Genomic DNA, 56354 nt, shown 5'->3' with positions numbered 1-56354 from the left:
GGATCGAAGCACTGCAGGGAATTGGCGCGCCTGGTGTAGCCATTGGCGGCGCGGCGCACCCATGCGCCGTCCCATTCCACATCAATGCCGGGCCAGGCCAGCAGGCCGGCCCGTTCGAAAGTTTCAACACTCGGTATTTGGGCCATTGTTCAAGCGCCCCTCATCCGTCGCTGCGCGCCACCTTCCCCCCGAGAGGGAGAAGAATTAGCTCCGGTAGTCGCCATTGATGGTGATGTAGCCGTGGGTGAGGTCGCAGGTATAGACCGTGGCTGCACCTGCGCCGAGGCCGAGGGACACGGTCAGCTCAAGCTCTTCGCCCTTCATATAGGCGCTGGTGGCGGCCTCGTCATAGCCGGTGGCGCGCTCGCCATTGCGGGCCACGACCAGGTCGCCGAAGCGGATGGCGAGCTTGTCGCGGTCGGCCGGTTCGCCTGCCTTGCCCACGGCCATGACCACGCGCCCCCAATTGGCATCCTCACCGGCGATGGCGGTCTTAACCAGAGGCGAATCCGCAATGGATTTGGCGATGCGGAAGGCGCTTTCATCGGAAACCGCGCCTTCAACATGCACCGAGACCTGCTTGGTGGCGCCTTCGCCGTCGCGGACCACATGGATGGCGAGCTCGAACAGGACGTCGGACAGGGCCTGACCGAAGATCTCGGCACGCGGATCTTCGAGGCTCAATATGGGTTCGACACCGGCCTTGCCGGTGGCGAAGGCCAGCAACGTGTCGGAGGTCGAGGTGTCGCTGTCGACGGTGATGGCATTGAAGCTGGTCTGGTTGTGCCTGACCAGCAGGGCCTGGAGCACTTCGGCAGCAATGGGCATGTCGGTGACCACGAAGCTGAGCATGGTGGCCATGTCCGGCGCGATCATGCCCGAGCCCTTGGCGATGCCGTTGATTTTGACCTCGACCCCGTCGATCTCGAGCACGGCGCCCGAAAGCTTGGGATAGGTGTCGGTGGTCATGATCGCCTTGGCCGGATCGATCCAGGGGGTGGCGGCCATGCGCGTGGCGGTTTCGTCCAGCACGCCGGCAAATTTGGAGGCGTCGAGCGGTTCGCCGATGACGCCGGTGGAGGCGAGGAAAATCTCGCCGGTCGAACAGCCCAGCGCCTTGGCGGCAATTTCGGCGGTCTGCTGCACGGAGTCCTTGCCCTTGGTCCCGGTAAAGGCATTGGCATTGCCCGAATTGACCACCAGGCCACGCGCCTTGCCGCCTGGCAGATTGGCGCGGCACCAGTCGACAGCGGCCGAAGAGCATTTGGAGCGGGTAAGCACGCCGGCGGCGACAGTGCCTTCGTCAAAGGCCATCAGCAGCACGTCAGTGCGGTTCTTGTATTTGATGCCCGCTTCGGCGGTGGCAAAGCGCACGCCTGCGATTGCAGGCAGGTCCGGATAAGATTTGGGGGCGAGGGGAGAAACCGGATGGGCAGCCATGGACAGAAACCTTAAGCGGGGCAATGAGCTGACAAGGGTGTGCCTCAAAGCCGCGGCAGGCGCAAGGCACGCAGAGCCACAGGACAGATGGTCCTCGATTGGTGGATACCCCTACCGAGCCTCCCCCTGATAGGGGGAGGAGTGCATCGCGTTTGAAACAGGTGGGGCAGCAAGTCCCGCGGGCCGGTTATGTCCCGCTGGGATGCTCCGGCGCGGCATGCAGGATCTGCGACTCGGTCGAATGGGTCAGGTGCAGATAGCGTTCGAACTGCACGAGGATGTCGGCGATGATCTGGTCGCGATGCATGCCCATGATGTCGTAGCCCTTGCCGCCGCTGGAGAAATAGGTGCGGGCTTCGTAGCGCTGGTCGGGCTTGCCCGCGCCGCCAAGCGGAGCAAGGATCGGCATGGGCTGGCTGGCCAGGCTCACGCCATAGACGAAGTCGCGCATGCCTTCGGCGGGTGCGCGCAGGGCGATGGCGCCGCCCTCTTCATCGACCACTTCGGCGGGACGGCTGCGCTGGGTGAGTTCGGCGGCAACCTGGGTCATGGCCGGGCGGACTTCCTTTTCCAGGAACTGCGTGACTTCCCGCTCTGAGGGCGCGCGCAGCATGAGTCCCAGGCGCCGCTGCCAGGTGACGCCGGAGGCCGGCTGGGCCGGAGCGAAGGCGGGCGTGGTGTGGGCATCCTGCTGGGCCAGGTCGGCGCGCATGCCGATGAACAGCGCCCAGACCAGGGCCAGCATGACGAAGGTGAAGGGCAGGGCGCTGGCAATGGTGGCGGACTGCAGGGCGCCCAGCCCCCCCGCCAGCAAGAGGCTGGAGGCGACCACGCCTTCCATGACGCACCAGAAGACGCGCTGGCCGGTGGTGGTGGCGGTTTCCCCGCCCGCGGCAATGGAATCGACCACCAGCGAGCCGGAGTCCGAGGAGGTGATGAAGAAGATCGCCACCAGCAGGATTGCCAAAGTCGAGGTGACCGCGGGGAAGGGCAGATAGGTGAAGAACTGGAACAGGCCCACCGACACATCATTGGCAATGGCCGTGCCCAGTTCGCCGGCCGCGACGCCGGTATCGATGAAGATGCCGGTATTGCCGAATACAGTCATCCAGAAAAAGGTGAAACCGGCGGGGATGAACAGCACGGCGGTGATGAATTCGCGCACGGTACGGCCACGCGAGATGCGGGCAATGAACATGCCGACAAAGGGCGACCAGGAAATCCACCAGGCCCAGTAAAACAGGGTCCAGCCATCGACCCAGGGGGTGGGCTCATAGGCGTAGATGTTGAAGGTGCGCAGCACCAGGGTGTCGAGATAGAGCCCGAGGTTCTGCACGAAGTCGCGGAACAGATCGGCGGTGGGGCCGACAAACAGCACGAAGAACATCAACAGGATTGCGACGACCAGATTGGTCTCGGAGAGAATGCGCACGCCCTTGTCGAGCCCGGTGATCACCGAGACGGTGGCGAGCGCGGTGATGACGGCAATCAGCGGCAATTGCACCATGGGGCCAATCGGCACGCCGAGCAGGTAATTCAGGCCCGCATTGATCTGGGAGACGCCCAGGCCCAGCGAGGTGGCGATGCCGAACATGGTGCCAACAATGGCGAAAATGTCGACGGCGTGGCCGATGGGGCCGTTGATGCGCTCCTTGAGCAGCGGATAGAGGCCCGAGCGGATGGTCAGGGGCAGATTATAGCGATAGCCGAAATAGGCCAGCGACAGGCCGACCACGGCATAGATGGCCCAGGCATGGATGCCCCAATGGAAGAAGGTGACGCTCATGGCTTCGCGCATCGCCTCGATGGTGCGCGGTTCAGCCGTGGGCGGGGCCATGAAATGGGTCATGGGTTCGCCCACCGCATAGAACATCAGGCCGATGCCCATGCCGGCGGCAAAGAGCATGGCGATCCACGAGGTGAACTTGAAATCGGGGGTGGAATCATCCGGGCCGAGCTTGAGGCGGCCATAGCGGCCCAGGCAGAACAAGAGGACGGCGACCAGGAATATGCCCACCGAGAGCAGATAGAGCCAGCCGAAGCTGGTGAGGATGGATGATTGCAGGGCGCTGAAGAAAGAGCCGGCGCTGGCGGGGAAGATCACGCCGATGGCGAGAAAAATTCCGATGATAATCACCGATCCGAAAAACACCGGTGGATTGATCACGAAGCTCTTGAACATGGCTGCCCCCTTTTTTTGTTGTCCCGTGCATGAACAACTAAAGCATGATTGGGCGCCAGGGTTCAAATGGGCATCCGGGGGGCGCCCGGGCGGGCGTCCCCAGCGGCAGGGTCAGGCCGTTGCAGTCTTGCGCCCGGCGATAAAGGCGGAAAAGCGCTTGTTGATGAAGGGCACGACGGCGAGGACGATGGTGGCCGACATCATCGGAACCAGGATCAGGCTGCGCTGCCAGATGTCCCAGCCATTGGTCAGGGGCATCAGCACATAGAGATAAAGGGTCACCACCGGATAGACGGCCAGGGTCATCAACAGGGTGAGGCGGAGACGGGCGGGGAGGGACATGGATAGACTCCAATCGAAACGCTACGTTTCGTTATATATCGAAACGAGCCGTTCCGTTCAAGTCTTTTCTCCTGCCCTGTTTTGCGCCATATAAAGAGCCATGAGCATCGAGCCCGATATCAGCGCCGACAATGACGAGACCGCACGGCGGTCCATTGGTGCACGGCGCAATCCGGCCAGCCAGGAGGCGATCCTGGATGCGGCGCAGGCCGTCATGCAGGAAGGCGGTATTGCCGGTTTTTCCATCGAGGCGGTGGCCCGGCGGGCGCGGGCCGGCAAGCCCACTATCTACCGCTGGTGGCCGCATCGCACGGCGCTGATGCTGGACGTCTACAAGCGTTTCAAGAATGCCCGGTCGTTTCCTGATAGCGGGAGCCTGAGGGCCGATCTCATCAGCTTTCTGGAAGACCACCTGTTGGGGTTCTGGCAGGGGAGCCTGTGCGGCACGGTCTATCGGGCAGTGGTGGCGGAAGCCCAGACCGATCCGGAAGCGGCCAAAGTGCTCAAGACCTATCAGGCCGAGCGCATGGCCTATTCGGCCCAGATGGTGGATCGCGCCAAGGCGCGGGGCGAAGTCCCGGCCGAGACCGATGGCGAGATGATCGTTGATCTGGTGGTGTCCTATGCCTGGCATCAATTGCTGCTGGGCCAGATCGACGAGGCCATGGGCCGTGTGCCGGCGGTGATCGATACGATCCTTGGCGGCGTGCGGGGCTATCGGGAATAGGCCAGCGCCGGGCAGCGTGGCGGCCGAAGGCATAAAAAAAGCCCGGCGCGGTCGCCGGGCCTTGGTTGTCTTGGACGGGCAGGACTACTGGCCGGCGGCTGCGTTTTCGGCGGCTTCCTGGGCGTCGAACCTGGCCTTGAGCTCGGCATCCTCGATGGTCACCTCGACGCCAGCCATCAATTCGTCGACCTGTTCGGTGAAGGTGCGCATCAGGAGCTGGTTCTGGATCTGCGGGGCCACTTGCTCAAAGGCCGGCGGGGCGGACTGGCGCTTTTCATCGAGCCGGATGATGTGCCAGCCGAACTGGGACTGGACCGGCGCGGAAACCGCGCCTTCCTCCAGGGCGAAGGCCGCCTCTTCGAATGGCTGCACCATCATGCCGCGGCCGAAAAAGCCCAGATCGCCCCCATTGGCCGCGCCGGGGTCGATCGAGTGCTCGCGAGCCAGGGTGGCAAAGTCGGCGCCGCCATCGAGTTCGGCCTTGAGGCTGTTGGCCTCTTCCTCGCTCTCCACCAGGATGTGACTGGCGCGAACTTCATCGACCGGCTCGAACTGCTCGACAAAGGCGTCATATTCGGCCTGGATTGCCTCGTCAGTCACCGAAGCGGCGATAGCCTCGGCGAAATAGGCGCGGCGCAGAGCGCGTTCTTCGAGATAGTCACGGCGCTGGGCGAAGATCTCGGTCTGGTCCATGCCCGCCTCGCGGGCGGCAGCGGACATGACCTTCATGTCGATCAGAATGCGCACGAGGAAAGCGCGGCGCTCCTCGGGTGGCATTTGCGAGAGCTCCTGGGCCATGTCCTCGGCGGCAAAACCCAGATCGCCCTCGGTGATGGTTTCATCGCCGACGGTGGCGACAATTGCTGTGGGATCGACGGGTGTGGCGGCGTCCTGGGCCAGGGCGCCAAGGGCCGGGGCGGCAGTCAAGAGGACGGCGAGGCTGGCGGCGCGCAGCAGGCGCTGGGGGATAAAGGACATGGGAATCTCGTGTCTCCTTGGCGGGCCTGCAGGGGGCATGGCCAGCATGGTCAGAATTTTTCGGCTCCCCGCTCGCATGGCAAGGGGGCCAAAATGTGCCGGACGGGGGCGCGATCACCCAAGTGTCATCGGTGGGGCGCTTGTCGCCCGCCTGGCCGCACGGGTGCCGAAGGTGTGGCCCATTTCCGATACGTTGACAAGCCTGACCCCCACTCTTACATCTCAGCCGCTTTCATTGAGCATGGGTCTGCCAGAAGCGCCCGAAAAGCGAGGCTGGAACCATGCGCGTAATCCGCAGGAGGGAACCGAGAAGGGTTCCCCAAGTTGTGACGAGGCGAAACGGGGCCCGCTAGCGCCCGCATCTATTGCAGGCCGCCCGCTCCACCAGCCCCGCCGCTCACGAACAAAGGACCTTAAAACAATGGCACTTGCTGCGCTTGCCCGAAAATTCTTCGGGTCAACCTCGGACAGGCAGGTCAAGCGGTACCAGGGGAAGGTCGCGGCGATCAATGCGCTGGAGCCGGAGCTGGCCAAGCTCAGCGACGATCAGCTCAAGGCGCGTACGGCGGAGTTCAAGGCCCAGCTCGAACAGGGCGCCAAGCTCGAGGATTTGATCGTGCCGGCCTTTGCCACGGTGCGCGAGGCGTCCAAGCGCGTTTTGGGCATGCGGCATTTCGACGTGCAGCTCATCGGCGGCATGGTGATGAATGACCGCTCGATTGCCGAGATGCGGACCGGTGAAGGCAAGACACTGGTGGCCACATTGCCGCTCTATCTCAATGCGCTGACCGGCAAGGGCGCGCATCTGGTGACGGTCAATGACTACCTGGTGCGGCGTGACGCGGCCTGGATGGGCCAGATCTATAATTTCCTCGGCCTCAGCTATGGCGTGATCGTGCATGGGCTGACCGATGCCGAGCGCAAGGCCGCCTATGCCGCCGACATCACCTATGGCACCAATAACGAGCTCGGCTTCGATTATCTGCGCGACAACATGAAATATACCCGTGCCCAGATGGTACAGCGCGGGCATGAATTCGCCATTGTCGACGAAGTGGACTCGATCCTGATCGACGAGGCGCGCACGCCGCTGATCATTTCGGGCCCGTCCGAAGACCGCTCCGAGCTCTATGTGAAGATCGACAAGCTGATCGAGGTGATCGGCGAGGGCGATTACGAGCTGGACGAAAAGCATCGCGCCGCGACCTTTACCGATCAGGGCGTGGAAAAGCTCGAGGCGGCGCTGCGCGAAGCGGGACTGCTGCGCGGCGAGTCCATGTATGACGTGGAAAATGTGGCGTTGGTGCACCATGCCAATTCGGCTCTGCGCGCCCACAAGCTGTTCCGCAAGGACAAGGATTACATCGTCCGCCAGACCCCCGAAGGCGGCGAGGTGGTGATCATCGACGAATTCTCGGGCCGCATGATGCCGGGCCGCCGCTATTCGGAAGGCCTGCATCAGGCCCTGGAAGCCAAGGAACAGGTCAAGATCCAGGCTGAAAACCAGACGCTGGCCTCGATCACCTTCCAGAACTATTTCCGCCTCTACACCAAGCTGGCCGGCATGACCGGTACGGCAGCGACCGAGGCCGAGGAATTTGCCGATATCTATAGCCTGGGCGTGACCACGGTGCCGACCAACCTGCCGATCCAGCGGATCGACGAGGATGATGCGATCTATCGCACCGCCGAAGAGAAGTTCGAGGCCATCGCCGAACTGATCAAGGAATGCCAGGACCGCGGCCAGCCCGTGCTGGTGGGCACCACCTCGATCGAAAAGAGCGAGATGCTGGCCGAAATCCTGCGCAAGAAGAATGTGGGCCAGATGAACGTGCTCAATGCCCGTCATCATGAGCAGGAGGCCTTTATCGTGGCCGATGCGGGCCTGCCGGGCGCCATTACCATTGCCACCAACATGGCCGGTCGCGGTACCGATATTCAGCTTGGCGGCAATCTGGAAATGCGCATCCAGCGCGAGGCCAGCGAACTCGAGGGTGAGGCGCGCGAGAAGAAAATCGAGCAGATCAAGGCCAAAATCGCCGAGGACAAGGCCAAGGCGCTGGCCGCCGGCGGCCTGATGGTGATCGGCACCGAGCGGCATGAAAGCCGCCGCATCGACAATCAGCTCCGCGGCCGCTCGGGCCGCCAGGGCGACCCGGGGCATTCGAAGTTCTTCCTCAGCCTGCAGGACGACCTGATGCGGATCTTCCCGGTGGATTCGATGGATTCCATGCTGGGCAAGCTGGGGCTCGAACAGGGCGAGAGCATCACCCATCCATGGGTGACCAAGGCCATCGAGCGCGCCCAGGGCAAGGTCGAAGCACGCAATTTCGACATCCGCAAGAACATCCTGAAATACGACGACGTGATGAACGATCAGCGCAAGGTGATCTTCGAACAGCGTCTCGAATTCATGGATGCCGAGGACGTCAGCGAGACCATCACCGAGATGCGCCACGATGTGGTGGAGAATATTTCGGCCAAGGCCATGCCGCCGCGCTCATTCCCGGAACAGTGGAACACCGAGCAGCTTGCGACTGCCGCCAAGACCTATCTCAATATCGATGTTCCCGCCGCCGAATGGGCCGCCGAGGAAGGCATTGATGCCGAGACCATGGAACAGCGCATTCGTGAAGCGGCCGATGCGCATATTGCCGCCAAGACCGAGAAATATTCGCCCTCCATCATGCGGCAGGTGGAAAAGTCGATCCTGCTGCAATCGGTCGACGGGCTCTGGCGCGAGCATCTGGTGATGCTCGATCACCTGTCCAAGGTGGTGGGCTGGCGCGGTATCGCCCAGCGTGATCCGCTCAACGAATACAAGCAGGAAGCCTATGAACTGTTTCAGGCGCTGCTGGGCAATCTGCGCGAGCTGGTGACCACCCAGATCAGCCATGTCGAATTGCAGATCCGCCAACCGGAAACGCCGCAGGCACCCGATCCGGCCAAGCTGACCCAGACCCATATCGATCCGCTGACCGGGGAGAACGATGCGGCGGGGGATGCTGCGGCAAGCCGGGATGGCCTGCCGCCGGTCGATCCCAAGCTGCTGGTCGGCGTATCGCGCAATGCGCCTTGCCCTTGTGGATCTGGCAAGAAGTTCAAGCATTGCCACGGCGCCTTCGCCTGAGGCGAGGGCGGTGACCAATCTGCTCGATAGTGATTGGATCGCCATTGACGGAACGCTGGACGCCATCGATTTCGATGGTTTCGCCGATGATCGCTCACCGGCTGAGCTGGCGCGGCAGGTATTGAACGCCTATTCGCGGCCCGGCGACTGGATGCTGGACCCGTTTGCGGGTCTGGGCACGGGCCTGATTACCGCACAGGCCATGGGCCGGCATTGCATCGGCTTTGAACCCAATGCCGCGCGAGCCGATTGGGTGCGCGAACGGCTCTGGCCGCCCAACCGGATTATCCAGGCCCCGATCGAGGCGCTTGGCGTACACGATGTTTCCCGTTTTGCGCTGGTCTATACCAGTCCGCCCTATCCCATGGTGAACCTGGAAGACGACCCTTGGGGGCCAAGCTACTTTGAGGATATGCAGGCGATCTTTGCCAGTATTGCGCCCCATATGGCGCCGGGCGGCAGACTCGTCGTGGAAGTGTCCAATATCCTGACCGAGGACGGTTATCGTCTTTTGGTGGGACAGATGGCCGAGACAATCGGCAGGGTTTTCCGGCTCGAGCGTGAAGTGGTGCGGATCAACACATCCGGCTGGCCGGCCGGGCCGGGGGTGCAGCACAGTTCATTGCTGATTTTCGGGGGCTAGCAGCTCACGCGGATTTCGGCGTAGCCGGTGACCCCCTCATCGCCGCCCGAGGTGACCGCGATCATGCAGGGGCTGCCCGGCAGAGGCATGGAGCCGCCCGAGGGCACGGAGGTACCGTCGGAAAGGGTGATATAGCCATTGTCCACGACGCTGACCTCGACCGTGCCGGGCTGATCACACACGGCATAGTTGTCCCCCGAGGCCACCAGCAGGCGCATGCCGACGGGGAGGCAATCCTGGTCCTGGTTGGCGCTGGTTGGGCTTGCCGCAGGGGTGGCGGTTGCATTTGCGGGCATGGGCACATTGGCTCCGGCCATGGTGCCCTCCAGTTCGGAGAGCCGCTCTTCCAGCGCAGCAAGGCTGCCCTCTTGCCCCCCATTGCGGGTATAGAGATCCAGGCTCACGCGCAGCTCGGCTATTTCAGTGGAGAGGCGCAGGATCTCCTGCCGGTTCTGGCTGTAGATCCAGCCGGAGAAGGCAAAGGCGGCAATACCGAACAGCACGGCGCCAAAAGCAAGCAGGCCCGGCAGGCGTGGTGCGTGGTGCGGCGCCACAGGCTGTTGAGTGCGGGCTGAGCGGCCAGCCGGCCTGGATGGCGCAGCCGGGCGCACTTCATCGATGACCACGGCCTCGGGGGCACTGCCAGCTTTGGCGCTATCCGGCTGATCCATCAGAGCCTTCCATGCTCTAGCGGCCCCGCAGTCGGCCTCAACTGGGGCAGAACTTTGACCGCCAGGCGATCCTGACGCGACCGGCCTTGTGGATCAAGGGCGCTGGGTGGCCGGGGTCGGCATGCCGGTGGTTGCCTCGGCACCGGGCTGGGCGCCGAACAATCCGCCGATATTCTCACCGATCCCGGAGAAGAAACTGTTCACCGCCTCGCCCCGTGCTTCGAGCGCTGCCTCTTCTGCAGCCTTGCGTTCGGCAGCGAGCCGGGCGGCTTCCGCCTTGGCTGCCAAATCGGCCTCGTCGGCCTTGAGCTTGGCGGTCAGGGCAGGGTTCTGCACCGAAGCGGGGCAGGCGCCCGTGGCGTTGAGCGGGCCGGATCCGGCCGGGTTGAAGATATACTGCTTTTCACAGACGTCCCAGACAGGCGGGGTCTTGGTTAGCTCGAAATAATCGTGGCCTTCCTTGATATCCTTCCAGAACTCCATATGCGGGCTGGTGGCATGCCTGGCCATGTTGGCGGTGGTCATGCGGAAGGGGAAGATCTGGAGCTGGAAGCTGGGATTGCCGCCCTTGAAGGTTTCGCGTGCCAGGGCATAGATCTCGGCAATGCCGGCATCGGTCATGGCATAGCACCCGCGTGAGGAGCAATCGCCATGCACCATCAGGTCCGAGCCGGTGCGACCATGGGCGCGGTCGAACTTGTTGGGAAAGCCGGTGTTGAAGGCGAGATAGTAGTTCGAGCGCGGATTCATCAGGCCCGGCGTGATGGTGTAGAAACCCTCAGGGCTCTGCCGGTCGCCTTCCTTGAACTTGGGGCCGAGATCGCCCGAATAGGCGCAGATCTCATAGGTCTTGAAGAGTCTGTAGCTGCCCGTACCGGTCTTTTTCCAGACTTCGAGCACTGATTCTTCCTTGAAGATGCGCACCACCATGCCCTGGTTGGGGGCGGACCCCATATTGCGCAGACCCTGAACCACGCTGCCGGCAAGCGGCACATTGTGGCGGTTGTCGCCGCCCTTGACGAAATTGGAGCAGGCGGCGAGGCCCAGGCTCAGCCAAACAAGGATGACGATGGCGCCGAGGCGGTGAAAGAAGGTGGCAGTCAAGGATATCCAGCCCGTCACGAGAACAGCCCGCAACCGGGCCAATGGTTAGCGCAGTATGACCCGATGCGGTGAACGAAGCCTTTACCATGGGCAGGTGGAAGGCGGAAGCGGGCGGCGATCACGCGGATGTGTGGACGCGACCGAAGTCGCGCCGACTGCTACCAATCCTAGAGGTTCGTCCCGATCGCCAGGAATTTCTCGCGGCGATGTTCGCGGGTTTCGAGGCGCGATTTGCCGGCAAAATCCTTGAGGAAGGCGGCCAGGGCGGCACGGGTGGAATCCATGATGGTGCCGTGGTGACGGTGGGCGCCGCCGGCCGGCTCTGGGATGATGGCGTCAATGACGCCAAAGCCGAGCAGGTCCTGAGCAGTGATCTTCTGGGCCGTGGCCATGTCCTGGGCCTTGGCGGCGTCGCGGAACAGGATCGAGGCGCCGGCCTCGGGGGAAATCACCGAGTAGATGGCGTTTTCGAGCATCAGCACGCGATTGGCGGTGGCGATGGCGATAGCGCCGCCCGAGCCGCCTTCACCAATGATGATGGCAATATTGGGTACGCCCAGTTCGAGGCTTTTCTCGGTGGAGCGGGCAATGGCCTCGGCCTGGCCGCGTTCCTCGGCGCCGATGCCGGGATAGGCGCCGGAGGTGTCGACAAAGGAAATCACCGGAACCGAGAAGCGGTCGGCCATGTCCATGATGCGCACAGCCTTGCGGTAGCCTTCGGGATTGGCCATGCCGAAATTGTGCTTGAGGCGCGTTTCGGTGGAATTGCCCTTTTCCTGGCCCAGCACGGCAACCGGGGTGCCGTTGAAACGGCCAAAGCCGGCCTGGAGCGCGGCGTCTTCCCCGAATTTGCGGTCTCCGGCGAGCGGCGTCCATTCGGTGATCAGCGCGCGCACATAGTCGGAAAAATGCGGGCGTTGCGGATGGCGCGCCACCTGGGTCTTCTGCCAGGGCGTCAGCTTGCGATAAATCTCGACCAGCGCCTCGTCGGCGCGGGCGGAAAGCCGGTTCACTTCCTCATCGATCGATACGGCCTGATCGCTCTGGGCCATCGACTTCAGTTCGGCGATCTTGGCTTCGAGATCGGCGACCGGTTTTTCAAAATCGAGATAAGACTGCATCCCACCGCCCAAAAGGGTCATTGTTCTGGCACAAGGCTCTTTTGCGGCCCATGCATCATGGCCCGCTGCTCTTGCGCCTTAAAGTGGCCGGAAAGTGGCGACGGAGCAATGCCGAGTCAAGCTCTGGGCGCGAAATGGTTGGGATTTGGTGAGCAGAACTCAGCCATTGGCCAGCGGATGGTGGCTTTCCACCAGATTGCGCAGTTTCTCGTCCAGCACATGGGTGTAGATCTGGGTTGTGGAAATATCGGCATGGCCGAGCAGCATCTGCACCACGCGCAGATCGGCGCCACCGGCCAGCAAATGGCTGGCAAAGGCATGGCGCAGCACATGCGGGGCGACGCGCGCAGTGGAAATGCCGGCGCGGGCGGCCAGGGCTTTCAGGTCGCGCGCAAAGACCTGGCGGGTGAGATGACCATCTTCCCCCTTGGCGGGAAACAGGAAAAGGCCGGGCTCAAGCGTGCCGATCCAGTGGCGCACGGCGTCGCGGGCGCGATCGTTCATGGGCACCACGCGGTCCTTGTTGCCCTTGCCGGTGATGGTGATGAAGGCGGCGTCGCGCATCACGGCGGCGCGTTTCAGGCTGACGAGCTCGGAGACGCGCAGGCCCGTGGCATAAAGCATTTCGAGCAGCACGTAGAGGCGCTGCGCCGCGATCTGCTTTTGCGGGCTGGCGGGTGTGTTGGCTTCGGTTTCGGCCAGGGTCAACAGGCGGTCGACCTCGGCAAGGGACAATACCTTGGGCAGGGCGCGGCGGGATTTCGGGCTGGCAACGATGCGGGTGGGATCGTCGCTGCGGATGCCGTCGGCGCAGAGAAACTTGTGAAACTGGCGAATGGCCGAAAGGCGCCGGGCGCTGGAGGCGGCCGAAAGCCCTTCGGTCTTGAGATCATCGAGCCATGCGGTCACGGTGTCGCGCGTGGCGTTCAGCAGGGTCTGGTGCCGTGCCGAGACGAAGGCGGCGTAGTGGGTCAGGTCGCGCCGATAGGCATCAATGGTGTTGGCCGCGGCGCCGCGCTCGGCGCTCATCATCTCAAGGAAGCTGCCGATCAGATGCCCGCCACTCATTGGCCGGTGCCGGGCTCGGAGGTGACATTGGGCTGGGGCAGATTGCCGCCGGGGCGGTTGGTCTCGGTCTCGCCCAGCAGTTCACGGGTCGGAATGCGCTGGCTGACTTCCTTGGGGGTAGGCTCGACAAAGGCAACCAGGGCGAACATGCCTGCATAGACCAGGCCGCCCAGGAAGATCAGAGTGATGAGAAGGCGGATCAGGGAAGGCATAAAGGGTCCTTGCGTGCCGGAACGGCCTGAACACTATGAGCAAAAGGTTGCGGTTGTCTTGTCCTTCCAGTTTCGCCGAAACAGGGCCTTGCGATCAACAGGGGGGCGGTATGCTTGACAGGCCGGGCCGGGACCGGTTGATAGCGGCCATGATCGGAGGGCGCGGCAGTTGAGCAGAACGGATGGCGGCGGACGGCAGGGCCGGGCCCGGGCATTGGCCAGCCGGCTGAATGGCCGACCACTGGTGCTCGTGGGCATGATGGGGGCCGGCAAGACCACTGTGGGCCGGCGCCTTGCCGCTCGTCTGGGCCGCCAGTTCATCGACAGCGACGAGGAAATCGAACGCGCCGCGCAAATGAGCATTCCCGAAATCTTCGAGCAGCGCGGCGAGGGCGAGTTTCGTGCCGGGGAAATGCGGGTGATTGCCCGGTTGCTCAAGGAAAAGGACATAGTCCTGGCCACCGGGGGCGGCGCCTTCGTCAATTCCGACACCAGGGCGCTGGTCAAGGCCGGTGCCGTGTCGGTCTGGCTCAAGGCCGATCTGGACCTGTTGTTCGAAAGGGTGTCGCGCCGCGCCAACCGGCCTTTGCTCAAGACAGCCGACCCCAAGGGAACACTCGAAAAACTGATTGCGGACCGCTATCCGATCTATGCCGAGGCGGATCTGACCGTGGTCAGCCGCGATGTGCCGCAGGACAATGTAGCAGGGGACGTCATTACGGCCCTGCTCGACCACTTCAAGAAAGAGCAAGCCTGATCCCATGGCCCAGATCGACCACACAGTTCATGTTGCCCTGGGTGAGCGCGCCTATGACATCCTGATCGGCCCGAAGCTGATCGATGAGGCGGGGGCGATCCTTAGGGAAAAATTCCCGGGCCGGCGCTATGGCATCGTCACCGACGCGATGGTTGCCGCAGCGCAATTGCCGCGCCTGACTGCTTCGCTCGAAGCCGCAGGGCTGTCCTATGACACCATAGTGCTGCCGGCCGGGGAGAGCACCAAGAGCTATGCCATGCTCGAAAAAGTGGTCGAGGGGCTGCTGGCGGCCAAGCTGGAGCGCGGTGATCTGGTGATCGCGCTGGGCGGCGGGGTGATCGGCGATTTGGCCGGATTTGCCGCTTCGGTGACGCGGCGCGGCATGGATTTCGTGCAGATCCCGACCTCGCTGCTGGCGCAGGTGGATTCCTCGGTGGGCGGCAAGACGGGCATCAATTCGCCGCATGGCAAGAACCTGGTCGGGGCGTTCCATCAACCCAGGCTGGTGCTGGCTGATCTTTCCGCGCTCGATACGCTTGATCCGCGCCAGTTCGCGGCGGGTTATGCCGAAGTGGTCAAATATGGGCTTATCGACGATCCGGACTTTTTCGAATGGCTCGAAGCCAATCGCGCTGAGATCTTTGCCGGCGGGCCGGCGCGGGGCGAGGCAATTGCCCGCTGCTGCGCCCACAAGGCGCGGGTGGTGATTGCCGATGAGAAGGAAACCGGGGTCCGTGCGCTGCTCAATCTGGGGCACACTTTCGGCCATGCGCTGGAAAAGGATACCGGCTATTCGAGCCGCCTTCTGCATGGTGAAGGCGTGGCCATTGGCATGGTGCTGGCGCATGGCTTTTCCAACAGGCTGGGTCTGGCGCCGGGGCAGGATAGCGGCCGGGTGGCGGCGCATTTGCAGGCGGCCGGCCTGCCAACGCGGCTGGGCGATATTCCGGGTGAGCTGGGGTCCAGTGATGTGCTGATGGCGGCCATTGCCCAGGACAAGAAGGTATCGCGCGGCGCGCTGACCTTTATCCTGACCCGAGGCATTGGCCAGGCCTTTATCGAGAAAAATGTCGATCCGCAGGCCGTCCGGGCCTTTCTGGAGGAGATGCGCGCAAAATGAGCCTTACCCTTTGGCTGACGTCGGCCGGCATCCTGCTGCTGCTGGCCATGAGCTTTTTCTTTTCCGGCTCGGAAACCGCGCTGACCGCCGCCTCGCGGGCGCGGATGCATCAGCTTGCGCGCGCGGGCGACAAGCGCGCAGCGCTGGTGGAGAACCTCTCGAGCCAGAAGGAGCGGCTGATCGGGGCGATCCTTCTGGGCAACAACATCGTCAATATTCTGGCCTCGACCCTGGCCGCCAGCGTGCTGATCGCCCTGTTTGGCGAGGCCGGCATTGCCTATGCCACCATCGCCATGACAGCGGCCGTGGTGGTGTTTTCCGAGGTGCTGCCCAAGACACTGGCGCTGATGCGGCCGGATGGCTTTGCGCTCACTGTCTCGCCGGTGATCCGCGTGGTGGTGATCGTGTTTGCGCCGGTGACCCTGGCGGTTCAGGCCATCGTCAATGCGATCCTGCGGCTCTTCGGGCTTGATGCGAGCAATGTCAGCGCGATCTCGGGGCATGACGAAATCCGCGGCACGCTGGACCTGCTGCATTCGGAAGGCGAGGTGGTCAAGGATGACCGCGACATGCTGGGCGGCCTTCTGGACCTGCGCGACCTGGTGGTCAACGATGTGATGGTGCACCGCACCCAGATGCTGGCGCTGGACGCCACCATGAGCGCCGACGAGCTGGTCAAGGCGGTGCTGGAAAGCGCCTATACCCGCATTCCTCTCTATCAGGGGGAAACCGACGATATTGTCGGCATCATCCACGCCAAGGACGTGCTGCGTGCGCTGATGGCGGTGGATGGGGACGCCTCGCGCGTCGATATCCGGCAGATCATGACCAAGCCCTGGTTCATTCCCCAATCCACCGCCGTGCAGGTGCAGCTCTCGGCGTTCTTGAAGCGCCATTCGCATATGGCGCTGGTGCTGGACGAATATGGTGTGCTCGAAGGCCTGGTAACGCTTGAGGACATCATCGAGGAAATCGTCGGTGACATTTCCGACGAGCATGACGAGCCGGACGACGAAGCCGTGTTCGGCATCGACAAGCAGGACGATGGCAGCTTTATCGTCGATGCCAGTATCGCCATTCGCGACATCAATCGCCTGCTGGACTGGGACCTGCCGGACGAGCACGCCAACACCGTGGCCGGTATTGTGATCAACGCAGCAAAGCTCATTCCCGAGCCGGGGCACCAGGTCGAAGCGCATGGCTTTGCCTTCCTGGTGCTGGAGCGGGACCGGCAGCGGGTGTCCAAAGTGCGGATCACCCCCCGAATGGAGGGTGGCGACGCGCCGGCGGATTGACTATATGGAAGACGTCGGCAGCACCTCGATGGCGAGGGCATGCACGCTGGACTTCAATTCATCGTCAAGCGCTTCGTTCACCGCACGGTGTTGCGCTACGCGGCTTAGCCCGTCAAAATTGCGGGTCGCGATTCTGACACGAAAATGGGTTTCACCGCCCTCGCGCCAACCGGCATGACCGTGGTGAGACTGGGATTCATCGATCACCTCCAGATGGAGGGGAGCGAATTTTTCGGTGAGCTTGGCGTGGATCGTGTCCGTCATGGACATGGTGTCGGCTCCGATATCTGACTGAAGACACAACTAGGCACAATGAAACAGCAATCCAAGCTCTTCGATAACATTCGCATTCGACCGCGGCGGGAAGAAAAGCCCGAACCGATCGAGGTGCAGTGCGACTGGGAGGGCTGTGAAGCGGCCGGCGAGTTCAGGGCGCCCAAGGGTGCGGGCTATGAGGGGCAGTATCACAATTTCTGCCTCGAACATGTGCGGCACTACAACAAGGCGTTCAACTATTTCGCCGGCATGAGCCCCGATGAGCTGGACGAGGCACTGCATACCCCGCCCAAGGCCGAATCACGATCAAGCTTTGCCACCGGCAGTCCCGGTGCGGCCCGTGCAGCCGGGCGCAATGCGGCCAAGCCGGGCGACAAATATGGCGATCCGTTCGGCGTTTTCGCGCGCTATCGCTATCAGCAGTCCAAGCGCCCGGCGACCGAGCGGGTGAAACCGCTGAACGAGCCGGACCGTCGGGCGCTCGAAGTGCTTGGCTTTACCGCCCATGCCAAATCCGACGAGATCAAGCGGGCGTACAAGGACCTGGTCAAAAAGCACCATCCGGACGTCAATGGGGGCGATGCATCGTCAGAGGAGCGTCTGCGCTCGGTGATCGCGGCCTATACCCATCTGAAGAAACAGGGGTTTGTGGTGCGCTAGTGCCATCCCGTCCCGGCCATGGGCCAGACGTCCTGTCGTCAGACCTGCCAATGGCTGCCCAATCGTCACGCCCGCCTCACCATCCCGAGGCTACCCGCGTCGTCACATTGCTGCTATAGAGCCACCGCCTTCGCAGAATTTTTCCTTGCATTTCCAAGAGCCCGACCATGACTGAATTCACCAATTTGCCCGATACCGAATACCAGGCGCGGGATCTGTTCGGGATCGATACCGACATGGTGGTCAAGGGCTACAAGGAACGCAGCGACCATGTGCCGCCGATCGATCCGGACTATCTGTTCGACCGCAATACCACGCTCGCGATCCTGGCCGGCTTTGCCTATAACCGCCGCGTCATGGTGCAGGGCTATCACGGCACTGGCAAATCCACCCATATCGAACAGGTCGCTGCCCGGCTGAACTGGCCATTGGTGCGCGTCAACCTGGACAGCCATGTGAGCCGCATCGACCTGGTCGGCAAGGACGCCATTGTCCTCAAGGACGGCAAGCAGATCACCGAATTCCGCGACGGCATCCTGCCCTGGGCGGTGCAGAACAATATTGCGCTGGTGTTCGACGAATATGATGCGGGCCGCCCGGACGTGATGTTCGTGATCCAGCGCGTGCTCGAGCAGTCGGGCCGGCTGACCCTGCTCGACCAGAACCGCGTGATCGTGCCGCATCCGGCTTTCCGCCTGTTCTCGACCACCAATACGATTGGTCTGGGCGATACGTCGGGCCTCTATCACGGCACGCAGCAGATCAATCAGGGGCAGATGGACCGCTGGAGCATCGTGACCACGCTCAACTATCTGCCGCACGACAAGGAAGTCGGCATCGTGCTCGCCAAGAACAAGAGCTATGGCGAGACCGAAAAGGGCAAGAAGCAGATTGCCAACATGGTCCGCCTGGCGGATCTGACCCGTTCGGCCTTCATCAATGGCGATATCTCAACGGTCATGTCGCCGCGCGGTGTCATCACCTGGGCCGAGAATGCGGTCATTTTCGGTGGCGACATCGGCTTTGCCTTCCGGCTGACGTTCCTGAACAAGTGCGACGAGCTCGAACGCCCGGTGGTTGCCGAGTTCTACCAGCGCGTGTTTGGCGAAGACCTGCCGGAAAGCTCCGCCAATCTGGCGGTGATGGCTTAGTCCAGCGCGCACGACCTCGCCCTTCGACAGGCTCAGGGTGAGGTCTACTGTGAATTCTGCGTCGTCTCGTAGACCTCATGGTGAGCTTGTCGAACCACGAGGTCGCGGCCACCAAGGCAACTGATCCATGGCAAACCCACCGCGCAGCAAAGCCAACAAGCCCGACCAGACCCAGGCGTTCAAGAGCGCCATGGGCGCGACAGTGCGCGCCATCGGGGCCAAGCCGGAGCTTGAGGTGAGCTTTACCGCCGACCGGCCGCTTTTGACCTCGGACAAGGCGCGGCTGGCCAATCTGCCGCGCCTGCCGACCAGGCGCGATATCGCCATTGCCCGCGGGCAGGGCGATGCCATGGCGATGCGCCTGGCCAGCCATGATCCGGATTCCCATCGCAAGCGGGCGCCGATGGACCCGCAGGCGCGGGCGGCCTTTGATGCGCTCGAACAGGCGCGGGTGGAGTCGCTGGGCTGCATCCGCATGCCGGGCATGGTGGGCAATATCCACGAAATGCTGGAAGACCGGCTGTTCCGCGCCAATTTCGCCGAGGTCGACGACAAGGGCGATGCGCCTTTGGCCGAGGCGCTGGGGCTGATGCTGCGCGAGAGGCTGGCCGGGGTCGAGGTGCCGCCCTCGGGCCATGCGCTGGTGGATCTGTGGCGCAAGGAGATCGAGGCCAAGGCCGGTTCCTCGATTGAAAAGCTGCTCGAGACCTATGAGAGCCAGGAGGATTTCTCGCGGGCAGCGCGGGCGGTGCTGCGCGACCTGAACCTGATCGCCGAGAGCGATATGGAAGACCCGTCCGACAGCGATGAGGACGCGGCCGAGGATAATCAGCCCGAGCAGGCGCAGGGTTCGGAAAAGGACCAGGAGCAGGGCGAGGGCGAGAACGAACAGTCCGACAGCGAGGATGACCAGCAGGCGGGCGAGAGCGAAGAGAGCGGCGATGTCGAGGGCATGGAAGCCGACATGGCCGACAGCGACGAGGACGCCGAGGCCGAGGCGGGCGAGGATGCGCCCATGCCCCCGCCGGCCAAGGATGGCGGCGAGCGGCTGTCCAACCAGTTCAACTACAAGGTCTTCACGCAGAAATATGACGAGATCGTCAAGGCGGCCGAGCTGTGCCCGCCCGACGAGCTCGATCAGTTGCGCGCCCTCTTGGACAAACAGCTCGAAAACCTTGCCGGCGCCGTGGCGCGACTGGCCAACAAGCTGCAGCGGCGGCTGATGGCCAAGCAGAACCGGAGCTGGCAATTCGACCTCGAGGAGGGGCTGCTCGATACGGCGCGCCTCACCCGCGTGGTCACCGATCCGATGCAGGCGCTCAGCTTCAAGGTCGAGAACGACACCGATTTCCGCGATACCGTGGTGACGCTGCTGATCGACAATTCAGGCTCGATGCGCGGCCGACCGATCACCATTGCGGCGATCTGCGGCGATATTCTCGCGCGCACGCTGGAACGTTGCGGCGTGAAGGTCGAGATCCTGGGCTTTACCACAAGGGCCTGGAAGGGCGGCAAGAGCCGTGAGGCTTGGCTGGAAGCCAATCGCCCGCCCAATCCGGGCCGCGTCAACGACATTCGCCACATCATCTACAAGGCCGCCGACGAGCCCTGGCGCCATGCGCGGCGCAATCTGGGGCTGATGATGCGCGAGGGGCTCTTGAAGGAAAACATCGACGGCGAAGCGCTCGAATGGGCGCGCAAGCGCTTGATGGCGCGGCCCGAGCAGCGCCGCATCATGATGGTGATTTCCGATGGCGCGCCGGTGGATGACTCGACCCAGTCGGTCAATGCCGGCAATTATCTCGAGGCCCATCTGCGCCAGGTGATCGAGGATATCGAGACCCGCTCGCCGATCCAGCTTGTGGCGGTGGGCATCGGGCATGACGTGACCCGCTATTACCGGCGCGCCGTCACCCTGCTCGATGCCGAGGAACTGGCCGGGGCGCTGACCGATGAGCTGGCGGCGCTGTTCGACGAGGAAATGCCGGCCCAGACGCGACGGCGGGTCCGGGGATGATGTTGCGGGCCGCAACTGCCGTGGCGCTGCTGTTGCTGGCCGGTCCGGCCAGTGCGGTGGAGTTGATGGTCAGTGCCGCGCCCGTCACCCGGTTCAAGGGCGTCGAGCTGGACCAGCCGGTCGACCGGCTGATCTTTCGCGGTGGCCTCACGCTGCAAAGCCCGGTCGATACATTTGGCGGCTTGTCGAGCGTGACCGTCACCGGACCGGACCAGCGCATCGCCTTCGTGTCCGACCGGGGCAATTTCGTTTCCGGGCAATTGGCCTATGACGAGGCGGACCGGCTGATCGGATTGATCGGGGTGACGATCGAGCCGATGCAGAATTCGGGCGGCACTGTCCTGCCGCGCCAGTTTGCCCGTGATGCCGAAGGCATGGACACAGTCTGGCGCGACGGCGAGCCTTATGCGGTGCGTGTGGGGTTCGAGCATCTGACGCGGGTGGCCGATTTTGTCATTACCGATGGCCGGCCGGATGGCGCGGCACGCGAGATCGGTATTCCGCAATGGCTAACCGATCTGCGCACCAATGAAAGCCTGGAATCGGTCTGCATTGCCCCGGAGGCATCGCCCATTGCCGGCTCAACCCTGCTGCTGACAGAAGAGGCGCTGGACGGTGATGGCAATCATCGCGGCGAACTGCTCGGGGTCAATGACAAGGGGCCAATCGGCTATGCCAACAGCCCGATCGTCAATCCGACGGACTGCAAGTTCCTGCCCAATGGCGATCTTCTGGTGCTCGAGCGGGGCGTGTCGCTGTTTGCCTTCGTGATGAACCTGCGGCTGGTGCCGGCCGATCAGGTGCGCCCGGGCAATGTGATGCGCGGCGACTTGCTCCTTTCGGCGCAAGGCGGCGAGATCGACAATATGGAAAGCCTGATGGTGCACGAAACGGCCGGCGGCGAGATGCGTATCCTGATCGGCTCGGACAATAATTTCAATGATTGGCAGCGCAATCTCATCCTGGAGTTCGCGCTGCCACAGGACTAGCTCGGCCTTCGGTCAGCTATCAGGCCGACACGGGCATCTTGCGCAGCACCAGGTCGCGAATGGTCTTGTAGGGCGCCAGCATCAGCACCGCCATCACCAGCTTGACCAGGAAATCGCCCAAAGCCAGAGACTGCCAGAGTTCGACTTCCGGGCCGATGCCGAGCAGCGGGGCGGGGAAGGCGAGCGAGGAATCTTCCATGCCGAACAGCGCATCGATGCCGGCAAAGGCCGGGGCCATGGCGAGGCTGAAGAACAGCGCCGTGTCGAGCGCCGAGGAGACCAGCGAGGAGAACATCGGGGCATGCCACCAGGCGCTGTTGCGCAGGCGGTGGAAGATCGAGATATCGAGCAATTGGGCGACCAGGAATGCCGAACCCGAGGCGACGGCGATGCGCGGGGTGGCCAGCCAGATCGAGAGGATCACCGCCACGGCAAAGCCGGCCACCACGACGAGCCGCGCACGCTGCGGGCCGAAGGCGCGATTGGAGAGGTCTGTGACCAGGAATGCCACGGGATAGGTGAATGCGCCCCAGGTGAGGATGTCACCGAGGTTGACGCCACCGAGCATGGCGTCGACGGGGAACTGGACCAGGAAATTGGAGGCGGCGACGACGGCCACCATGGCGGCAATGGCCACCAGGAAACGAGACAGCATTGGACTACCTTCATCATGTTCCGCAAACCGGCATCAGACCGGGGCGGGCGTTGCTGGTGGGCCGACGGGCGGCACACCGGATTTTTTTGCCATGCCCGATTGGGGCGGCAGGGGAAGCCAGGCTTCCTAAAAAAACAAGACCGCGTGGCAGTTGCCCACCACGCGGCCGAAAATCTCAGGCGGAAATCGCTTAGCCAGCGAGGGTGGCGCGGATTTCCTTCTTCAGGCCCAGAGCCAGCGGGGACAGGTCGGCGTCGTCCTGCTTGAGCAGGAACGCGTCCAGACCACCGCGATGCTCGACGGTGCGCAGAGCGGAGGTGGCGATACGCAGCTTCACCGGACGATTGAGGGCGTCCGAAAGCAGGGTGACGTTCACCAGATTGGGGAGAAAGCGGCGGCGGGTACGGTTGAGGGCGTGCGAAACATTGTTGCCCACCATAACACCCTTGCCGGTCAGTTCGCAGCGACGTGCCATTGGTTCGATCCTGTTTGTGTAAAGGTCCTGCGTGGCGGGGACGTCCCGCTACGGGCCTCGATTGTGATGAAATCTCGCGGGTCTTTAGAGAATTGGGGGGCATCCGTCAAGCAAAGAGGCCCGACAAAGCAGCGCGAGCGCCTTGCTTGTGCCCGGTATGGACGGCAGTTTGAAGCTAATCAGTGATTCGTTTCGCCCGGCCAGCGTCTCGCGCGGGCATTTGCAGCCGAGAAGACCACACGTGATCCGCACTGCCTTTGCTCTAGTTGCCGCCCTCGCCCCGCTCAGTCTTTCTGCCGCCCAGGCCGCACCGGTCGATGCGCGCGCCAGCTATGTGGTGACGGTGGGGGGGATCAATGTGGCCATGGTCGATATTGACCTTGATGACGATGGCGCGCGCTATGGACTGGAGCTTTCGGCGCGGGTAGCGGGGCTGGGGAGCGTGGTGGCCAGCGGCTCGGCCAGTGCCCGGGTTTCCGGCACATCCACGGGCGCGAGCCTGCAATCGCAGAGCTTTGCACTGGAGACCCGTGCCAATGGCGACGTGTTCACCGCCAGTGTTGGTTATGAGGGGCGCAATGTCAGCGCCTTCCAGGTGCAGCCGCCGGTGACCGACTCCTATGACCGTGTGCCGCTGGAGCGCGCGCATCTGACGGGGGTGGGTGATTTCCTTTCGGCGTTCATCCTCAAGGGTGACGGGCTGGAGCCGGGCCTGTGCCAGCGTACGCTCAAGATCTTTACCGGGGTCGAGCGCTTCGACATCGCGCTGGGCTTTCTGGACAATGACGAGGCAACCTCGCCGCGCACTGGCTATCAGGGGCCGCTGGTGGCCTGCTCGCTCGACTATCGGCCGATCTCGGGGCATTTCGAGAGTTCGGAAATGACCAATTACCTGGCCCAGACCAGCCGGATGATCCTGTGGTATGCGCCGCTCGGCCAGACCGGCTACTTTATCCCCTATCGCGTGATAATCGGCACCTCGATGGGCGATCTCTCCATGGTACTCACCCGCGCCGAGAGCTGAGGCTGCCGTCCCATTTTCGGACGGTCAAAGGCTTTTTTGACAATTTTGCGACGACTGCGGCCTGCCAATGCGGGGCATGCTGGTTAATGGCCAGTCGTGCCGCGTCATCCGACACGCTAAGACCCTGTCAGGAAACGGTCCAAGCCGACCGAAATTAACCCGCAATTCATCCTTGTGAACAGTATTCTTGCTTTTTCTGCAATGGGTTAGTGAGTCTTGTGGCTTGGCTTGCCCAGGCCCACCAGATCTGGTGGAGAACAAAGGGGCAGCGGTGATTCCGGCCCGATTCTGTCCCTGTTCGTTCCGGGTTTGGACCAGATCTTAAGGCCGGCCGGATGCACCGGGCGGCCTTGTGCCGGGGTGAGACAATCAAAGCGTTTCGAGGCTGGCGATACGCTGCTGGGAATCGAAGGTGAAGGCCTGGCGCAGCACGGCGGGGCTGCCGGGGAAGGTGCCCGAGACCTGGAAGGTGACGATGGTACGATCCTTGTCGGCCTCGACCTGGCGCAGTTGATAGCGCGGGCTGTAGCGCTCTTCGAAGCTGCGCAGCCAGAGCGCGATGGCGGCCTGCCCCCGATGCCACTCTCCTTCGTCCCGAACCGAAGCGTTGGGTGCAAACAGGGCCGCCGCATCGAGAGGGTCAGTGCGTTCGAAATATTGCCAGAGTGGATGGGGAAGGGTGGCGGGATCAAATGCGGACATCTGATGGAACTCCGGGGTGGGCGCTGCACCCATCAATGCGCCAGTGTTCTGACAGAGTGTGTCAGTGGCCGTTGTCCCATCCCGGCACGTCAACTCGGCTTTTTCTCAAGCCTGCCCTGAAAACCCCAGGACTCATGGGTGTGACGTCGTGAATACAAAGAAAATATTGGAAGAACAAGCGTTTACGCTGTGTTCAGGAATGGCCGATTCTCGCGTGAATTAACCGCCTGCTAAGCAAGTTGAACGGTTTCCGAGCCGGATGGGCCCGGTTCGAGGTCCGAAGCGCCCTGCGGATCCAGTTTTAGTGCGGACTCGCACAACCGCACCACCACATCTAGCCGTGAACAAAGCCAGACTCACTGAGTCGCGCCGATTCGGTTCTGTTTCGTTCTTCATCCGTTCCCTGGCTTAACAGGCGTGACAAATCCATGACAATTCTGTCCTTTGCTGGGACAAGTGCCCCAAGCCTCTCGCAAGCGGCGCGGGGACCGCTTACATAGGGGGCGATGAGCTTTTCCCCTTCCCACTCGGTCAAGGCGATCCTTGGCCCGACCAATACCGGCAAGACCTATTTCGCCATCGAGCGCATGCTGGCCCATCCCACGGGGATGATCGGCCTGCCCTTGCGGCTGCTGGCGCGCGAGGTCTATCAGCGGGTCGTCGAGCGGGTGGGTGAGCAGGCCGTAGCGCTGATCACCGGCGAAGAGCGCATCGTGCCGGCCAAGCCGCGCTATTGGGTGGCGACGGTCGAAGCCATGCCCATGGACATCCATGTCGATTGCGTGGCGGTGGACGAAATCCAGACCGCCATCGACTTTGACCGCGGCCATGTGTTTACCGACCGGATCCTCAAGGCGCGCGGTCTGCACGAGACGCTGCTGCTGGGCTCGGCAACCATGGCGGGGGTGGTGAAGAAACTGATCCCGCATGCCGAGATCATCGACCGGCCGCGATTTTCCCAACTCACCTATGCGGGGTCGAAGAAATTGTCGCGCCAGCCGGCGCGTTCGGCCATTGTCGCGTTCTCGGCGCGGCAAGTCTATGCGATTGCCGAGCTGATTCGGCGTGAACGGGGCGGCGCGGCGGTGGTGATGGGAGCCCTCAGCCCCCGGACGCGCAATGCCCAGGTCGAACTCTATCAGAATGGCGATGTGGATTTTCTGGTGGCCACTGATGCCATCGGCATGGGGCTGAACCTGGACATCCACCATGTGGCCTTTGCCGACGATACCAAGTTCGACGGGCACCAGAGCCGGCCGCTGACCCCCTCCGAGCTGGGCCAGATCGCCGGCCGCGCCGGGCGGCACAAGCACAACGGAACCTTCGGGGTGACCGGGGGCACCGAAGGGTTTGACGAAGACATGGTCGTGGCGCTGGAAACCCATGATTTCCAGCCGATCCGCCAAGTGCAATGGCGCAATTCCGATCTCAAGTTCAGCTCGGTCGAGGCGCTGCGCAACTCGCTTGAAGTGGCGCCGCAGGACAAAACGCTGACCCGCGTGCCGATTGCAACCGATCAACACGCGCTTGAGTTTCTCATGCGCAATGAGGCCGGGGCCTTGGCGCGCGGCCACGATGCGGTCAAACTGCTCTGGGAATGTTGCCAGATTCCGGATTATCAGGGGATCTCGCCGGCCGCGCATGGCGAGATCATCACCCGTATCTATTCGGATTTGAGACGAATTGGATCGGTTCGGGCAGACTGGATTGCCGAGCAGGTCCGGTTTTGCGACAATGCGGAGGGCGACATTGACACACTCAGTAATCGGATCAAGCAGATCCGGACCTGGACCTTTGTCGCCAATCGAAAAAACTGGCTTGAAGACCCTACCTATTGGCGCGAAAAGACGCGAGACATTGAGGACCGCCTGAGTGACGCTCTGCACGAGCGGCTTACCCAGCGCTTCGTGGACCGGCGCACCAGCGTGTTGCTCCGCCATCTGAAAGACAAACGTATGGTATCTCCCGAAATCAATGAGCGCGGCGAAGTGCGGCTGGAAGGCCACCTCATCGGCACGCTCGAAGGCTTCCGTTTCACCCTGGCCCGCAATGATGGCGACACAGACGCCAAAGGATTGCGCGGCGCAGCCGACTCGGTTGTCGCCCCGGAGATCCATAATCGTGCCGAGAGATTGGCCGGTTCGCCAAATGAAGAATTCGTGTTGGCCACCGATGGGCGCCTGCGCTGGCGCGGCGAAGTGGTGGCAGAGTTGGCGGAAGGCGACAGCCTTTATCGTCCCCGCATCCTGCTGCTGGCCGATGAGACGCTGACCGGTCCGGACCTGGAAAAGGTGCAGGATCGTCTTTCGCTGTGGCTGCGCCACCATATCAACACAGTGCTCGAACAGGTCATGGCGCTCGAAGCGCCGGCCGATCTCGAAGGCACTGCACGGGGGCTGGCCTATCAGCTGTTTGAACATATCGGCCTGTTGCCACGGTCCCAGGTGGCCGATGAGGTCAAGGGGCTGGATCAGGATGTGCGCGGCAAACTGCGCAAGCTGGGCATCAAGTTCGGCGCCTATCACATCTACCTGCCGCTTTCCCTCAAGCCCGCACCGCGTGAGCTGGCACTGATCCTGTTTGCGCTGAAAAATGGTGGTGTGCGCCAGCCCGGCGTCACCGATATTCCCCATATCGTGCTCTCGGGCCGGACCTCCTTTGTGGTCGATCCGGAAGTCGATACGCGGCTTTACGAGATCGCCGGCTTCAAGGTGGCCGGAAGCCGGGCGGTGCGGGTCGATATTCTCGAGCGCCTGGCCGATATCATCCGGCCGCTGGTGGCGCTGGATACCAGCCGCCCCTATCAGGGTGAACTGCCTGCCGGCGCCGCTGAGGGCAATGGGTTCCGCGTCACCGTGGAAATGACCAGCCTGTTGGGCTGCTCGGGCGATGATTTCTCCTCCATCCTGTCATCGCTGGGCTATCGGGTCCGGCGTACGCCAAAGGTGGCCGAGACGCCGGCACCGGCTGAGGCTTCGGCCGAAACCCCGGCGCTCGAACAGGTGCTGGAGGACAATGCGGCCAGTGCCGAGGCGAACAATGAGGCCGCTGCGCCCGAAAGTGCCGAAGCGCCTGTCGTGGCAGAGCCGGACAAAGGCGCCGTACCGGATGCGGCCCCTGCCGAGGCCGAGACCGCTGCAGAACCGGCCGCGCCGTCCGAGCCGGAATTTGACGAGGTGTGGTTCCCCGGCGGGCGCCGCCACAATGAAAACCGGCGTCACGAAGGCCGCAATCGCCGCGAGGGCGAGGATGGCCCAAGGCAGAACAATCGTCCGCGCCCTGGCAAGGGGCCGCGCCGCCCCGAGGGCGAAGGCCAGCAGGCACGTCCCAATGGCAAGGGCCGACCCGACAAGGCGGAGCGGGGCGACCGCAAGGATCGCCGTCCGCCGCGCGAGGAGCGCAAGCCGGTATTCGATCCGGACAGCCCCTTCGCGGCGCTGGCGGCGCTGCGCGGCAAGTCGGAATAGCAATTGGCAGGGCCGGAGCAGACGCCGCTCCGCAAGGAGCGGCTCGACCGGTTCCTGTTTTTTGCGCGCGCCGTCAAATCGCGCACCCTGGCCCAGAAAATCATCGAGAGTGGCGCTATTCGCGTCAATTCGGAAAAGACCGAGCGCACCGATCTCAAGGTCGGTGCGGGCGACGTGCTGACCATGTCATTGCACAACCGCATCGTGGTCTGGCGCATTCTCGATTGCGGCACGCGGCGCGGTCCGGCCAGCGAGGCGCAGGGGCTCTACGAGGATATTTCGCCTCCCCCCGTGCCCCGCGCAGAGCTGTCGCCCTATGAGGCGGCCATTGCTGAAAGACCGGCCGGAGCGGGGCGCCCGACCAAGAAAGAGCGGCGTGAAACGGACCGGTTGCGCGGTGGCGACGCTGATTAGGCAAGTCTTTCTCTGCACCTGCCTGATGCGCCAAACCGTCCCCCCTGACGGCCTTGCGATACGCAAGAAAACGGTTTAGCACCGAACCGGTTGAGACAGGCGGGCTGACCTGCCCCAAGGGGTCGGGCCGCAACGAGATGGGATCGCCTCCTAGATGACTTATATCGTCACCGATAATTGCATTGCCTGCAAATATACCGACTGCGTGGAAGTGTGTCCGGTGGACTGCTTTTATGAAGGCGAGAACATGCTGGTGATCCATCCGGACGAGTGCATCGACTGCGGCGTGTGCGAGCCCGAATGCCCGGCCGAAGCCATCAAGCCCGATACCGAGAGCGGGCTGGATGAGTGGCTCGAACTCAACCGAAAATTCTCCAATAGCTGGCCGAACCTGACCGAGCGCCGCGATCCGCTGCCCGAGGCAAAAGAGCGTGATGGGGAGGATGGCAAGCTTGCCAAATACTTCTCGGACGCGCCGGGCGAAGGCGACTAGGCGCTTCGCGGGCTCAATGCAAGCATCAAATCCCTGAGGCGTGGCAAGGGTTTGTCATGGTTTCGTCACATCCGGCCGATCCCCGGATGGTGCGGAAGCGCGCTGGTGATTCGTTCCTTTTGATTCTGCTGAAAAATTGTGCTATGGTGTGACCATATGCAGTTGAGCCCATCACCCAGCCGTGCCGCAAGGCACGATTTTTTTGACACCACACAAAGCTGATACATGGCGTTCCGGCAAGCGGATCCGGAGCGACGTGGGGATTGACTGCGCATATGCGTCCGGATTGGCGGGCGCCAAACAAGTAGGATGGCTGACCTTGCCGCAAGGAACCAGCCATTGGGGCGTCAACAAGGAGTTCCAGCATATGGTAGCCAAGAAGCAGCAGCAGCGGCTTGGGTTCAAGACAGGCGAGCATGTCGTCTATCCGTCCCACGGCGTCGGCATTGTCGTCGCCATTGAAGAGCAGGAAGTCGCTGGGCTGACCCTAGAGCTGTTCGTCATCAGCTTTGAACAGGACAAGCTGACCCTGCGCGTTCCCGTTGCCAAGGTCAAGTCCGTCGGCATGCGCAAGCTGGCCGAAGACGAAGAGGTCAAGCGCGCGCTCGATACCGTCACCGGCCGTGCCCGCGTCAAGCGCACCATGTGGTCGCGCCGCGCCCAGGAATACGAAGCCAAGATCAATTCGGGCGATCTGATCGCGATTTCCGAAGTGGTCCGCGATCTGTACCGCTCTGAAGAGCAGCCCGAGCAGTCCTATTCGGAACGCCAGCTGTTCGAGCAGGCCATGGATCGCATGAGCCGGGAAATCGGCGCCGTGCGCAAGCTCACCCTTACCGAGGCCGTGCAGCTTATCGAAAAGCAGCTCGCCAAGAGCCCCAAGCGCACCAAGACCGATGCGGCTGAAGCCGATAGCGACGAGGAAGCTGCTGCGTAAGCTCTTGCGGCAGATTGAATGGAAAAGGCCGGTGGAGACACCGGCCTTTTTTGTGTCGGAGCAAACAAAGGGCGCCCTCGGGGTGACTTGCGCACTCCGATCTGGTCAAAGCCGTTGAACGCAAACCTTCCGGTGATCCCATGCCCAGCTATGCCTTTCTTGCCATTGCCATTGTTGCCGAAGTAATCGCAACGACCGCGCTCAAGGCGTCGGAGGGGTTCTCCAACCTGTTGCCGTCTGTTCTGGTGGTGGTGGGCTATGGGGTGGCATTTTACTGCCTGTCGATGACCCTGCGCACGTTGCCGGTCGGGATTGCCTATGCCGTATGGTCGGGCGCCGGCATTGTCCTGGTGTCCTTGCTGGGCTGGCTGGTCTATGGCCAGAAGCTCGACCCCTGGGCCGTTCTGGGCATTGGCCTGATCATGTCCGGCGTGCTGGTCCTGAACCTGTTGTCGAAGTCGACGGCGCATTGAGCCGATAGCGGCCCGAAGCGAGGGCGGCCTGCAGGACATCCATGGTGTCCGCCCGGTTGAGACCGCCCACAGTGAGGGCATGGTTCTCATGGGCGCCGAGATCGGCAAATTCGGCATGGAGGGCCGCCACCACAGCGGGGTCGGTCAGGCTGTCGCCACCGCGGGCCTGACACCGGGCCACGGCCTCTTCGACACCGGTGCGCAGGACGACATAGTGCAGTGGCAGGCCCAACTCGGCGAAACCGGGCAGGGCCCAGGGGCGGATCACGCCGTCCAGGGCGACGAAATAGCCATTGCTGGCATAGGCGCCCGCCACGCTCGCGGCGATCTGCATGATCATCTGATTCTGGGTGTGAGATTCCGGCAGCCAGGGATCGATCTTGCCAGTCTTGATATAGCCCCAGAAATCGTCCGAGTGCAGATGCACCTTGGGCCCGCCCGGCAGGTAGGCCAGCGCCTCGGCACAAGTGGTCTTGCCCGAGCCCGGATGGCCGGAAAGGATGAGGATATGGCCGGCCGGCAGGTCCATGGGTCAATCCGTTGCGCGCAACGCGTCATAGGAGACCATGACGTGGTCTGCGAAGGCGGGACGCTCGGAAAGGGCCGCATAATAGCGGTCGATATGGGGCAGGTCGGGCCGGGCGATATCGATATCGAAGTAGCGATAGAGCACATGGCCGAACTGGATATCGGCCAGGGTGAAGTCCTCTCCGCCGAGGAACGCCTGCCGTTCCAGCCGCGCATTGGCGATGCGCAGGAAGCGGATGAGCGCTTCGAGGGCTGCGGTGATCGCCACCGGGTCCTGCATTGAGGGGGCGGTGCGCACCACGCGCCAGAAGACCGGGCCGGTAAAATTGAGCGTGATGTTGATCTTGGCCCATTCGGCCCATTTGTCGATTTCGGCGCGACGGAGCGGGTCGGCAGGCCAGAAGCTGTCCGGGCCATAACGGCCGGCGAGATAGCGCAGAATGGCGCCCGTCTCCCACAATGCTGGGCCATCACCGTCCCGCAGCACCGGCACAGTGCCATTGGGGTTCATGGCCAGGAATTCGGGTGTGTCATTGCCGCCATGGATATGGCCAATGTCGTGACGCACATGGTCCAGGCCAAGCTCGCCAATGCACCACATCAGCGCCTGTACGTTGGAGGAGGTCTTGCGGCCCCAAACGGTCAGCGTCATGGTTTTGGCCCACCCAGCACATCTTTCATGCTGACCGTGGCGCTGCCGGGCCGCAAGGGTTTTTGCTGGCTTTCATGCGGCACCCAGCCGGCCAGCCAGATGATTTCCAGTGTCGCGCGCACCCGGCCATCGGGGTCGGCGTCGCGTTCGGCATAGGCCTGGGCGGCGGTTGCGAGCAGGGCGCGGGTAGCAAAGCGGCGGGGGCGATCGGCGAGCGGATTGGCGGCGCCCAGGGCCTTGAGTTCGGCCATCAGGGCAAAGGGGGTGGCGTAGCGCACGCGATGGGTTTCGACATCGGCCACCGGCAGGGCAAAGCCGGCCCGCTGCAACAGGGCGCCGGCATCGCGCACCTGCGCCATTGGGGCAACCCGGGCCGAAGCGCCGCCTGAGACCTGCAGATCGGCGGCCAGAAAGGCCTCGCGCAATTCTGTCAGGCTCTCGCCACCAACAAAGGCGGCCATCAGCAATCCGTCAGGCTTGAGCAGGCGGCGCAGCCGCGCCAGATGGCCGGGCACATCATTGACTGCCTGCAGATGCAGTAGCGAGACAATCAGGTCCTGCTCGCCCTCGGGCAGAAGGGGAAACTCGTCGCCCGAGAAGGCCTCGACGCGCTGCGTCTTGACCGGCCCATTGGCGGTGAACAGGGTGTCGGGCAGGGTCTCGGCATCGGGGCCGATCAATATGGCACGGCCGAAATCGCGCCTATAGGCGCTTAGCCGATCGGCCAGGTCCTCAAGCACCAGATCGCGCACGAAATTGTCGCTGGCCGGGCGGCGCTGAAGGTTGCGGGCGATCAGGGTGGTGTCGAACAGGCGCGGAGGGGTGGTCATCAAAAAGGCTTTCGCCGGGGCCGGGTCGGGAGCAATATGGCTGTTATGGAGACGGGGGCCGGGGAAGTCAAAGAGATCGGGCGCGGGGTGCGGCTGCGGCAGGGCCTAGCCGGGCTGCGGCGCGCGCTGCTTGACCTGGTCTATCCGCCGGGATGCCCTGCCTGCAACGCGCCGCTGACCGGGGCGCAGGGGCTGTGCGCGTCCTGCTTTGCCGGTTTGCGGCAGATCCGGGCGCCGTTCTGCCCGGTGCTGGGCATTCCCTTCGAGACCGATCTGGGCCCGGATATGCGCTCGGCCGAGGCGCTGGCCGATCCACCCCCCTTTGCGCGGGCGCGGGCGGCGGTGGTCTATAGCGCGGTGGCAGGGACGCTGGTCAGCCGGCTTAAATATGGCGACAGGCCGGAGGTGGCCCGGTTCTGCGCGCGGCTGATGGCGGTGGCCGGACAGGACTATTGGGCCGCTGGCCCGGTTATCGTGCCGGTGCCGTTGCATGCCAGCCGGTTGCGGTTCCGGCGCTATAACCAGTCCATGCTGCTGGCGCGAGAGCTGGGCCGGCTGACGGGACTGAGCGTGGATCCGCATCTGATCGGGCGGCACAGAAAGACCCGGCAACAGGTGGGGCTGTCCGGTGATGGCCGGCTGCGCAATGTGCGAGGGGCGTTTTCAGCCCATCCGCATGCGCTCGAACGCCTGGCCGGCCGGCCGGTGGTGCTGGTCGACGATGTCTATACCACCGGCGCCACGGTCAAGGCCGCAACGCGCGTGCTCAAGCGGGCCGGTGCCGCAGAGGTGAATGTGCTCACTTTTGCCCGCGTTGTCATTGGCGAGGATCTCCCCATATAAAGAGGCAAGTTCACGATTTTCCGGAGCCTGGAGCGATATGGCCAAGGTTGAAATCTACACCACTCCCACCTGCCCCTATTGTCACGCCGCCAAGGCGCTGCTCAATGAAAAGGGCGTGGACTATTCCGAGATCACCGTGCTCGATCCCGACCTGCGCGAAAAAATGACCCAGCGCGCCCATGGCCGCCGCACCGTGCCGCAGATTTTCGTCGGCGACACCCATGTGGGTGGCTATGACGACATGGCGGCGCTCGACCGGCGCGGCGGGCTGGACCCCTTGCTGGCGCAATAGAACCCCATGAAAATCGCCGCTATCCAAATGTGCTCGGGGCTTGACCCGGCCGCCAATCTTGCCGCGCTCAAGCCGCTGCTGGCCGAGGCCGCCGGGCAAGGGGCGCGCTATGCGCTGACCCCGGAAGTCACCATGATCTTTCCCGAGAACCGGGATCAGCTCAAATCGGTGGCGGCGCCTTTCGAAGGGCATCCGCAATTGGCGGCGGTGGGCGCATTGGCCAGGCAGCACGCCATGCATGTCCATATCGGCTCGCTGCCGATCCCGCTCGAAGATGGGCGCTTTGCCAACCGCTCGGTGCTGTTCGGGCCGGATGGGGCGCAGCGCGCCACCTATGACAAAATCCATCTGTTCGATGCCGATATTGCCGGGCTCAACGCCTATCGCGAAAGCGCCACCTATAAGGGCGGCGACAATGCAGTGATCGCACCGCTCGATGAGTTCACCCTCGGCTTTTCGATCTGTTACGACATGCGCTTTCCCCGGCTCTACAACGCCCTGGCCAATGCCGGGGCGAGCCTGATGGCGGTGCCGGCGGCCTTTACGGTGCCCACCGGACAGGCGCATTGGCATGTGCTGCTGCGGGCCCGGGCGATCGAGACCGGCTCTTATGTCATTGCCGCGGCCCAGGGCGGCAGCCATGCCAATGGGCGCGCGACCTATGGCCATTCGCTGATCATCGACCCCTGGGGCAAGGTGATTGCCGAGCTCGACCATGACCGGCCCGGTGTGCTGGTGGCCGAGATCGATCCGATCGCGGTCACCGAGGCGCGCAGACGCGTTCCGGCGCTGGCCAATGCGCGGGACTTTGCGGCCCCGGGTTTGCACCGCTGAGCCAAGGCCCTATATGGTCGGCAGACAGGCGCCCGGCGCCGCAATGAAACGACAAGTGCAGTGATTCAGTATTCGCTTCAATGTTCGAACGGGCATCGCTTCGATGCCTGGTTCAAAAATGCAGCCGCCTATGAGGAACAGCATGGCCGCGGCCTGGTGAGCTGTGCCCAGTGTGGCGACGCCATGGTCGAAAAGGCGCCGATGGCTCCCAATCTGGCGCGCACCGACCAGGACCGTATGCCGGTTTCCGCGCATCACCCCGAGGCGGCCAAAATCCGCGAGATGCTGCGGGCTTATCGGCAGAAGGTGCTGGCGGAAGCTGAAAATGTCGGTGACCGTTTTGCCGAGGAAGCGCGCAAGATCCATTTCGAAGAGGCCGAGGCGCGCGGCATTTATGGCGAGGCGACGCGGGACGAAGTGGCCGAGCTGATCGAGGATGGTGTCGATTTCCTGCCCTTGCCCGATGTGGGAGAAGATAATTGAGCCTGTTCCACCGCGACGGGTTCGACGCAGCACTTTCGCAAATGCCGGGCGTCACATTCGTTGACCAGTGGGACGCGCGCGTCGCCAAGGTCGGTGGCAAGGTGTTTTGCCTGCTGACCGATTACGAGCCTCGCTGCATCGTCTTCAAATGCAGCGAAGAGAGCTTCGATATCCTGACCAGCGTGGATGGCGTCACGCAGGCCCGATACTTCGCAAAACGCAAATGGGTCAGTGCCGAAGCCGGCTCGGCGCTGGGTGAGGATGATCTGCGTGCCTATGCCGCCCGCTCATACGCCTTGGTGGCCGAGGGTCTGACCAGAAAGCTGCGCGCCGAACTGGGCATATTCTGAGGTTTTGGGTGATTGGGTCGGCCCGATAGGGAGGGTGGAATCCCCGCTATCGAGCCTGACCAGGCCAGCAGGCCTTGGCAGGCCGCTGGTTGGCTGAGCGCGTGTTAGCACCGGGCGCAGGGCTTGTCACGAAAAAGTCATGCACATTTCAGCTATCGGCGAAAGGAACAACGGTTTTCCTGGCGCCAAGCCAGCCACGGATGGTGCGCTGCGGACCGATAATGACCTCGTTCTGAAACACTTTGCGCAGGTGATACCACAATCGAGTCGCCGGGCTGAGCTGGCGCATGCTGTCGCGGGCAAGTCGCGACGCTTGCAGGTCGCTGTCGCTTTTTCCGGGCTGCAGCCGGTCCATCTGGATGGCCAGGCCCGGCAAGCAATGGCGGACGCGCAGGGCCCGCCCCACCGGTTCATATGGGTTGAACAGGGGACGATCGATAACGTCCAGCCGCGGCCAGATGCTGTCCAGCACATGGGCGGCCGCCCTGCGGTTGACGATGTAGGCCGCGGCTCCGGCGGCCCAGGTCCAGGAGCGCTTGAGTTCGACACCATCGACAACATAATCGGCTGCCGGTGCCAGTCTCTGGACGTCGAGAAAGGTCTCTAGCCGGACAATGTCGATTGGCGGGGGCGCATGCTGGAAGGTGTTGAGGAAGCCGGGCAGCCGGGGCGAGAGCACCGCATCGTCTTCCAGGATCAGCCCGTGGCTGTCACCGCTGTCGAGAAAGGCCCGCAACGCCTTGAGATGGCTCTGGGTGCAGGCGCATTCCTCAGGCGTCATCCAGTAGAATTTCTGCGGATTGCAGGAGAAAGCCCGGTCGGCATCGGAGAGCTGGTCAGGGGTGATTGCCGATAGCCGGCTCGCGGCAAGGCCAAGGTTGGCCAGCCGCTCTTCCATCTGGGTCCGGCGGTCGGTCCGCCGGTCCAGATTGATATAGAAAATCCGCATTGCGGCGCTAGAAGTCCAGCTTGCTCACATCGCGCACGGCACCGGTGGCGGCCGACGTGACCAGCGAGGCATAGGCCTTCAACGCCGTGGTGATCTTGCGCTTGCGCGGCTGGGCCGGCTTCCAGCCGAGCTTGTCCTGCTCGACGCGGCGGGCGGCCAGTTCGGCATCGCTCACCAGCACGTTGACGGTGCGGTTGGGGATGTCGATCTCGATGATGTCGCCCTCGCGCACCAGGCCAATGGCGCCACCTTCGGCGGCTTCAGGCGAAGCGTGGCCGATGGACAGCCCCGAGGTGCCGCCCGAAAAGCGCCCGTCGGTGAGCAACGCACAGGCTTTCCCGAGGCCCTTGGATTTGAGATAGCTCGTGGGATAGAGCATTTCCTGCATGCCGGGGCCGCCCTTGGGGCCTTCATAGCGGATGACGACGACATCGCCTTCCTTGATCTCATTGCTCAGGATTGCCTTGACGGTCATGTCCTGGCTCTCGAAGACGCGGGCCGGGCCGGTGAATTTGAGGATGGATTCATCCACGCCCGCCGTCTTCACGATGCAGCCGTCAAGCGCGATATTGCCCTTGAGCACGGCCAGGCCCCCATCCTTGGAGAAGGGATTGTCGGGCGAGCGGATGGCGCCATTGGTGCGGTCGGTGTCCAGCTCCTTCCAGCGATTGGATTGGGAGAAGGCCTGGGTGGTGCGCACGCCGCCGGGCGCGGCCATGTAGAACTGGCGCACGCTTTCCGAATTGGTGCGCGAAATATCCCATTTGTCGATGGCATCGCCCATGGTCGCGGCATGCACCGTGGGTTCATTGCGATTGATCAGGCCGGCGCGGTCAAGCTGGCCGAGAATGGCAAAGATGCCGCCGGCGCGGTGAACGTCTTCCATATGCACATCGTTCTTGGCAGGGGCGACCTTGGAGAGCACTGGCACCTTGCGGCTGAGCGCATCGATATCGTCCATGGTGAAGTCGATGCCGCCCTCATGGGCCGCTGCCAGGATGTGAAGAACCGTATTGGTCGAGCCGCCCATGGCGATGTCGAGGCTCATGGCGTTTTCGAAGGCCGCCTTGGTGGCGATCTTGCGCGGCAGGACGCTTTCGTCGTCCTGTTCGTAATAGCGGCGGGCAAGGTCGACGATCAGGTGCCCGGCTTCCTGGAACAGGCGCTTGCGGTCCGAATGGGTGGCCAGGGTCGAGCCATTGCCCGGCAGCGACAGGCCCAAAGCCTCGGTCAGGCAGTTCATCGAATTGGCGGTGAACATGCCCGAGCAGGATCCGCAGGTGGGGCAAGCGGCTTCTTCGACGGCCTGCACTTCCTCGTCGGTATAGGCATCGTCGGCGGCCATCACCATGGCGTCGACCAGGTCGAGCGCCTGCAGCTTGCCCTTGACCAGGGCCTTGCCCGCTTCCATTGGACCGCCCGACACGAAGACCACCGGGATGTTGAGGCGCATCGCGGCATTGAGCATGCCGGGGGTGATCTTGTCGCAGTTGGAGATGCAGACCATGGCGTCAGCACAATGCGCGTTGACCATGTATTCCACCGAGTCCGCGATGATGTCGCGGCTGGGCAAGGAATAGAGCATGCCGTCATGGCCCATGGCGATGCCGTCATCGACCGCGATGGTGTTGAATTCCTTGGCGACGCCGCCGGCTGCCTCGATTTCGCGGGCCACGAGTTGCCCCAGATCCTTCAGGTGCACATGGCCGGGCACGAACTGGGTGAACGAGTTCACCACGGCAATGATGGGCTTGCCGAAATCGCCGTCCTTCATGCCGGTGGCGCGCCACAGGCCGCGCGCGCCGGCCATGTTGCGGCCATGGGTGGTGGTGCGGGAACGATAGGCGGGCATGGCGGAATTCCTCGGTCTTAAAGATACCGGTGGGGCCGGTTGTGTTCTCTTGTCTCCTGTTTAGACCCATTGGCACCAGGCTTCAAGAATTTTCCGTACCGTACCGTACGGTTCGGTTGTTGTCGAAAGCCGGGCAGACCGTCCGTTGCTCTGGTGTCATTATGGCAAACGCAGCAAACAGGAGATTTTCCATGCGTTACTTCATGAGCATCTTGCCGCCCGCCGACCTCAAGCCCGAAGACGTGTCCCAGGGGCTGATGGACGCCATGGGCCCCTGGATGGAGCGGCACATGGCCGCCGGCACGCTGATTTCCACTGGCGGCCTCAAGGACGCTGAACAGGGCCGCCGCCTCAAGGGGGCCACCGGCACCATCATCGTCACCGATGGCCCGTTTGCCGAGGCCAAGGAGGTGCTGGGCGGCTATGCCGTGCTCGAGGCGCCCGACCTCGAGGTCGCCACCGCCCTGGCCCGCGAATTCATGCAGATGCACATCGAAAACGGTATTCCTGGCCTGGTGCTAGAACTGCGCGAAATCGCCGGCGGGGCCAATTACTGAGTGGCTGCCGCACTTGGCATCCTCCCGCCATTCTCCCTGGGGCACCGTCCCGGGGAGACTCATTGCGCGGTTATCCGAAGCCAGGTTGGGCGACACAGTCCGCGCTGCAACTGCACGACACCTGCCGCAACGATGGACCCAGCCCGCCGGCTGTCACCCCGGCGCAGGCCGGGGCCCATCCTGTGCTGGTGCAACATCGGATCGGGATTCTCACGTCATGGCCGGGTCCCGCCGGTAGCTCGCTACCGGTCGGGTCCAACCTGATGATCCACGCAACAACCCGCAAGGGGCCGCTCGAGGCAAGCGTCCGAAATCCTGTTCGTGGGAAGCGGCTTTCGCCCCTTCCATATTTAGTCAGGGGCGAAAGCCGCTTTTCACCGTGCAACCGTAAGCCGCAAGGCCGGGCGGCGAATTGGCTCATCTCTCGGTCAGAACTTGTAGCGCAGTCCGGCCGTCACAGCGTTGGAGCCGTCGATATGGGCAATGGTGCCGAAGCCGCCGGAGCGGTGCTGGATGCGACCGAAAGCTTCCCATTGCGGGTGATCGTCATGCGAAACCGCAATTTCCGGGGCCAGGTAATAGAGCACGGTCGCGCTGTCGCCCGAGGCTGCGGTGCGGGTGGTCTCGACGCCAATGGTGTCGGTGACCACCGAGAATCCGCCGGTGATCGACGGCGTGATATTGACCGGGCCCAACTCGACTTCGGTCAGCCGCCCGACAAGGCCTGCCCAGGCTTCGGCAGAAGTGGTTTCGCCGGTGCCCATGCGCAGGCCCAGCCCTGCCTCCAGCCCCAGGGCGAAGCTTTCATACTCGTAGAAGAACCGCTGATAGCCCAGCCCGGCAAAGCTATTGGTCTCATAGCCGCTGCTCCAGAAGGTCAGGGCATCGCCGAAATAGCCGCTGCTCATCGGTCCGCCGAAGACGAAGACGGATTCGTCACGATTGGCGGGCAGGTCCTTATCGGTCACGTTCTGGGCGGCAATTGGGGCTGCAAAAGGCACAAAAAGGCTCATGGCCCCGAGCGCCAGAATGGCGCGGGCAAATTTGCTCATCGGTCTGTCGTTCCTGTTTGGAAAACGAAAACGTCAACCGACAGAAGAGGTTCACGCTCGCGTGTTCACATTTGCACCGGCCACTCCGGATTGGACCGGTGGAACGGGGCCGCGCGTGCCGCGTTGGTTTGTCAACCACCAAAGGAGGAAACCATGGACGCTATTCCCGTCTCTATCCACGAAGGCATGCGGGTCGTGGACAATGCCATGCAGCCGATCGGCACGGTCGAGGCCTTTCGCAGCACTGATGAAGCGCCTGAGGCGCCCGATGTGGACGCGGCCGGTGTCAGCCCGGTGCTGGAGCGGCAGCGCAACGACTTGGCCGGCCTGTTGGCCGATCTGTTCCACCCCGATGATGGCCTGCCCCGCGAAATGCAGGAGAAGGCCCTGCGCGAGGGGTTCGTGCGGCTCGACGCCGACGGATTTCTCGCCTCGGACCGCTATATCTTCCCCGAGCATATCGACAGGGTAGAAGCAGACCGGCTGGTGCTGTCAGTCGGGCGCAAGGATCTGCTCAAGGCCTGAGCGGACGAAAGGTCCAAATACCTGCCCTCCATTCCCCCGCGGAGTGGAGGGCAAATATTTATGCCCGTCCATTCTCACGCTGATGAATTCGCTTTCCGGTCATGCAGACAAAACCCATCTGCAGGGGGTGTTTCTGGGGGCGGCGGCGAGATGTGTTTGGCGCTTTTTCTGCCGCTCTGTTTAACCACGGCAGTTTACCACTCCGGCAAACTTGCCGGCCGGACTTGGTAGAACTGCGGATTACGGCGCCGCTTGTGCCCGTGATGATCGCCCCCATGGTGGCTCTAGCCATCGCTTATTGGGAGATGATCATGTTGTACAAGCGTATGATTGCAGCCGTCATGGTGTCGGTTGTGTTGATGCCATCAATGGCCTCGGCCGATGGGCTGCTCGGCGGTGTGTTGGGTGGCGGCGGTTCGGGCGGCGACAGCGTGCTCGGCATTATCGGGGACGGTGACAGCGGCGCGCTGGTCACCATCAATTCGGGCAATGCCGGGGATAGCGGGCTGGTCAATGTCGGCGTTGGTGGCAGCGGCGGCGCCGTGACCGCCAATGTCGGTGGCGGCTCCTCGCCGGTGGTGGATGCCTCGGTACTGGGGTCGGAAGGCATTGCCGATGTCAATGCCAATCTGGGCGGTGTCGAAGCCAATGTGAATGTTGGTGGCTCCGACAGCCTTATCAGTGTCGATGTCGGTACCGGTTCAAGCGGCGGCAATGGTGGTAACGGCGGGAACGGTGGCTCTGGCGGGGGCGGAGGCAGCGGCTCCAATGGCGCGAACGGCTCCAATGGCAATAGTGGCTCCAACGGCGGCTGGTTCAATTTCGGCAATCGCGGAAATTCGTCTTCGCCGTCTGCGGCCGGCATCACGGCGGTCTGCGCCAACAATGCCAATCCGAGCCAGTTGATGGCGCTGTTCCAGAAAAGCTCGACCCGCGGCTGGAACCGGGCCAGCGGCATTCAGCTCATTCCGATCAAGGTCTGCGCCGATCTGCGACGCCAGATGGCCAATTGGCTCGCCGCCAACGGCGACTACCACCGCATGATTGGCGCGGTGGCGCAGGATCCCCTGATCAACGCCGCCCTCAGCCGCACCCAGTATCGCCCGGGCCATGTGCTGGGCGTGCACAAGCAGGGCGCGACGCTGATGGTCTACGTGTTCTGACTCTGCCTCCAGTCAGGGCGTAGCGGGCCGGTCGTCTCCCCCAGGCGGCCGGCCTCGCGGCGGTTCAGGCCGGGCGGGCGGCCAGCACCATGTAGTTGACCGCCATGTCGGGGGAGGCGCGCCATTCATCGGCCAGCGGATTGAAGGTCACGCCGGTCTGGTCGATCACGTTGAGGCCGTTGCGCTGCAACTGGGCGATGATTTCCTCAGGGGTGAGGAACTTCTTCCAGTCATGGGTGCCGCGCGGCAGCCAGCGCAGCACATATTCGGCCCCGATGATCGCCAGGGCCCAGGAGCGGGCGGTGCGGTTGAGCGTGGCGGTGAACATCAGCCCGCCCGGGGCCACCAGGTCGGCGCAGCTCTTCATGTAGAGCGGGACATTATCGACATGCTCGACCACTTCCATGTTGAGCACCACATCGAAGCTTTCCCCCGCCGCGACCAGGGCCTCGCTGGTAGTGGCGCGATAGTCGATCTCAAGCCCGGACCGCTCGGCGTGAATTTTCGCGATGGCGATATTGCGCTCGGCTGCGTCGATGCCGGTTACCGTGGCGCCCAAGCGGGTCAGCGGTTCGCACAACAGGCCGCCACCGCAGCCGACATCGAGAATGCGCAGCCCCTCGAAGGGGCGCAGTACGGACGGATCGCGATCAAAATGCCGGATCAGGTGGTCGCGGATATAGCGCATCCGCACCGGGTTGAACTTGTGCAGCGGCTTGAACTTGCCCTTGGGGTCCCACCATTGTTCGGCCATGGCCGTGAATTTGGCGATTTCGGCATCATTGACGGTGGTGTTGTTCATCGCACGGCTCCTTATGCCGCCATATGACCTGCAGGCCGGGGCAGGGGCAAGGCGCGGCGGCGTCGCAGGGGCCTAGTCTAGCGCGGCCAGGATTTCGGCGCGGCGGAACAGCGCCGTTGGCCGTATGGGGGTCAGGGCCGCGTTTGGCTCACCGGGCGGCGGCAGGGGCGTGGAAAGGTTCTCGCGGAATACCAATTGCGCCAAGCGCCCTTCGCCAGCGCGCATTATGGCGGTCATTGTGTCATATGGGAGCTCGAAGCAGGGGCCGCCAAGGCAGGGATCGTCGATCAGCGTGGCTTCAAAGCGCGAGGCCGACTGACGCCAGGCCGGGTCGGCATAGAACTCCGTCTCGCTGGAGAAGCCTTCGGGCAGTGGCCCCTCCGGCAGCAAATAACTGACGCCGCCTCCTGCCAGCCTCTCGGCTTCGGGTCCGAAGACCATGACCCGGATAGAGCCGAATGGTAGAACGGTCAGCGCAGCGTGAATTCTGGTTCCGTCTTCGAGCAGGGCGAAGGTTTCCCCTGAACGCCAAATGTCGGCCACAGCAATGTTATACGCCCCCTGTATTTCGACGATACCGCCGCGCTCTCCAAAACCAGGGCGAAGGTGCAAGTCCTGCCGCTCCACCGCGATTTCGAACAGAATACTGTTGAGTGTCCGGGCCGCTTTGCTGCGTAGCGCGCTTTCGGCAAAATCATACTCTGTGTCGTCCAAAAATGAGAAATCGGGAAGGACATCGAATGCGCTGTCCTGCTCCTGCGCTTCGCGAAGCTGTCGCGCGGCATCTGCCTGGAAATATTCCGCTGCTGGCGGCCAGTTCTCCCCGTAGTGGGAGGCCATCATGTTTTCATAGGTCAGCCCGGCCGCCTTCTCCTCATCCGAGAGGCCACCTGTGTCGAATGCGATGACAAGATCAGTATAGAGCAGTGGCACGATCTGGCTGCGGAGCCAGTCCACATGTGGGGCGGCGGGCGGACGGCAGCCGATCTCGTCGGCGATGGCGTTGGCTTCGGCAATCAGCCCATCAAGGTGCGTCTGGTAGGCCACTTCATCGACCATGCCGGATTGCCAGTCGGCATATATGGCAGTTTCTGCCTTGTAGTCGGTTTCCAGAATGGAGATGAAATTTCGCTCGAACTGCTTGAACAGATTGCATTGGGCGTCGAACGCCTCGCCGGCCTTGAGTTTGAGAAAATTCTGCTCATCAGGCTCTGCTGCGAGGATGGGGCCAAGCATAAGGCTGGCACAAAGCGCAAGGCAAACCGACAGATGCCGCATACTAGGGTGCTCCCGATGATTGGGGCAATTTAGCGCCGTGCCGGTATTGGACTATCCCCTCAATGGGGGAGAACTGGCAGGATTGTGATGCCCATTGATTGCGCAACGGCTTTGTGGCATGTCGCGCCCAACACTAAAGCGTAACGCCGGGTTCGGCGGATCAGCGGGGAAACTGTCTTGGCCCGTATCGTCGTCAAGTTCGGTGGCACTTCGGTGGCCAATGTCGAGCGCATCCGCAATGCGGCGCGCCATATCAAGCGCGAGGTCGAGGCGGGCAACGAAGTTGCCGTTGTAGTTTCGGCCATGAGCGGCAAGACCAATGAGCTGGTCGGCTGGGTCAACGAAGCCTCCAAGTTTCACGACGCGCGTGAGTATGACGCGGTGGTTGCCTCGGGCGAGCAGGTCACGGCTGGGCTGATGGCGATCGTTCTCTCGGAAATGGGCATTCAGTCGCGCAGTTTCGCCGGCTGGCAGGTGCCCATCCACACAGACGATTCCCATGGCGCGGCGCGCATCACCGATATCGATCCGACCGAGCTCGACAAGCGCATGCGCGAAGGCTGGGTGCCGGTGATCACCGGCTTTCAGGGCATTTCACCGCATGGCCGCGTCACGACGCTCGGCCGGGGCGGCTCGGATACCTCGGCGGTCGCGGTCGCAGCAGCGGTCAAGGCGGATCGGTGTGACATCTACACGGACGTCGATGGCGTCTATACCACCGACCCGCGCATCGTGCCCAAGGCGCAGCGCATGACCAAGATTTCCTTCGAGGAAATGCTGGAAATGGCCTCGCTCGGCGCCAAGGTGCTGATGATCCGCTCGGTGGAAATGGCCATGGCGCACAAGGTGCGCCTGACCGTCCGCTCCAGTTTCGATGACCCGGACGCGCCGCAGATCGCGCCCGATGGGACGCCGGGTGTGCCCGGCACGCTTGTCTGCGATGAGGATGAGATCATGGAACAGCAGATCGTTTCGGGCGTGACGCTCGCCAAGGCCGAAGCCAAGATCACCCTGCGCAAGGTCAAGGACAGCCCCGGCGTCGCCGCCGCCATTTTCGGCACGCTGGCCGACAAGGGCATTATCGTGGACATGATCGTGCAGAATATTGCCGATGATGGTGCGACGACCGACATCACCTTTACGGTGCCCGACAGCGAATATGACAAGGCGGTCAAGGCGCTGGAAGACAATGGCGGACGGTTCGAATATGCCCGTCTTTCCGGCTCCAAGGGCGGTGCCAAGGTCTCGGTAGTGGGCGTGGGCATGCGCTCTCACGCCGGTGTTGCGTCCTCGATGTTCAAGGCGCTGGCCGACAAGGGCATCAATATCCAGCTCATCACCACTTCGGAAATCAAGACCTCGGTGTTGATCGATGAAGAATATGCCGAGCTTGCGGTTCGCGCCTTGCACACCTATTACGGTCTGGACAGACAGGACGCCTGACCCAGTCGAGGGGACAAGGGCCGCGTCCTTCAAATAGGGGGGCGGCTTTGCGGGCCGCCTTGGAGAGGCATGGTCACGACCATAGGCGGCCCAAGGGTGCTGCTGCGGCAGTTGCGCGAGACGATGGCGGAGCCCCTGGCTTCGCAGGAACGTCTCGACAAAATCGTGGGCCTGATCGCCGAGAACATGCGGGCCGATGTGTGCTCGTTCTATGTGCTGCGCGATGATGGCGCGCTTGAACTGTTCGCCACGCGCGGCCTGAACACCGAATCGGTCCATTTGACGACGTTGCGCCTGGGCGAAGGCCTGGTGGGCCTGATTGCTGCCGAGGCCGAGCCGCTCAGCCTGGACGACGCCACAAGCCACCCTGCCTTTGCCTACCGGCCAGAGACGGGCGAGGAAAAATACAACTCCTTCCTCGGCGTGCCGGTGCTGCGGGCCGGCCAGACGCTGGGCGTGCTGGTGGTACAGAATGCCGACCGGCGCCACTATGGCGAGGACGAAACCGAGGCGATGCTGACCACGGCCACAATCCTGGCCGAGATGATCGCTACCAGCGATTTCGACAATCTGATCAAGCCAGGATCGGATATCGATCTCAGGCGGCCTCGCATGTTCAACGGCGTCAGCTTCACCGATGGCATCGCGCTCGGCAAAGTGGTGCTGCACGATCCGCGCGTCGTGGTGACCAATTTCATTGCCGAAGACACCGATGCGGAAAAGCAGCGGCTTGATGCGGCGCTGGCCTCGATGCGCGTGTCGATCGACGCCATGCTCGACCATGGCGATATGCAGCCGACCTCGGATCACCGGGAAATTCTCGAGACCTATCGCATGTTCGCCAATGACCGGGGCTGGGTGAACCGGCTAACCGAGGCGATCGACAATGGGCTTTCGGCCGAAGCGGCGGTCGAGCGGGTGCAGAACGATACCCGCGCGCGCATGCAGCGCCAGACCGACCCCTATATTCGCGACCGGCTGCACGATCTTGACGATCTGGCCAACCGGCTGCTGCGTGTTCTGACCAATACCAACCAGCCGGCGCATCGCGACCTGCCGGAGAACGCCATTCTGGTGGCCCGCAATATGGGGCCCGCCGAACTGCTCGAATATGACCGCAAGAAGCTGCGCGGCGTGGTGCTCGAAGAAGGCGGGGCGACGGCGCATGTGGCCATTGTCGCGCGCTCGCTGGGCATTGTCGCGGTGGGGCAGGCGCAGTCGATCGTTTCGATGTGCGAAGGCGGCGACGACATTATTCTCGATGGCCCGCTGGGTCAGGTGCATCTGCGCCCCACGCCCGATGTCGAGCAGACCTATATCGACAAGGTGCGGATTTCGGCGCGTCGGCGCGCCCATTATGCCGCGCTCAAGGACAGGCCGAGCGTCACCAAGGACGGCGTCGAGATCACGCTGCTGCACAATTCGGGGCTGGTGGCGGATCTGCCCATGCTCGACGATACCGGCGCGGCCGGGGTCGGGCTGTTCCGCACCGAGCTACAGTTCATGATCGCCAGCCGCTTGCCGCGTCTGCAGGAGCAGGTCGAGCTTTATGCCGAGGCGATGGAAATCGCCGGGGACCGGCCGGTGGTGTTCCGCCTGCTCGATATTGGCGGCGACAAGGTGGTGCCCTATCTGCGCTCGGCGGCCGAGGAAAATCCGGCCATGGGCTATCGCTCAATCCGACTCGGGCTGGACCGGCCGGGCCTGTTGCGCACCCAGATCCGGGCGCTGCTGCTGGCAGCGCGGGGTCGTCCGCTCAAGATCCTGGTGCCCATGGTCACCGAGACCTTCGAGTTTCGGCAAACCAAACAGGTGCTCTGCAAGGAAATGGACCGGCTCAGGCGGGCGGGACAGGCTGTGCCGGAAAAGGTCGAGATCGGGGCGATGGTGGAAGTGCCCTCGCTGCTGTTCGAGCTGGACCAGATAATGCCCGAAAGCGACTTTGTCTCGATCGGATCGAACGATCTGGTGCAGTTCCTGACAGCGGCCGACCGCGCCAATCCGCGCGTCTCCAAGGCGTATGATCCCATCGCCCTGCCGCGGCTGCGGGCCATTCGCCTGGTGGTGGATGCCGCCGCCCGCCACAACAAGCTGGTCACCATGTGTGGCGAGCTGGCCGGCAAGCCGATGGAAGCGCTGGCGCTGATGGCCATCGGCATGACGCGGCTATCCATGGGGCCGGCTTCGATCGGTCCGATCAAGGAAATGATCCTCAATCTCGAACTGGAGCCGGTCAAGGCCGCCATCTCCGAGGCGCTCAGCGTCGGGTCCAATGGCAATTCGGTGCGCAATTTGCTGACCGAATGGGCGGAAAAGCAGAACCTCCCCATGGGGTAGCAAGCGGCATTGGCCGCTTGATGTTGCGCGCCGGGGTCATTACACCCCGGAGCGTAATTTCGCTGAAAGACCAAGAATGCCCAACCTGCCCCAGGACAAGCTCGACGCCCTCGAAACGCGGTTTCAATATATTGAAGCCGCGCTCAGTGGTGGCGCGAGCCCGGATGAGCTGGCCAAGCTCTCCAAGGAGCATTCAGATCTCAGCGAGATCGTGGGCGAAATCACCGCCTACAAGAAGGCCCTCAAGGACCATGCCGAGGCCGAGGCGCTGCTGAAAAGCGGCGACAAGGAAATGGCCGAAATGGCCGAAATGGAAATCGAGGCGCTGGACGAGAGGATCGAGCAGCTCGAACAATCGATCCGTATCATGCTGCTGCCCAAGGACGAGGCGGACGAGAAATCCATTATCCTGGAAATCCGTGGCGGCACGGGTGGCGATGAGGCGGCGCTGTTCGCCGGTGATCTGTTCCGCATGTATGAGCGCTATGCGGCCTCACATGGCTGGAAAGTGACGGTGATGGAAGAGAGCCCCGGCGAGATGGGGGGCTTTAAGGAAATCATTGCCAATGTGTCGGGCAAGGGCGTCTATGCCCGGATGAAATATGAAAGCGGCGTGCACCGGGTGCAGCGTGTTCCGGCGACCGAGGGTTCGGGCCGTATTCACACCTCTGCCGCGACAGTGGCGGTGCTGCCCGAAGTCGAAGATATCGACATCGAAATCCGCAACGAGGATATCCGCATCGATACGATGCGCGCCTCGGGCGCCGGCGGGCAGCATGTCAACACCACCGATTCGGCGGTGCGCATCACCCACATCCCGACCGGGCTTGTGGTCACCTCGGCGATGAAATCTCAGCATCAGAACCGGGCCCAGGCGATGATCGTGCTGCGCTCAAGGCTCTATGAGATGCAGCGCGAAGAACGCGACAGCGCCCGTTCGGCCGAGCGCAAGGGACAGGTTGGGTCGGGTGATCGCTCCGAGCGCATCCGCACCTATAACTTCCCACAGGGCCGTGTCACCGATCACCGTATCAATCTCACGCTCTACAAGCTCGACAAGGTCATCACCGGCGAGGCGCTGGATGAGCTGATCGAAGCGCTGATCACGGAACACCAGGCGGCCCAGCTTGCCACCATGGAGCAGGGCAACTGAGCGAAAATCTCAGTATTGGCGCGCTCTGGCGCGGCTGGCGCGACGTGCTGGGCCGGCTCGGTTTTGAAACCGCCGCACTCGACGCCAAGCTGCTCACTGGTCATGCACTGGGACTGGACGCGCTGGCGCTTGCGACGCGTGAGCGGGACCCTGTCGCCGACGCGGATGCCGCACGGGTCGCCGCGCTTCTACAGCGGCGGATGGGCGGGGAATCGGTGGCGCGCATTATCGGCGAGCGGGAATTTTTCGGCCTCGCCTTTGCCCTCAATGCCGCGACGCTGGAGCCCCGGTCCGATACCGAGCTCCTGGTGGAGCTGGCGATCAAGACGCTGCCGGAAGGCGGAAGCCTGCTTGATCTGGGGACAGGCACCGGTTGCATTCCTGTTGCCGTGCTGGCCAACCGTTCCGATGCCACTGGGTTGGCGACCGATATCAGCCCAGAGGCGCTGGAGATGGCGCGGGGTAATGCGACGCGGCATGGCGTGGTGGATCGATTGGGTTTTGCGCGGGGGAGCTGGTTCGAGGCGCTGGCTGGCAATGAGGAAAGCGTGAGAAAATTCGATCTCATCGTCTCCAATCCCCCCTATATCACCAGCGCTGTTGTCGAGACGCTGGCGCCCGAGGTGAAGGATTTCGACCCTCGGCTGGCGCTGGATGGCGGGCCGGACGGGTTGGCCCCCTATCGAGTCATTGCGGCACTGGCGCAGGCGTTCCTGGTGCCGGGCGGCCAGGTGCTGGTGGAAATCGGCTATGATCAGGGCAGCAGTGTCAGCGCCCTTTTCGCCGAACACGGTTTTGCCGATATTGTCGTTCACAAGGACCTCAATGGCCTTGATCGTGTGATTTCAGGGCACCACCTGAAGGACAAATAGAGCGTCCGATTTGGACAAGGCGCAGTTTGTGCTAGTCAAACCGGGCCGAAGCGGTTAGTTTATGACTGCTGTCAATGGCGCATCATGGGCGCCGCGGCGATCACACCCGATCCAAAATGCAGTGAGCTGCTGGTGCAGCGCGGTTCCGGAAGACCGGGACGACGCGGGGGACGGGATGGACTTGTCCAGGGTCGCTGCCGACCGCATTCGGTCTTCATGAAGCCAGACGAGATTCCGCCCGGTGCGCACTTACCGCCGACGGAGTCAGGGCCAGATCGGGCCTTTTGCGCCGGTCCGCCCATTGATGTGACGCTTAGCTTTTTAGAGTTAGACAAAGCGACCCGATGAGACCTAATCAGAACAAGAACCGGCAGCGTGGCCGGAACGGCGGACGCAAACATGTCAATCCGCTGTCGCGCAATTATGAGAGCAACGGACCTGACGTTAAGGTTCGCGGCAATGCCTCCCACGTTGCCGAGAAATATATGCAGCTCGCCCGCGACGCCCAATCCTCGGGCGATTCGGTGATGGCCGAGAATTATCTGCAGCATGCCGAGCATTATTTCCGTATTGTTTCCTCCGCCCAGCAGGCCATGAATGGTCCGCGCGACGGACAGAGCCAGGACGAGAACGAGTTCGAAGATGACGGCAATGACGTCAATTCGCGTTTCTCGTCGCCGCAGCCGCCCCAGCCGGCTCAGCAGAACAATGACGGCGAAAGCGAGCAGGCTCCGGCCGCAGCCGAGGCGGGCGACAAGCCCGGTGAGGATGCCGCGGCAGCGTCGGCCGAGGGTGAGAGCGATCAGCCTGCCCGCAAGCCGCGTGAACGCCGCCCGCGCCGTCGCCGCAATGCTGGCGGTGAGGCGGGTGCTGCACCGGCTGATGCCAGCGGCGCGCAGCCTGAGCCGACGCCGGAACTGCCGGCCTTCCTGACAGGCAATGCTGCCGAATAAGGCGCGTTGAAAACCATCAAATGCCGGGCCCGATGCCCGGCATTTTTGTTGGCAATCAACGACCCCACCCTGCTGGGTGGAGATTCTCCTCTCGAGCCCCTTTTGTTCGCGCTTGAATGACCTACATCTAGGTCGGACGATGCGCCAATATGGGCATGGTTCGAACGACGCTTCCGACGTCATGCCGGTGCCTTTGCTGGGCCGGGTGGCGGGCGAGACAAGGAGAGTTGCATTGAATATCGAAAAATACACCGAGCGGGCGCGCGGCTTCATTCAGAGCGCGCAGACCGCGGCCCTGGGCAAGGGCCACCAGCAGTTTTCGCCGATCCACCTGCTCAAGGTTCTGCTTGATGACGACCAGGGCATGGCCAATGGGCTGATCGGGCGCGCCGGGGGAGATCCCAAGGCAGCGCGGGCGGGTGTCGAGGCGGCACTGAACAAGATTCCCAAGGTTTCCGGCGATGCCGGGCAGCTTTATCTCAGCCGCGAGTTGGCCAAGGTCTTCGACACCGCCGAACAGGCGGCACAGAAGGCCGGGGACAGCTTTGTCACGGTTGAGCGGCTGCTGCTGGCGCTGGTGATCGAGAAGGATAGCGATGCCGGCAAGGTGCTGAGTTCGGCCGGGGTGACCGCGCAGGGACTTAACACGGCCATTGAGGAAATCCGCAAGGGCCGGACCGCAGACAGTGCGTCGGCGGAAAACACATATGACGCGCTCAAGAAATATGCGCGCGACCTCACCGAGGACGTGCGCGAAGGCCGGCTCGACCCGGTGATCGGGCGCGACGAGGAAATCCGCCGCACCATTCAGGTGCTGAGCCGCCGGACCAAGAACAATCCGGTACTGATTGGCGAACCGGGCGTGGGCAAGACGGCGATTGCCGAAGGCCTGGCGATCCGCATCGTCAATGGCGACGTCCCGGAATCGCTCAAGAACAAGAGCCTGCTCGCGCTCGACATGGGCGCGCTGATCGCCGGCGCCAAATATCGCGGTGAGTTCGAAGAACGGCTGAAATCCGTGCTATCGGAGGTTCAGGCCGCTGAGGGGCAGATCATCCTGTTCATTGACGAGATGCATACGCTGGTCGGCGCGGGCAAGAGCGAGGGTGCCATGGATGCGTCCAACCTGCTCAAGCCAGCTTTGGCGCGCGGTGAGCTGCACTGCGTCGGTGCGACCACGCTGGATGAATATCGCAAGCATGTCGAAAAGGACCCGGCTCTGGCCCGGCGCTTCCAGCCGGTCTTCGTGTCCGAGCCCACGGTGGAAGACACCATTTCGATCCTGCGAGGCCTTAAGGAAAAATATGAGCTGCATCACGGCATTCGCATTGCCGACTCGGCGCTGGTCAGTGCAGCGACGCTGTCGAACCGCTATATCACTGACCGCTTCCTGCCCGACAAGGCCATCGATCTGATGGACGAGGCGGCTGCGCGGCTGCGCATGGCGGTCGACAGCAAGCCCGAAGCTCTGGACGAGCTGGATCGCAAGATCATGCAGCTCAAGATCGAACGCGAGGCGCTCAAGAAAGAGACAGATGAGGGGTCCAAGGCCCGGCTCGAGCGGCTTGAACACGATCTTGCGGGGCTCGAAGAGCAGGCACAGACTCTCTCGGCCAAATGGCTGGCCGAGAAGGAGCGGCTGCAGGGTTCCACCAGGATCAAAGAAGAGCTCGATGCCGCTCGCAGCCAGCTTGAGATTGCACAGCGCCAGGGTGATCTGGCCAAGGCCGGCGAGCTGGCCTATGGCGTCATCCCGGATCTGGAAAAGCGGCTTGCCAGTGCGGATGATGCAGATGGCGACGGCCAGCCCGATCCGGTGATGGCAAAGGAGACCGTTGAACCCACGGACATTGCCCAGGTGGTGTCGCGCTGGACCGGCATTCCGGTCGACCGGATGATGGAAGGCGAGCGCGAAAAGCTGTTGCATATGGAAACCTCGCTGGGCGCCCGGGTGATCGGGCAAACCGAGGCGGTGGCGGCGGTCGCCAAGGCGGTGCGGCGTTCGCGTGCCGGCTTGCAGGACCCGAACCGGCCGATTGGTTCGTTCATGTTCCTGGGACCCACCGGCGTGGGCAAGACCGAGCTGACCAAGGCCCTGGCGCAATTCCTGTTCGACGACGAAACCGCCATGGTGCGGCTCGATATGTCCGAATTCATGGAGAAGCACTCGGTGGCCAGGTTGATCGGCGCGCCTCCAGGCTATGTCGGTTACGATGAAGGCGGGGTGTTGACCGAAGCCGTGCGGCGTCGGCCTTACCAGGTGATCCTGTTCGACGAGATCGAAAAGGCTCATCCGGACGTCTTCAACGTGCTGCTGCAGGTGCTCGATGATGGCCGGTTGACCGATGGCCAGGGTCGCACGGTGGACTTCCGCAATACGGTGGTGATCCTCACCTCGAATCTGGGTGCCGAATATCTGGTGGAACTCAAGGATGATGAGCCGGTGGACCTGGCTCGTGGCAAGGTCCTCGACGCTGTCAAGGCGGCGTTCCGGCCCGAGTTCCTCAACCGGATCGACGAGATCCTGCTGTTCCACCGCCTCGGGCGCGAACATATGGGCAATATCGTCGATATCCAGTTCGGGCGGCTCGAAGGGCTGCTCAAGGATCGCGACATTGCGCTCGAGCTGACACCGAAGGCCCGCGAATGGCTAGCCAATGAGGGCTATGATCCGGCCTATGGCGCCCGCCCGCTGAAGCGCGTCATCCAGCGTGAAGTGCAGGATGAACTGGCCGAGGAAATTCTCTCGGGCAAGGTCAGCGACGGAGATCGGGTCGTGGTGGATGCCGATGAGAGCGGAATCGTGCTTCGCCCAGGCGAATTGCCGGAGGCCGGGGCAGCGGCCTAGCCGTCTGCTGGGCTAACGAAAAGGGGCCGGTCCGAGGACCGGCCCCTTCCATATAAGCCTTGCAAATTCGCGAGGTGCGTAATAGAACATAAAGTGAACAAATGGCCTGAGTGCCGGAGTGGAAAATGAACGATCGTATCGACTATATCGAGTTTCCTTCGACCGACAGGCGGGCCACGAGCGGTTTTTTCCGCGCCGCTTTCGGTTGGGGTATTGTCAGCTATGGACCCGACTATGATGGGCTGGACGGGGCGGGCATAGACGGGGGCGTCGATCAGGCGGCCGAACGCGTCCAGGCCAGCATGGCGGTTGTCCGCACCGATGATCTGGACGACGCCGAGCGGCGGGTTGTCAGAGCCGGTGGCGTCATTACTCGTGCCCAGTTCGATTTTCCCGGCGGGAGACGATTCCACTTCCGCGAGCCGGGTGGCAATGAACTGGCCGTCTATGTAGCGCGGCCGGAGTAGCGCGCGCCTTGGCGCGGCTCTGCTGAAAGCGCTCTAGTTCGCCTCGGCGACTGAAACCGGTGCGGGGTCGCGGGCCATCAGATCGTTGATCTGGGCGATGGTCTGGTCGAACTCGTCTCGATATTGCGCGGCCAGTACATTGTCCTTGGGCAACTTGACGCTGAGCGGGTCGACCAGGTTGCCGTTGATCTTGATTTCGAAATGCAAGTGCGGGCCGGTCGATTGGCCGGTCGAGCCGACATAGCCGACGACCTGGCCCTGCCGGACGCGGGAGCCAACACCAAGACCTTCGGCAAATCTGGACATGTGGCCATAGGCGGTCTCATAGCCATTGACGTGCTGGATCTCGACCTTGTTGCCATAGCCGGACTGCCACTTGTAATAGCTGATCACACCATCGCCCGAGGCATAGATCGGGGTACCGGTCCTTGCGGCCAGGTCGACGCCGGTATGGAGCCTGCGGGTTTTGAAGATCGGGTGGATGCGATAACCAAAGCGCGAGCGCAGCGTGCCACCGCCTTCGAGCGGACGGCGATTGAGGAAGCGCTTTCCGGTTTCCCCGTCGGGGTCGTAAAAATCGACCACCCCATCATCAGTGGTGAAGCGATAGAGCTGGCGCGTGGTGCCCGACAATGTCAGGCCCACATAAAGTAGTTCCTCTTCGGCGCCGTCCCCGGTATCGCCGGCTTCAAGGATTTCGATGGTGTCGCCTGCGGCAACGCGCTTGGTCATGTCGATATCATAGGCAAACATGGCGATGATGCGCTCGATGGTGGCATCGCTCAGATCGTGCTTGCGGCCGGTCTCCCAGATGGAGCGATAGATGCTGGGCAGATTGCCCACACTGATCTGCTCGACATCTTCGGCCGGAAAATCCACCCAGTCCGGCTGCAGGCCAACGACATATTGTCCGTTGTCGCTCAGCGCCACGGTGGCAATGTGCCGATCCCCCGGTGCACCTTCAGGGCGGTAGATCGACATGCGATAGGGAACAAGACTGGCCGCGCCGGTGCTATGGGGACCATAGAGAATGCGCAACCGAATGCCAGCCGGCAGGCCTGCCGCCGGCATCAGATTGGCGAGGGTTCGTTCAATCATCCCGACCTGGGCCGGTGTGAAGCCATTGCGCACCAGCGTATCGGACAGAGGGCCGATTTCGCGGACCGTCAGAAAGCGCTCGGTGCGGCCCAGTGTTTCGCCAGACGCCAATGTCGTCTTGGGGACGACCGTGACGTTCTCGGCCACCCCGGCCACAGCATCGGCTTGCGACGCTGCCAGATCCTGCAGGGTCGGGGCCAGGGCGGCATAGGCCAGAGCCGGCCCGCCGCCATCAATGGTGAAGGGCGCGCCGACCATGGCGCGGACAAAATCGGCGGCGCCCTGATCCGAAATCGTGCGGTTCGGCACGAAATCGTCCGGCATGGCCGACTGATTGACGGCGACCTCGCCATCGACGTCGGTGCCATAGACATCGGTGGCGATGTCGAGCGCCGCGCTGGTCAAAGGCTGGGCTTTGTTGAGTATGGCAACCGGATCATATGCCGGCACATCGGCCGACAGCGAGGTGGCCGTGGTGGCCAGGGTCGCACTGATGCGGACGAAAGGCTGATTGCGGATGATCTCGCGGCCGTCAACGATCTGGCGGGTGGCAGCCTCAATGATTTCACGGTCCGAGCGGGTGGCCGCCACGGGACGAAGACGCGAGGTCTTGGAGGTCAGATCGGTCGCCAATGGCTGCTCGACCCGAGGGGCCGCAAGATTGAGTGCGGCATAGGCGGTCGAGAAGGTGTCCTGCCCCTGAAATGAGACATAGAGAGCGGCGCCCATCAACAGAACACTGGTCAGGCCTGTCAGCACGGTGCCGCTGAGCCAGGCAAAGCTCAGCTCCCGTCCCTGCGGGATTTCGCCATCGGTGGACTGCACGGTCAGCGCCGGACCGTCTTCATAGCCGGTCGCCTGCAGCATGGCCGCATGGCGTCGTCTCTGCGTCGCGTTCAACGCTCCATCCTTCATTAGGCTGGTGGTACTGTCTTGCCCCGCCGGTTGGCCGGCTTGGACGCCAAGGCGCCGTGCACAAACCTAGAGTCACGCGCGCACGTTAGCAATGGTTCTGCCCTATCACCGAAAAATGCGGCAAAACTGGGGGACAAGGCCCGTCCCGATCCGGACTTGAAATCGGCGGGAAAAGCTCCCACTTTGCAACTGGCGCCGGAAAGGCCGGAAATCACTGGTCGTTTGGTCGAGTTTTCCACATGCGGCGAGGATGGGCAGGCTGAAAAATGTCAGTTTTGTCATTTGGGGGCTTCCCAAGTGCAAAACCGATCCCTATAACCCGCCCATCGCTGAAGAGCGCGGCGCCATACGGCGGCGGGCACGGAAGCAAGCCTCTGAAATCAAAAGCAATTTAGGTTTCAGATTTTCAAGTTTCGGCTTCTGACGAAATACGAAAATAGGTTGTTGACAGACTAAAGCGTCTCGAATACAACCCGCCAGCGCTGACGACGCGAGCACTTGTTGCTCCCACAGTTCGGCGCAATCTGACAGGGCAGACGATCTGCCGGGCAACCGGAGCTGAGATCGTGTTCTCTGAAGGAATTCAGGAAGCATTGCTTCCAATCGACGTGTCAGCCGGTGACGGCGATGGGTCAGCTCTTTGACATTGTGAAGAATAGAAGAAAGAGAAACGTGGACGGCGAGGTTCTTGCGAACTGGTTTGGAAGCAATTCCTGACTGGTTGTAAAAGACTTCGATGGGTGCACGTTTTCTGA

The 56354-nt window shown here is 62.8% G+C and carries 55 protein-coding genes (1 of these 55 running past the window's edge); 31 read left to right on the top strand and 24 right to left on the bottom strand.

The annotated features are described in order from the left end of the window. The 4 genes from DDE76_RS17535 to DDE76_RS17520 all read right to left on the bottom strand — a co-directional run. Positions 1 to 146, bottom strand: partial view of a GNAT family N-acetyltransferase gene (locus DDE76_RS17535; RefSeq protein WP_104892952.1) — the start only. 607 nt of this gene lie to the left of the window's left edge; only the first 146 of its 753 coding nucleotides appear in the window; it begins with the start codon at positions 144 to 146; its stop codon lies beyond the left edge, outside the window. Between the two features lie 58 nt (positions 147 to 204). After that, entirely contained in the window at positions 205 to 1440 is a 1236-nt protein-coding gene (argJ, locus tag DDE76_RS17530; RefSeq protein WP_104892953.1) for a bifunctional glutamate N-acetyltransferase/amino-acid acetyltransferase ArgJ, read from the bottom strand. Between the two features lie 187 nt (positions 1441 to 1627). Next, the gene (locus tag DDE76_RS17525) at positions 1628 to 3622 is read right to left on the bottom strand and encodes a BCCT family transporter (RefSeq protein ID WP_104892954.1); all 1995 of its coding nucleotides are present in this window, start codon (positions 3620 to 3622) and stop codon (positions 1628 to 1630) included. Positions 3623 to 3733: 111 nt separating this feature from the next. Beyond that, the gene (locus tag DDE76_RS17520; RefSeq protein WP_104892955.1) at positions 3734 to 3964 is read right to left on the bottom strand and encodes a putative antibiotic biosynthesis monooxygenase; all 231 of its coding nucleotides are present in this window, start codon (positions 3962 to 3964) and stop codon (positions 3734 to 3736) included. 100 nt (positions 3965 to 4064) lie between these two features. Between DDE76_RS17520 and DDE76_RS17515 the strand changes: the two genes are divergently transcribed. Then, a complete protein-coding gene (locus tag DDE76_RS17515; RefSeq protein WP_104892956.1) occupies positions 4065 to 4691 on the top strand; it encodes a TetR/AcrR family transcriptional regulator in 627 nt (208 codons plus the stop codon). 84 nt (positions 4692 to 4775) lie between these two features. Here the strand turns inward: DDE76_RS17515 and DDE76_RS17510 are convergent, their stop codons facing one another. Then, a complete protein-coding gene (locus tag DDE76_RS17510; protein WP_157955886.1) occupies positions 4776 to 5669 on the bottom strand; it encodes a peptidylprolyl isomerase in 894 nt (297 codons plus the stop codon). 421 nt (positions 5670 to 6090) lie between these two features. Here DDE76_RS17510 and secA point away from each other — a divergent pair, with 421 nt between their 5' ends. Both secA and DDE76_RS17500 read left to right on the top strand, forming a co-directional pair. Continuing rightward, positions 6091 to 8799, top strand: a complete 2709-nt coding sequence (gene secA, locus DDE76_RS17505) for a preprotein translocase subunit SecA (RefSeq protein WP_104892958.1) — start codon at positions 6091 to 6093, stop codon at positions 8797 to 8799. A 10-nt stretch (positions 8800 to 8809) separates the two neighbouring features. Continuing rightward, the gene (locus DDE76_RS17500; protein WP_158672393.1) at positions 8810 to 9442 is read left to right on the top strand and encodes a DNA methyltransferase; all 633 of its coding nucleotides are present in this window, start codon (positions 8810 to 8812) and stop codon (positions 9440 to 9442) included. Here the strand turns inward: DDE76_RS17500 and DDE76_RS17495 are convergent. The 5 genes from DDE76_RS17495 to DDE76_RS20100 all read right to left on the bottom strand — a co-directional run bounded on the left by DDE76_RS17495 (position 9439) and on the right by DDE76_RS20100 (position 13618). Then, positions 9439 to 10113: a LapA family protein gene (locus DDE76_RS17495; protein WP_104892960.1), complete on the bottom strand. Its 675-nt coding sequence runs from the start codon at positions 10111 to 10113 to the stop codon at positions 9439 to 9441. The two genes, DDE76_RS17500 and DDE76_RS17495, sit on opposite strands and share 4 nt — an antisense overlap. A gap of 93 nt (positions 10114 to 10206) precedes the next feature. Continuing rightward, complete coding sequence (locus tag DDE76_RS20105; RefSeq protein WP_104892961.1) at positions 10207 to 11217, bottom strand: L,D-transpeptidase family protein; 1011 nt, start codon at positions 11215 to 11217, stop codon at positions 10207 to 10209. 167 nt (positions 11218 to 11384) lie between these two features. Then, positions 11385 to 12338 carry an acetyl-CoA carboxylase carboxyltransferase subunit alpha gene (locus tag DDE76_RS17485; RefSeq protein ID WP_104892962.1) on the bottom strand — a complete coding sequence of 318 codons (954 nt, stop codon included), beginning with the start codon at positions 12336 to 12338 and terminating at the stop codon, positions 11385 to 11387. 159 nt (positions 12339 to 12497) lie between these two features. Further along, the gene (locus DDE76_RS17480) at positions 12498 to 13406 is read right to left on the bottom strand and encodes a site-specific tyrosine recombinase XerD (RefSeq protein ID WP_104892963.1); all 909 of its coding nucleotides are present in this window, start codon (positions 13404 to 13406) and stop codon (positions 12498 to 12500) included. Continuing rightward, positions 13403 to 13618, bottom strand: coding sequence for a histidine kinase (locus tag DDE76_RS20100; protein ID WP_342748403.1), 216 nt, complete (start codon positions 13616 to 13618; stop codon positions 13403 to 13405). The genes DDE76_RS17480 and DDE76_RS20100 overlap by 4 nt, the downstream gene beginning before the upstream one ends. A 169-nt stretch (positions 13619 to 13787) precedes the next feature. Here DDE76_RS20100 and DDE76_RS17470 point away from each other — a divergent pair, with 169 nt between their 5' ends. From DDE76_RS17470 to DDE76_RS17460, 3 genes are read left to right on the top strand one after another with little or no spacing between them, the layout of a single operon-like run. Beyond that, complete coding sequence (locus DDE76_RS17470; RefSeq protein WP_104892964.1) at positions 13788 to 14375, top strand: shikimate kinase; 588 nt, start codon at positions 13788 to 13790, stop codon at positions 14373 to 14375. A gap of 4 nt (positions 14376 to 14379) precedes the next feature. After that, positions 14380 to 15495, top strand: a complete 1116-nt coding sequence (gene aroB / locus DDE76_RS17465) for a 3-dehydroquinate synthase (protein ID WP_104892965.1) — start codon at positions 14380 to 14382, stop codon at positions 15493 to 15495. After that, a complete protein-coding gene (locus tag DDE76_RS17460) occupies positions 15492 to 16790 on the top strand; it encodes an HlyC/CorC family transporter (protein WP_104892966.1) in 1299 nt (432 codons plus the stop codon). The genes aroB and DDE76_RS17460 overlap by 4 nt, the downstream gene beginning before the upstream one ends. Here DDE76_RS17460 and DDE76_RS17455 read toward each other — a convergent pair whose 3' ends face one another. Next, positions 16791 to 17060 carry a BolA family protein gene (locus DDE76_RS17455; RefSeq protein ID WP_104892967.1) on the bottom strand — a complete coding sequence of 90 codons (270 nt, stop codon included), beginning with the start codon at positions 17058 to 17060 and terminating at the stop codon, positions 16791 to 16793. 42 nt (positions 17061 to 17102) lie between these two features. Between DDE76_RS17455 and DDE76_RS17450 the strand changes: the two genes are divergently transcribed. The 4 genes from DDE76_RS17450 (at position 17103) to DDE76_RS17435 (ending at position 21883) form a co-directional block, all read left to right on the top strand. Continuing rightward, complete coding sequence (locus tag DDE76_RS17450; protein ID WP_104892968.1) at positions 17103 to 17726, top strand: J domain-containing protein; 624 nt, start codon at positions 17103 to 17105, stop codon at positions 17724 to 17726. Positions 17727 to 17893: 167 nt separating this feature from the next. Then, positions 17894 to 18877 (top strand): cobaltochelatase subunit CobS, encoded by a 984-nt coding sequence (gene cobS / locus DDE76_RS17445; protein ID WP_104892969.1) that lies wholly within the window; start codon positions 17894 to 17896, stop codon positions 18875 to 18877. 127 nt (positions 18878 to 19004) lie between these two features. Continuing rightward, complete coding sequence (cobT, locus tag DDE76_RS17440; protein ID WP_104892970.1) at positions 19005 to 20894, top strand: cobaltochelatase subunit CobT; 1890 nt, start codon at positions 19005 to 19007, stop codon at positions 20892 to 20894. Between the two features lie 2 nt (positions 20895 to 20896). Beyond that, entirely contained in the window at positions 20897 to 21883 is a 987-nt protein-coding gene (locus DDE76_RS17435; RefSeq protein WP_157955884.1) for an esterase-like activity of phytase family protein, read from the top strand. A gap of 19 nt (positions 21884 to 21902) precedes the next feature. On the opposite strand, the gene DDE76_RS17430 is transcribed toward DDE76_RS17435, so the two are convergent. Then, positions 21903 to 22538: a VUT family protein gene (locus DDE76_RS17430; RefSeq protein WP_104892972.1), complete on the bottom strand. Its 636-nt coding sequence runs from the start codon at positions 22536 to 22538 to the stop codon at positions 21903 to 21905. Positions 22539 to 22728: 190 nt separating this feature from the next. After that, positions 22729 to 23013 carry a 50S ribosomal protein L28 gene (rpmB, locus tag DDE76_RS17425; RefSeq protein ID WP_104892973.1) on the bottom strand — a complete coding sequence of 95 codons (285 nt, stop codon included), beginning with the start codon at positions 23011 to 23013 and terminating at the stop codon, positions 22729 to 22731. Positions 23014 to 23254: 241 nt separating this feature from the next. Here rpmB and DDE76_RS17420 point away from each other — a divergent pair, with 241 nt between their 5' ends. Continuing rightward, positions 23255 to 24037: a DUF3108 domain-containing protein gene (locus DDE76_RS17420; RefSeq protein ID WP_157955883.1), complete on the top strand. Its 783-nt coding sequence runs from the start codon at positions 23255 to 23257 to the stop codon at positions 24035 to 24037. A 369-nt stretch (positions 24038 to 24406) separates the two neighbouring features. Here the strand turns inward: DDE76_RS17420 and DDE76_RS17415 are convergent, their stop codons facing one another. Then, positions 24407 to 24739 (bottom strand): nuclear transport factor 2 family protein, encoded by a 333-nt coding sequence (locus tag DDE76_RS17415; RefSeq protein WP_157955882.1) that lies wholly within the window; start codon positions 24737 to 24739, stop codon positions 24407 to 24409. A 506-nt stretch (positions 24740 to 25245) separates the two neighbouring features. Here DDE76_RS17415 and DDE76_RS17410 point away from each other — a divergent pair. From DDE76_RS17410 to DDE76_RS17390, 5 genes are all read left to right on the top strand, one after another. Next, positions 25246 to 28206 (top strand): helicase-related protein, encoded by a 2961-nt coding sequence (locus DDE76_RS17410; RefSeq protein ID WP_104892976.1) that lies wholly within the window; start codon positions 25246 to 25248, stop codon positions 28204 to 28206. 3 nt (positions 28207 to 28209) lie between these two features. Continuing rightward, positions 28210 to 28620: an RNA-binding S4 domain-containing protein gene (locus DDE76_RS17405; protein WP_104892977.1), complete on the top strand. Its 411-nt coding sequence runs from the start codon at positions 28210 to 28212 to the stop codon at positions 28618 to 28620. 154 nt (positions 28621 to 28774) lie between these two features. Next, positions 28775 to 29113 carry a ferredoxin FdxA gene (gene fdxA / locus DDE76_RS17400; protein WP_104892978.1) on the top strand — a complete coding sequence of 113 codons (339 nt, stop codon included), beginning with the start codon at positions 28775 to 28777 and terminating at the stop codon, positions 29111 to 29113. 367 nt (positions 29114 to 29480) lie between these two features. Then, the gene (locus DDE76_RS17395) at positions 29481 to 30050 is read left to right on the top strand and encodes a CarD family transcriptional regulator (protein WP_104894867.1); all 570 of its coding nucleotides are present in this window, start codon (positions 29481 to 29483) and stop codon (positions 30048 to 30050) included. Between the two features lie 140 nt (positions 30051 to 30190). Continuing rightward, the gene (locus DDE76_RS17390; protein WP_104892979.1) at positions 30191 to 30523 is read left to right on the top strand and encodes a DMT family transporter; all 333 of its coding nucleotides are present in this window, start codon (positions 30191 to 30193) and stop codon (positions 30521 to 30523) included. On the opposite strand, the gene DDE76_RS17385 is transcribed toward DDE76_RS17390, so the two are convergent. From DDE76_RS17385 to DDE76_RS17375, 3 genes are read right to left on the bottom strand one after another with little or no spacing between them, the layout of a single operon-like run. Further along, the gene (locus DDE76_RS17385) at positions 30471 to 31052 is read right to left on the bottom strand and encodes an AAA family ATPase (RefSeq protein ID WP_104892980.1); all 582 of its coding nucleotides are present in this window, start codon (positions 31050 to 31052) and stop codon (positions 30471 to 30473) included. The genes DDE76_RS17390 and DDE76_RS17385 overlap by 53 nt on opposite strands. A 3-nt stretch (positions 31053 to 31055) precedes the next feature. After that, the gene (locus DDE76_RS17380) at positions 31056 to 31703 is read right to left on the bottom strand and encodes a glutathione S-transferase family protein (RefSeq protein ID WP_104892981.1); all 648 of its coding nucleotides are present in this window, start codon (positions 31701 to 31703) and stop codon (positions 31056 to 31058) included. After that, entirely contained in the window at positions 31700 to 32533 is an 834-nt protein-coding gene (locus DDE76_RS17375; RefSeq protein ID WP_104892982.1) for a methyltransferase domain-containing protein, read from the bottom strand. The genes DDE76_RS17380 and DDE76_RS17375 overlap by 4 nt, the downstream gene beginning before the upstream one ends. Before the next feature lie 36 nt (positions 32534 to 32569). Here DDE76_RS17375 and DDE76_RS17370 point away from each other — a divergent pair, with 36 nt between their 5' ends. From DDE76_RS17370 to DDE76_RS17350, 5 genes are read left to right on the top strand one after another with little or no spacing between them, the layout of a single operon-like run. Continuing rightward, positions 32570 to 33376: a ComF family protein gene (locus tag DDE76_RS17370; protein ID WP_245892045.1), complete on the top strand. Its 807-nt coding sequence runs from the start codon at positions 32570 to 32572 to the stop codon at positions 33374 to 33376. Between the two features lie 37 nt (positions 33377 to 33413). Further along, positions 33414 to 33668: a glutaredoxin 3 gene (gene grxC / locus DDE76_RS17365; RefSeq protein ID WP_104892984.1), complete on the top strand. Its 255-nt coding sequence runs from the start codon at positions 33414 to 33416 to the stop codon at positions 33666 to 33668. 6 nt (positions 33669 to 33674) lie between these two features. Then, positions 33675 to 34502 (top strand): carbon-nitrogen hydrolase family protein, encoded by an 828-nt coding sequence (locus DDE76_RS17360; RefSeq protein WP_104892985.1) that lies wholly within the window; start codon positions 33675 to 33677, stop codon positions 34500 to 34502. 60 nt (positions 34503 to 34562) lie between these two features. Then, positions 34563 to 34985, top strand: coding sequence for a DUF1178 family protein (locus DDE76_RS17355; RefSeq protein WP_104892986.1), 423 nt, complete (start codon positions 34563 to 34565; stop codon positions 34983 to 34985). Further along, positions 34982 to 35335 (top strand): MmcQ/YjbR family DNA-binding protein, encoded by a 354-nt coding sequence (locus tag DDE76_RS17350; protein WP_104892987.1) that lies wholly within the window; start codon positions 34982 to 34984, stop codon positions 35333 to 35335. Before DDE76_RS17355 ends, DDE76_RS17350 begins: the two co-directional genes overlap by 4 nt. Before the next feature lie 148 nt (positions 35336 to 35483). Here DDE76_RS17350 and DDE76_RS17345 read toward each other — a convergent pair whose 3' ends face one another. Both DDE76_RS17345 and ilvD read right to left on the bottom strand, forming a co-directional pair. Continuing rightward, positions 35484 to 36284 carry a glycosyltransferase family 25 protein gene (locus DDE76_RS17345; protein WP_104892988.1) on the bottom strand — a complete coding sequence of 267 codons (801 nt, stop codon included), beginning with the start codon at positions 36282 to 36284 and terminating at the stop codon, positions 35484 to 35486. A 7-nt stretch (positions 36285 to 36291) separates the two neighbouring features. After that, positions 36292 to 38136, bottom strand: a complete 1845-nt coding sequence (ilvD, locus tag DDE76_RS17340) for a dihydroxy-acid dehydratase (protein ID WP_104892989.1) — start codon at positions 38134 to 38136, stop codon at positions 36292 to 36294. A 191-nt stretch (positions 38137 to 38327) separates the two neighbouring features. Here ilvD and DDE76_RS17335 point away from each other — a divergent pair, with 191 nt between their 5' ends. Next, positions 38328 to 38693, top strand: a complete 366-nt coding sequence (locus DDE76_RS17335) for a YciI family protein (protein ID WP_157955881.1) — start codon at positions 38328 to 38330, stop codon at positions 38691 to 38693. A gap of 428 nt (positions 38694 to 39121) precedes the next feature. Here the strand turns inward: DDE76_RS17335 and DDE76_RS17330 are convergent, their stop codons facing one another. Continuing rightward, positions 39122 to 39745 carry a hypothetical protein gene (locus DDE76_RS17330; protein WP_104892991.1) on the bottom strand — a complete coding sequence of 208 codons (624 nt, stop codon included), beginning with the start codon at positions 39743 to 39745 and terminating at the stop codon, positions 39122 to 39124. 153 nt (positions 39746 to 39898) lie between these two features. On the opposite strand from DDE76_RS17330, the gene DDE76_RS17325 reads away from it, so the two are divergent. Both DDE76_RS17325 and DDE76_RS19440 read left to right on the top strand, forming a co-directional pair. Further along, positions 39899 to 40270: a hypothetical protein gene (locus DDE76_RS17325; protein ID WP_108463713.1), complete on the top strand. Its 372-nt coding sequence runs from the start codon at positions 39899 to 39901 to the stop codon at positions 40268 to 40270. 311 nt (positions 40271 to 40581) lie between these two features. Next, on the top strand, positions 40582 to 41433 hold the full coding sequence (locus tag DDE76_RS19440; RefSeq protein ID WP_157955880.1) for a hypothetical protein: 852 nt from the start codon (positions 40582 to 40584) through the stop codon (positions 41431 to 41433). A gap of 64 nt (positions 41434 to 41497) precedes the next feature. Here the strand turns inward: DDE76_RS19440 and ubiG are convergent, their stop codons facing one another. Together ubiG and DDE76_RS17305 are read right to left on the bottom strand one after the other, a co-directional pair. Then, complete coding sequence (ubiG, locus tag DDE76_RS17310; protein ID WP_104892994.1) at positions 41498 to 42235, bottom strand: bifunctional 2-polyprenyl-6-hydroxyphenol methylase/3-demethylubiquinol 3-O-methyltransferase UbiG; 738 nt, start codon at positions 42233 to 42235, stop codon at positions 41498 to 41500. 72 nt (positions 42236 to 42307) lie between these two features. Next, positions 42308 to 43513, bottom strand: a complete 1206-nt coding sequence (locus tag DDE76_RS17305) for a hypothetical protein (protein ID WP_157955879.1) — start codon at positions 43511 to 43513, stop codon at positions 42308 to 42310. Between the two features lie 177 nt (positions 43514 to 43690). Between DDE76_RS17305 and DDE76_RS17300 the strand changes: the two genes are divergently transcribed. The 7 genes from DDE76_RS17300 (at position 43691) to DDE76_RS17270 (ending at position 53586) form a co-directional block, all read left to right on the top strand. Further along, on the top strand, positions 43691 to 44956 hold the full coding sequence (locus tag DDE76_RS17300; protein ID WP_104892996.1) for an aspartate kinase: 1266 nt from the start codon (positions 43691 to 43693) through the stop codon (positions 44954 to 44956). Positions 44957 to 45025: 69 nt separating this feature from the next. Continuing rightward, entirely contained in the window at positions 45026 to 47293 is a 2268-nt protein-coding gene (gene ptsP / locus DDE76_RS17295; RefSeq protein ID WP_104892997.1) for a phosphoenolpyruvate--protein phosphotransferase, read from the top strand. A gap of 76 nt (positions 47294 to 47369) precedes the next feature. After that, complete coding sequence (prfA, locus tag DDE76_RS17290) at positions 47370 to 48446, top strand: peptide chain release factor 1 (protein WP_104892998.1); 1077 nt, start codon at positions 47370 to 47372, stop codon at positions 48444 to 48446. Continuing rightward, entirely contained in the window at positions 48443 to 49318 is an 876-nt protein-coding gene (prmC, locus tag DDE76_RS17285; RefSeq protein WP_342748404.1) for a peptide chain release factor N(5)-glutamine methyltransferase, read from the top strand. Before prfA ends, prmC begins: the two co-directional genes overlap by 4 nt. Positions 49319 to 49662: 344 nt before the next feature. Then, complete coding sequence (locus DDE76_RS17280) at positions 49663 to 50271, top strand: DUF4167 domain-containing protein (protein ID WP_104893000.1); 609 nt, start codon at positions 49663 to 49665, stop codon at positions 50269 to 50271. A gap of 232 nt (positions 50272 to 50503) precedes the next feature. Beyond that, a complete protein-coding gene (clpB, locus tag DDE76_RS17275; RefSeq protein WP_104894868.1) occupies positions 50504 to 53119 on the top strand; it encodes an ATP-dependent chaperone ClpB in 2616 nt (871 codons plus the stop codon). Positions 53120 to 53244: 125 nt separating this feature from the next. Further along, on the top strand, positions 53245 to 53586 hold the full coding sequence (locus DDE76_RS17270; RefSeq protein ID WP_104893001.1) for a VOC family protein: 342 nt from the start codon (positions 53245 to 53247) through the stop codon (positions 53584 to 53586). Between the two features lie 33 nt (positions 53587 to 53619). On the opposite strand, the gene DDE76_RS17265 is transcribed toward DDE76_RS17270, so the two are convergent. Beyond that, on the bottom strand, positions 53620 to 55584 hold the full coding sequence (locus DDE76_RS17265) for a M23 family metallopeptidase (protein WP_157955878.1): 1965 nt from the start codon (positions 55582 to 55584) through the stop codon (positions 53620 to 53622). 327 nt (positions 55585 to 55911) lie between these two features. After that, positions 55912 to 56354 (bottom strand): hypothetical protein (locus DDE76_RS19645; RefSeq protein WP_157955877.1); only part of this gene is annotated, 443 nt, incomplete at its 5' end.

It is taken from the genome of Devosia indica, assembly GCF_003056405.1.
Lineage (GTDB): Bacteria > Pseudomonadota > Alphaproteobacteria > Rhizobiales > Devosiaceae > Devosia > Devosia indica.
This window is presented reverse-complemented; position numbering and strand designations above follow the sequence as displayed.

Bases quoted from the DNA above. Each gene is read 5' to 3' on its own strand.
- argJ (WP_104892953.1), bottom strand. From the start codon at position 1,440: ATGGCTGCCCATCCGGTTTCTCCCCTCGCCCCCAAATCTTATCCGGAC.
- DDE76_RS17525 (WP_104892954.1), bottom strand. From the start codon at position 3,622: ATGTTCAAGAGCTTCGTGATCAATCCACCGGTGTTTTTCGGATCGGTG.
- DDE76_RS17520 (WP_104892955.1), bottom strand. From the start codon at position 3,964: ATGTCCCTCCCCGCCCGTCTCCGCCTCACCCTGTTGATGACCCTGGCC.
- DDE76_RS17515 (WP_104892956.1), top strand. From the start codon at position 4,065: ATGAGCATCGAGCCCGATATCAGCGCCGACAATGACGAGACCGCACGG.
- DDE76_RS17510 (WP_157955886.1), bottom strand. From the start codon at position 5,669: ATGTCCTTTATCCCCCAGCGCCTGCTGCGCGCCGCCAGCCTCGCCGTC.
- secA (WP_104892958.1), top strand. From the start codon at position 6,091: ATGGCACTTGCTGCGCTTGCCCGAAAATTCTTCGGGTCAACCTCGGAC.
- DDE76_RS17495 (WP_104892960.1), bottom strand. From the start codon at position 10,113: ATGGATCAGCCGGATAGCGCCAAAGCTGGCAGTGCCCCCGAGGCCGTG.
- DDE76_RS17485 (WP_104892962.1), bottom strand. From the start codon at position 12,338: ATGCAGTCTTATCTCGATTTTGAAAAACCGGTCGCCGATCTCGAAGCC.
- DDE76_RS17480 (WP_104892963.1), bottom strand. From the start codon at position 13,406: ATGAGTGGCGGGCATCTGATCGGCAGCTTCCTTGAGATGATGAGCGCC.
- DDE76_RS20100 (WP_342748403.1), bottom strand. From the start codon at position 13,618: ATGCCTTCCCTGATCCGCCTTCTCATCACTCTGATCTTCCTGGGCGGC.
- aroB (WP_104892965.1), top strand. From the start codon at position 14,380: ATGGCCCAGATCGACCACACAGTTCATGTTGCCCTGGGTGAGCGCGCC.
- DDE76_RS17460 (WP_104892966.1), top strand. From the start codon at position 15,492: ATGAGCCTTACCCTTTGGCTGACGTCGGCCGGCATCCTGCTGCTGCTG.
- DDE76_RS17455 (WP_104892967.1), bottom strand. From the start codon at position 17,060: ATGTCCATGACGGACACGATCCACGCCAAGCTCACCGAAAAATTCGCT.
- DDE76_RS17450 (WP_104892968.1), top strand. From the start codon at position 17,103: ATGAAACAGCAATCCAAGCTCTTCGATAACATTCGCATTCGACCGCGG.
- cobS (WP_104892969.1), top strand. From the start codon at position 17,894: ATGACTGAATTCACCAATTTGCCCGATACCGAATACCAGGCGCGGGAT.
- cobT (WP_104892970.1), top strand. From the start codon at position 19,005: ATGGCAAACCCACCGCGCAGCAAAGCCAACAAGCCCGACCAGACCCAG.
- DDE76_RS17430 (WP_104892972.1), bottom strand. From the start codon at position 22,538: ATGCTGTCTCGTTTCCTGGTGGCCATTGCCGCCATGGTGGCCGTCGTC.
- rpmB (WP_104892973.1), bottom strand. From the start codon at position 23,013: ATGGCACGTCGCTGCGAACTGACCGGCAAGGGTGTTATGGTGGGCAAC.
- DDE76_RS17415 (WP_157955882.1), bottom strand. From the start codon at position 24,739: ATGTCCGCATTTGATCCCGCCACCCTTCCCCATCCACTCTGGCAATAT.
- DDE76_RS17410 (WP_104892976.1), top strand. From the start codon at position 25,246: ATGAGCTTTTCCCCTTCCCACTCGGTCAAGGCGATCCTTGGCCCGACC.
- fdxA (WP_104892978.1), top strand. From the start codon at position 28,775: ATGACTTATATCGTCACCGATAATTGCATTGCCTGCAAATATACCGAC.
- DDE76_RS17395 (WP_104894867.1), top strand. From the start codon at position 29,481: ATGGTAGCCAAGAAGCAGCAGCAGCGGCTTGGGTTCAAGACAGGCGAG.
- DDE76_RS17390 (WP_104892979.1), top strand. From the start codon at position 30,191: ATGCCCAGCTATGCCTTTCTTGCCATTGCCATTGTTGCCGAAGTAATC.
- DDE76_RS17385 (WP_104892980.1), bottom strand. From the start codon at position 31,052: ATGGACCTGCCGGCCGGCCATATCCTCATCCTTTCCGGCCATCCGGGC.
- DDE76_RS17380 (WP_104892981.1), bottom strand. From the start codon at position 31,703: ATGACGCTGACCGTTTGGGGCCGCAAGACCTCCTCCAACGTACAGGCG.
- DDE76_RS17375 (WP_104892982.1), bottom strand. From the start codon at position 32,533: ATGACCACCCCTCCGCGCCTGTTCGACACCACCCTGATCGCCCGCAAC.
- DDE76_RS17370 (WP_245892045.1), top strand. From the start codon at position 32,570: ATGGCTGTTATGGAGACGGGGGCCGGGGAAGTCAAAGAGATCGGGCGC.
- grxC (WP_104892984.1), top strand. From the start codon at position 33,414: ATGGCCAAGGTTGAAATCTACACCACTCCCACCTGCCCCTATTGTCAC.
- DDE76_RS17360 (WP_104892985.1), top strand. From the start codon at position 33,675: ATGAAAATCGCCGCTATCCAAATGTGCTCGGGGCTTGACCCGGCCGCC.
- DDE76_RS17345 (WP_104892988.1), bottom strand. From the start codon at position 36,284: ATGCGGATTTTCTATATCAATCTGGACCGGCGGACCGACCGCCGGACC.
- ilvD (WP_104892989.1), bottom strand. From the start codon at position 38,136: ATGCCCGCCTATCGTTCCCGCACCACCACCCATGGCCGCAACATGGCC.
- DDE76_RS17335 (WP_157955881.1), top strand. From the start codon at position 38,328: ATGCGTTACTTCATGAGCATCTTGCCGCCCGCCGACCTCAAGCCCGAA.
- DDE76_RS17330 (WP_104892991.1), bottom strand. From the start codon at position 39,745: ATGAGCAAATTTGCCCGCGCCATTCTGGCGCTCGGGGCCATGAGCCTT.
- DDE76_RS17325 (WP_108463713.1), top strand. From the start codon at position 39,899: ATGGACGCTATTCCCGTCTCTATCCACGAAGGCATGCGGGTCGTGGAC.
- DDE76_RS19440 (WP_157955880.1), top strand. From the start codon at position 40,582: ATGTTGTACAAGCGTATGATTGCAGCCGTCATGGTGTCGGTTGTGTTG.
- ubiG (WP_104892994.1), bottom strand. From the start codon at position 42,235: ATGAACAACACCACCGTCAATGATGCCGAAATCGCCAAATTCACGGCC.
- DDE76_RS17305 (WP_157955879.1), bottom strand. From the start codon at position 43,513: ATGCGGCATCTGTCGGTTTGCCTTGCGCTTTGTGCCAGCCTTATGCTT.
- ptsP (WP_104892997.1), top strand. From the start codon at position 45,026: ATGGTCACGACCATAGGCGGCCCAAGGGTGCTGCTGCGGCAGTTGCGC.
- prfA (WP_104892998.1), top strand. From the start codon at position 47,370: ATGCCCAACCTGCCCCAGGACAAGCTCGACGCCCTCGAAACGCGGTTT.
- DDE76_RS17280 (WP_104893000.1), top strand. From the start codon at position 49,663: ATGAGACCTAATCAGAACAAGAACCGGCAGCGTGGCCGGAACGGCGGA.
- DDE76_RS17270 (WP_104893001.1), top strand. From the start codon at position 53,245: ATGAACGATCGTATCGACTATATCGAGTTTCCTTCGACCGACAGGCGG.